This window comes from Parabacteroides goldsteinii DSM 19448 = WAL 12034 (genome assembly GCF_000969835.1).
GTDB lineage: Bacteria > Bacteroidota > Bacteroidia > Bacteroidales > Tannerellaceae > Parabacteroides > Parabacteroides goldsteinii.
This window is the reverse complement of record NZ_KQ033912.1, coordinates 716,620-774,290: the sequence shown is the minus strand read 5'-3', so window position 1 is coordinate 774,290 and position 57,671 is coordinate 716,620. Positions and strand designations below refer to the sequence as shown.

Below are 57,671 nucleotides of genomic sequence, written 5' to 3'. Positions count from 1 at the left end.
TGCAACTCTTCTTTTCAAATATACACTTATATTTTTATTAGGATATTTAATACTGCAAATGTAAATGTGTTAAAGCCAGTCAATAAAACAAGCCTTGTTACAGGTTTATTTGCCGTCTGCTTCAGCTGACGGATTAGTAAAGGGTCTATTTCATTGGACTTTAGTCCCATTTCTTACAGTTTTCTATCTAAGAGAAATGTGGCTGAAGCCAAAAGAGAGAAACAACTTGTAAACCGTCAGCTGAAGCAAACGGCAAATGAACCTACAATAGTTAAGTAACTCTGATTATGGAGGTTGTATAGGCTGGAATATAACACACCCCCTTCCCCCTCTCAAGAGGGGAGGCAGTTACAACCGGTCGATAATTAGATAGCTCAAAACTGATAATGACTGAACATTCAAACCTCTGAATCATTAGAGATTCTTTTATTATAAATTAAATTCATATGAAAAAAAACTGAACGCCGCCCTGTTGAATGGAGCAGTACTGGATTTGAGAAATGAATGCGTGCAGCTGGAAAAGAAATTGCACGAAGTGATGAAACTAAGCAACACCCTGGGCCGGATGTTGGAACATGCCGTCTGGGAGGAGGATATGGTGGTAGGCGAAACCATTACGTTCCACTGTTCCCTGGAAGAGTTTGTCGCCCAGATCGCTCCCCTGATCGAGAGCCGCAAATGGACGGTTAACGACTGCCATGAAGTGAAGCCTTTCCTCCGTTCGCTCGATACCGTCATGAAGGTCTGTCCTGAAGGCAAAGTGGAACCACTGGCGTTGGGTACGCTCGTGAATGGGGTGATGGAGTATCTTTCTACCCGCAAGGACGATTGATGTTTGTCGTGCAGCTTATGTTTTTCATAATATAATGTAAAAACATAGGCTGCCTTGTTTAATGCCCGTACCTTGGGCAGAATAATACTCACTTAATTTTATCTTATTATGATAAACGTAACCTTATTCGCCGGATTTAAGAGATGTATGGGGGATATTCCCCTGATCGACGCCCTTTACGACATCCGCAATGGCAAGTATGCCACCGAAATTAACCGTATCCGCGCCTTTATGGACGCCGGAAATCAGGATGAAGCCGACATGCAGAAGAAAAAGCTGCCTGCCATAACCGTATCCGCTACCTATCAGAAACAACGGTTGCCGAAATATATGACAGGCTACAATCCGCTTACCATCCTCGATTTCGATGAATTGAACAAAGAAGACTTGCCGCGCCTGCTTGCCCTGGTGCGCGAAGCCGTCTATACGGTGGCCTGCTGGATCAGCCCGCGCGGACGGGGCATCAAGATCATTGTCTATCCGGCTGTCGGGACCGAACTGATCCCCGCAAACCATCTCGCTGTCTACAAGCTGGTGAAAGACTGGTACGAACGCCTGCTGGGTGTCGGGGCGGACACTTCGGGCAGCGATGCCGGACGGCTCTGCATCATGTCGTACGATCAGCAGCTCTATCTCTCTCCCCGTTTCGAACCCTGGCTGAAAGGGGAAGGCACTTTGCCCGCCGATCTGCCGCCGATAGAAGCCATAGGCGGAAAGACTGTGTCACAACTGATCTCTTCCGCCCGTAGAAAGGCCAGCCGCAAGTTCCCTTATGCCGAGGGCAACCGCAACAATTACGTGCACCTTTTTGCCGGCTACTGCAACCGCTTCGGGGTTGCCAGAGAGGAGGTCGAAGCCTATGCCGCAAAATCATTTGACGACCTGCCGGTCGAGGAACGCCGACAGGCAATCGACAGTGCTTATGCGCATACCGAACAATATGCTACGGAGAAGCCGGCGTTCCGTTTGCAGCGCGGAGACAGTTTTGTCAATCAGATACAGGAGTTTCTGACGAAATATTACAAACTTCGTCGCAATATCGTCAGACGTACGGTTGAATACCGGGACCTGAAGAAACACGATGCCTTTCAACCGGTCACCGATTATTGGGAGAATTCCGTCTGGTGTGCATTGCAGAAATCGGGCGTGTTTTGCCGCGTGTCCGACCTGCGTTCGGTGATCTATTCCGATTTCAGTCCCGAGTACAATCCTTTCAAGTCTTACTTCGATAACCTGCCGCGCTGGGACGGGACGACGGACCCTATCGGCCGCCTGGCAGCCACAATCGACACTACCCACCCCGAGTATTGGGAGAAATGCCTGAAGAAATGGCTGGTGGCAGTCGTAGCCTGTGCCATCGACGAGCGGCAGACCAATCATACGGTCTTGTTGCTGAGCGGTGCACAGGGGTTGGGGAAGACCACCTGGCTGCGCAACCTGGTGCCGCCCGTGCTTAGAAACTATGTCTTCTCCGGCAACCTCGATCCTACGGCAAAAGATTCGTCGTTGTTGATGAGCGATTGCTTCCTGATCATCCTCGATGAACTGTCGGGACAGAGCCGCGTGGAGTTGAACCAGTTGAAGGCCCTGATCACAAAAGATTCTATCCTCGAACGCCGCCCGTATGCCCGTAATGCGGAGACGTTCGTGCGCCGTGCTTCGTTTGCCGCCACGGTAAACGACAGCCAGATTCTGACAGATCGCACCGGGTCGCGCCGTTTCCTTTGTTTCGAAACGCTCCGGATCGATTATACTTCTGAAATAGACCATGCCGCCATCTATGCCCAGGCGCTGGCGCTCTACAAACAGAATTTCCGTTATTGGTTTGCCGAAAATGACATAACGGAAATAAACGACAACAACGAGCCTTTCCAGCAATCGTGCCCCGAAGCGGAATTGTTTTATACCTATTTCCGCAAGCCGGTCCGTTTCGAGCTGCCCCTCTTGCTCTCTGCAAGCGAAATCCTGTCTAAAATAGCGGAACGAACACGCTATTCCATGACTACAATGAGTGTTAATTTGCTGGGCAGAGTGTTAAAAAGCGGTGAATTCGAGTCACAAAAGAGACATGGAAAGCGGCTGTATGCCGTCATGGAATTGAGTAATGACCAGGTGGAAGCGCGTCGCAAAGGATTTGGCTATGATCCTTCGGATGAGGGCGAAGGTGGTGATAATAAGGAGGATGACGGTGGTGGACGCCCCGACCCGCAGCTTCCGTTTTAACTGATCGGGGGCAGAAAGGGCAGACAAAAAGGTGTTTTGAAAAACTTCTGTACGGTGTTACTTCTACGAAACATTCATAGAAGTAACAAGTGACATCTTATTATAAAGTTTTCAAAAATGCCTTTTTGTCTGCCCTTTCTGCCCCCGCCCTTTCTTTCTCCACTGGCTGCGGCAGTTTTTTTCAGGGGGTGCCGCAACGACATAAAACGACTGCCGCAGTCTCTGGAAACAGTTGCGGCAGTCTCTGAAAAAAACTGCCGCAGTCCTTTGGGATGATTGCGTCACCCATTCTTTTCTTTTTCAGGGTTCCCCTAAATGTTCGACGATACATTCCACCTGGCGGGGTGTGAAACTCCTGACTCCGGGATGATACCCCAGTTCAACCAGTTTGGCTTTCAGTACGCCATGATAATTGATCCACCGCCAAAGTTGCAGGATCGCTCCCCTGCGGCTGAGGTGAGGGCTGTAGAGTGCCGCCAGTTCGCCTACTCCGTAGGCCCGTATCGTGAAGGTCGTTTGTTCCATAAAATGTATGGTTTTATTCTTCTAAGATACGAAAAATCAATGGATGCGGCAAGCTATTTGTTCGTTTTTTAGCATGTTGACAACAATACGATTGCCTGGAGATATCTGAAATTATCTGAAATAAACTGTCGCTTCGTAACATCCCGTCACCTATGGCTTCAACCTGCCTTCCCTCCGGGCGTATCTTTGATATGTAATTAATAATCAACTAAAAACAGTAAAGTTATGGCAGTACAGTATCATTTGGTTCTCCGGAAGAACCTCAGTAAAAATGTGGAAGCAGGGAAAGAGAAGCTCTATTATGCCCAGACGCGTGCGACGGGGACCTGCACGTTTGATGAGTTGTGTGATGCGGTGGCGGAGAGTTCGACCGCTTCGAGTGGGGATGTGAAGGTGGTGATCGACCGTGTGATCCGGTTCCTTCTGATGTTTCTGGGGCGTGGGGAAGTGGTCCAGTGTGGCGACCTGGGGACGTTCCAGCTGATCCAGACCAGTTCGGGAAGTGTTACGACCGATGATTTCTCAACCAATTTGTTGTACCGCGCCCGTCTCCGTTTCCGTCCCGGCGCCAAACTTCGTAACCTGACCCAGACTACGAAGGGGGAGCGTTTCAAGCTGGAGGAGGCGAAACCTTCAACTCCGCCGGAAGGCGGTGGTGGTAGCGACCGCCCCGAAATCGAGTAATCTACCTGAAACGGACATCATATGGATAAGCAATCGTTTACAACAAAGTACCTCCCCGCCGCCCGTATGGCGGGTGAGTTGTACGGCCTGAACCCGGTAGTCATCCTGGCGCAGGCTGCTATCGAAAGCGGGTGGGGAGAGAGCCGCCTGGCTACGTGCTACAATAATTTCTTCGGGCTGACCGGCTATGGCGTTTCCAACGCTTACTGGCACGGGGGAAAGACGGACCTGGATAATCCCGGCGGCCTTGTGTTCCGCCGTTACGACCGGGCGGAGAACAGTTTTCTCGATTTTGCCCGCCTGATCGCCACCGCCTACAAACAGGCGGCCGCCGTCAGCAACTATCCCCGGGCTTATGCCCGCGAGATGGCCTACAGCAAATATATCAGTGAAGTAAACGGGGATAACCGCGAGGCGTATTGCAACATGCTGGAAAGCATTGCACGGTCGCTGGTCCCCATAGTGTATAACTTAAATAATAAAGCGTATGAGTGAGAAAGAAAATGGCAGTGGCAACAAGGTAAGAACCATCCTCCAGTTTATCATGGAGTTGCTGGGGTTCCTGTTGGGGAGGAAGAAGCAGTAGGAAGAATAGGAAAGGTTTGGATATTATCAGTTTTGAATGTTACTTTTCTCTTGATAGAAAAGTAACCAAAAGATCAAGGCTGCATCTGCTTCGCTACTCAGCATCCTGCGTTCGCTGTCGTCTGTGAACTCGCTACGCTCAAACAGCACAGCCTCCGGACGCTCTCTACGGATACTTCGCTTTACGCTCACCAGATGAGGCCTTTCATAGAACGCTTTGCGTTCTCCTAAGATTGCCGATACTACCTGTTAAATCCGAAAGTTTTTGTTTTATAAGTACCGGTATCGGCCATCCTAAGAGGAAGCACAGCTTCCTTGGAAAGGCCTAAGCGGGTGAACGTCCGCGTAGGGGGAAGACGAAGCGGTTAAAAAAATCCGTTGTCTGAGCGAAGCGAGTTTCGGATTTTTCAGCGAAGTCTTTCACCGGAGCAGTGAAGCCGGTTAAGCCTTGATCTTTTGACTACTTTTCCATCAAGGGAAAAGTAGGTTCAAATATTTCTATAATTATCACATACCCCCTTTACTCCTTCACTTTCCCGACAAATAACACATTATTATCATTCTCATCCAGCGTCGCTGCCAGTTCCTCGAGTTTCTTTCTGTCCTGGCTGGGGCATTTGCCGGAGGCGAGATGTTTTTCTATCTTTTCGATCAGTTGTCCCGGTTCCATATTCTGGATAAAATATCCCTGGTAGAAATTGTGGCCTGTTCCGGAGATGGGGAGGTTTCCGTAGAAGTCGTTTATCAGACGGAAATGGGAGGAAGCATTCTTCTTTTTATCAATCAGGATATCTCCGCCATTTTCCGGGCCGTTTTTCCCCCAGAAATAATAATTGACCATGAAGTGATTCGGGAGCCGGTAGTATAGATGTATCGGTTTCTCTTCCGGATTCGGGAAAGTCATGGTAAATTCAGGCAATAACCGGTTGCCGACAGGATCGTAGACAAAAAGAGTGTCTATGCTGGTGTGGAAGAAATCGAACCCGTAGCCGTTTTTGTAAGAGAAAACTTCTCCGTTGAAGTCCGACACTGTCCTTTTGGCGGTTGCCGGGATCTGTTTCAGGATGTTTCCTTCCATATCCACTTGGAAGGCAAGCGGTTCCCCTTCCTGGAATGGCATGTGTACGACGGATAATGTGCCGTCCGCATTGAGCGATAATTTAGGTTTGTTGATCTGTCCCGGAAGCGGGATGTCTTTGATCCATTTGCCATTCGTGCCGTACACCATGATCTTCCGGCCATAGAAAGGCGAGAGGAAGATACGGTCGTTCTTTTCGTCGATGACTTCATCGTAAATGGATATGGCATATTCTCCGGCCCCATTGCCTACGGAGCCGATGTCGTGCAGGAATTTTCCCTCTTTGTCGAAGAGTTTGAACGGTCCGCCGCTTCGTTGCCGTACCCCGATATACTGGTCGGTGACGAGTGTGAACCAGGCTTTGAACATGGCGGAGTCAGAGTTGTCGAAACGTATGATGCGGCAGTCTTCGACAAATTCGCTGAGCGGCACGTCGATAGTGTCTTTCGCCAGGGCGAAGTCGCACACGGTCAGTTCGTTTCCGCCTGTTTCAACGGTGGTGATACTTCCGTCGTTCGTTTTCAGTGCTTTTTGTTTCTGGGTGAAAATGTTGCAGGCGGATAAACATCCCAGTAACAAGACGGAGGAGAAGAGCAGACAAGTTGTTTTCATACAGGATCTATTTAAAGTTGTTTACTATCAACAAAAATACGAATAGCTCGTAATTACGAACTATTCGTATGAAAGTATTTGATCCCGGTTAGATTATATTAACTGTTTCAGAACAAACTCCATGCTACAGTCAACCCCGCCATCACGATAGCTACCATGCTCATCAGCTTGATCAGGATATTGAGGCTCGGACCGGAAGTGTCTTTGAACGGGTCGCCGACGGTATCGCCGACAACGGTTGCCTTATGGGCTTCGCTGCCTTTGCCGCCGTGGTTGCCTTCTTCAATATGTTTCTTCGCGTTGTCCCAGGCGCCGCCTGCGTTGGCCATGAAGATGGCCAGTACGAAACCTGTGCTTAGTCCGCCGATCAGCAGGCCGATCACGCCGGTCACACCGAATATCAGTCCGGTCACTATCGGGGCGATGATCGCCAGCAATGAAGGAACAACCATCTCATGTTGTGCCCCTTTCGTCGAAATCTCTACGCAACGGGCGTAATCGGGTTCTGCTTTTCCTGTCAGGATACCCGGTATTTCGCGGAACTGGCGGCGTACTTCTTCTACCATATGTCCGGCAGCGCGTCCTACGGCGTTCATCGTCAGTCCGCAGAACATAAAGGCCATCATCGACCCCAGGAACATGCCCGACAGTACTTTCGGATTCATCAGCGTCACATCGTAGTAGATCATAAAGTCGGAGAAAGAAGCCTTCGATACCTCCATCGTACGCCCGTCGGCAAACGACAAGACGTTTTCTCCCAGGCGCAGCAGGCCGATCTTGATCTCTTCTATATAAGACGCCAGCAACGCCAATCCCGTCAGGGCGGCAGAGCCGATGGCAAATCCTTTACCGGTGGCGGCTGTGGTGTTACCCAGCGAGTCGAGGGCGTCGGTACGTTTGCGTACTTCTTTGCCCAGACCAGACATTTCGGCATTTCCTCCGGCATTGTCGGCGATCGGGCCGTAAGCGTCGGTAGCCAGTGTGATACCCAGGGTGGAAAGCATGCCGACGGCAGCGATGCCGATTCCGTAAAGTCCCATTCCTACATTGTTAAAGTCAAATCCCGAGGCAAAGAGGAAAGAGCAGATGATACCTACCACAACAGCCAGCACGGGGATAGCGGTAGAAAGCATTCCCAGTCCTAATCCGGAAATGATAACGGTGGCCGGCCCTGTCAGTCCCGCTTCCGAAACCCGTTTGGTCGGGTTGTAGGATTGTGAGGTGTAATATTCCGTTGCCTGGCCGATCACGATACCTACCAGCAAGCCGATCACTACCGAGCAACTGATCCAGAACCAGTTGTCGAGGCCGAGCAGATAAAGTATCCCGAAGGTGAAAACAGCGATCAGCACCGAACTGAGGTTTGTACCGATAGCCAGCGCCTTCAACAACTGCCGGATATTAGCATCCTCTTTCGTCCTGACGGCAAAAATACCCAGGATAGAGAGGACGATGCCGACAGCCGCGATCAGCATCGGTGCGACTACTGCCTTATATTGCATTTCTATATTGCCGGACGAAACGAAAGCGGCGGCGCCCAGAGCGGCGGTCGCCAGTATCGAACCGCAGTAAGATTCGTACAGGTCGGCACCCATACCGGCTACGTCGCCTACATTGTCACCCACGTTATCGGCGATGGTGGCCGGGTTACGCGGGTCGTCTTCCGGAATGCCGGCTTCCACTTTCCCGACAAGGTCGGCTCCCACATCGGCGGCTTTCGTATAGATTCCACCTCCCACGCGGGCAAAGAGCGCCTGTGTAGAGGCTCCCATGCCGAAGGTTAGCATGGTCGTAGTGATAATGGTCAGTTTATGGGTCGGGTTCAGGGCTTCATCCGGAATGAAAGCGTTCAGCAGGACGTACCAGAAAGAGATGTCGAGCAGTCCGAGGCCGACCACCACCAGTCCCATGACGGCGCCGCTGCGGAAAGCGACCTGCAACCCCTTGTTGAGTGATGAACGGGCGGCATTGGCTGTACGGGCGGAGGCATAAGTCGCCGTCTTCATCCCCAGGAATCCCGCTAGTCCAGAGAAGAAACCGCCGGTCAGGAAGGCGATCGGCACCCATTCGTTCTGCACGCCGAAGCCGTAAGCCATAATGGAAAACAAGATAACCAGCACAAGGAAAACCGAGGCTACTACCTTGTACTGTTGTTTCAGGTACGACATCGCACCTTCACGCACATAAGAAGCGATTTTAGCCATCGTTTCCGTTCCTTCACTCTCTTTCATCATTTGCCGAAAGAAGAACCAGGCAAATACCAGCGCCAGAACCGACGCTACGGGCACAATCCAGAAAATACTAGTTATCATAGTCGTTAGATTTAAAATGAATAACCACCCCTTAGGATCGTTATTTTGTTTCCCGTAAATGTAAGAAAAATAAAAACGTAGAGAAACTTTTTCGTAAATAATACTGTTTCATTCTAAAAAAAACAGCATATTTGTCACCGTAAAAGAGAGAAAACATACAATGACGCAAGAATCGAACCATAAGACCTATAGATTGGGATTGGCCTTAAGCGGCGGAGGCGCGAAAGGTTTTGCACACCTTGGGGTATTCAAATTACTGGAGGAGTGCGGACTGAAGCCGGATATCATCGTTGGGACGAGTGTCGGTGCGTTAATGGGTACTTTGTTTGCCGACGGCTATTCGGCAGACGAGTTGAAAGAACTCTTTACAGGCCGTGAATTTTCCGAATTTGCACAACTCCAGCTTCCCAAGTCCGGCTTGTTCGACAGCAAACGTTTCCGGTATTTCCTGAAACGCCATCTGAGAGCCAAGACATTTGAAGAACTGAAAATCCCTATGATTGTGGTAGCGACCGATCTGGATAACGGCGAAAGCCATGAGTTCGATAGCGGGCCTATCGTGGAGGCGGTGACTGCTTCGTGCAGTATACCGATCATTTTCAGTCCGGTAGTGATTAACGGGGTACATTATGTGGACGGCGGTTTGTTTCATAACTTCCCGGTTTCCATAATCCGCGACAGGTGCGAGCGGGTGATCGGGGTGAATGTCAGCCCGCTGGTTCCCCAGAAATACAAGCAAACGATATTTCATATTGCAGAACGTTCCTATCATTATATGTTCCGGGCCAATACGCTGGAAGATCGTGAGATGTGCGACGTGTTGATTGAAGCGGAAGAATTCGGTATGTATAAGACTTTTGATTTGGAGAATGTGGAACAGATTGCCCGCATCGGTTATGATGCAGCGATCCGCGCATTCGAATTGGTGATACAAGAGAATAAACATGAAACACTGGTGAAAGCGATTATGGCGCGGAAGAACAATATGCTCCTGCCATAGCTTTGTCCGGCGCTTGCCCGGATAACTTTTACCGATAATATTTAAAGTTGATAAAAGCGATGAAACAAATGGATAAAATGATCATTTATCAGGTATTTCCCCGTTGGTTCGGAAATCTGAAGTCTCCGTTGGCAAAGAACGGTAGTGTAAGGGAAAACGGAGTAGGAAAGTTCTCCGCCTTTTCACCGACGGCCCTGGCAAAGATCAAGGAACTGGGTACGACGCATATCTGGTACACCGGAGTGATAGAACATGCTACCCAGACCGATTATTCCGCTTATCAGATACGCAAAGACCATCCGGACGTGGTGAAAGGTAAAGCCGGTTCTCCTTATGCAATAAAAGATTACTACGATATAGACCCCGACCTGGCAGAGAAGGTGCCGAACCGTATGAAGGAGTTCGAGGCGTTGGTGAAACGTACGCACGATGCCGGGATGAAGGTGATCATTGACTTTGTGCCGAACCATGTGGCACGCGAATATTACTCGGATGCCCGCATGTCGTATGTCGAAGATCTGGGGCAGCATGATGATACGACCAAAGGGTTCGACCGCAATAATAACTTCTATTATATTCCGGGATGCCCGTTGCACCTGTCGTTTGCCGAAGCGCACGGGGATTACGATTATAGCGAGTTCCCCGCTAAAGTGACGGGAAATGACTGTTTTAGTCCGTGTCCGGGAAAGAACGACTGGTACGAAACGGTCAAACTGAATTATGGCGTGGATTATGTGAATGGCCGGATCTGTCATTTCAACCCGGTGCCCGGCACCTGGACGAAGATGCTGGATATCCTGCTTTACTGGGCGGATAAAGGCGTTGACGGTTTCCGTTGCGATATGGCGGAGATGGTACCGGTGGAATTTTGGAACTGGGTGATTCCGAAGGTAAAAGAAAAACATGCTGTTGTTTTCATTGCCGAGGTTTATAATCCGGCAGAATACCGTAACTATATTTTCAACGGTCATTTTGACTATTTGTATGATAAGGTAGGACTGTACGATACCGTGCGTGCGGTGATGTGCAATCAGGCTGCGGCCAACACGATCTCTTACTGCTGGCAGAGCCTGGAAGGTATCCAGTCACATATGTTGAACTTCCTGGAAAACCATGACGAGCAGCGTATCGCCTCTTATTTCTTTGCCGGCGATCACCGTCCGGGTATCCCCGGCATGATTGTTTCGGCCATGATGAATACGAACCCGGTCATGATCTACAGCGGTCAGGAGTTGGGCGAGCCGGGTATGGACGAGGAAGGTTTCAGCGGACGCGACGGGCGTACGACGATATTCGATTACTGGAGCGTGGAGAGCCTGCGCAAATGGATCAACGACTGGAAGTTCGATGGCGCCGGTTTGACGCACGAGCAGCGTGAATTGCGTGAGAAGTATGCCCGGATACTGAACGTGGCGAAATCGGAGCAGGCCATTACTCAGGGGGCTTTCTTCGACCTGATGTATGCCAACTCGCGGAATCCGTATTTCAATTCGAATAGCCAGTATGCCTTTATGCGCAAATACCGTAACGAGGTCGTACTGATTGTCGTGAATTTCGATAAAAGCGAACAGACGGTGCGGGTAAAGATTCCTTCCGACGCATTTCTTACACTGGGTTTTGACGATAACAAGGCCGCTACGCTGACGGATTTGTTGACGGGAGAGACCAGTATCAGTACGCTGACGGCGGCGTGGCCGTATCAGCTGGTTTTGCCGGCTTATTCGGGTAAGGTTCTGAAGTTTACGTATAAGTGATGAGTCTTTCATTTCGTTAGAAAAAGTAACAGGGGCGGGGTTGACTCGCCCTTATTGTTGAAAGTTTTCCGAAGATAAAGGGATAATTGCAAATAAGTTTTGTACTTTTGCAGCACAATTCAAATCTATTTACTTAAGATAAATATTCGGAATAATGAGTGCACAAACTCCTTTCTTGGTGTTTTCGGGAACCAACTCCCGGTATCTTGCAGAGAAAATTTGCAATAGTCTTGGTTGTCCTCTGGGGCAGATGAACATTCAACATTTTGCTGACGGTGAATTTTCAGTATCTTATGAAGAGTCTATCCGTGGTCGTGACGTGTTCCTTGTTCAATCAACATTTCCTAACTCGGACAATCTGATGGAGTTGCTCCTGATGATTGATGCGGCTAAACGTGCTTCTGCACATTCTGTAATTGCTGTTGTTCCTTATTTCGGTTGGGCCCGTCAGGACAGAAAGGATAAACCCCGTGTGTCTATCGGTGCAAAATTGATCGCAGATATGTTGAGCACTGCCGGTATCGACCGTCTGATTACAATGGATTTACATGCAGACCAGATCCAGGGATTCTTCAATGTTCCTGTCGACCACCTGTATGCTTCTTCTATCTTCCTGGATTATATCAAGGGAGAACTGCCTTTGGATAACTTGTGTATCGCTACTCCTGACGTAGGGGGTACGAAACGTGCCAGCAGCTATTCCAAATACCTGGGATTGCCGATGGTTATCTGCCACAAATCACGCCTGCGTGCCAATGAGGTAGCTGAAATGCGTATCATCGGTGATGTGGAAGGCTTGGACGTTCTTTTGGTGGATGATATGGTGGATACAGCCGGTACAATCACTAAAGCCGCTAACCTGATGATGGAAAACGGCGCCAAGTCTGTACGTGCAATCGCCAGCCACGCTGTCATGTCTGACCCGGCTTCTACCCGTGTAGACCAGTCTTCATTGACGGAAATGATCTTTACCGATTCTATTCCTTACGCAAAGAAATGCGAGAAAGTAAAAGTATTATCTGTTGCCGATATGTTTGCTGAAGCAATCCGCCGTGTTTGCAGTGGCGAATCTATCAGTTCTTTATACGCTATTTAATTAGCAGGGATTAATGATATAAAAAGGCTGCCGTCGGATTGATGGCAGCCTTTTTTATTGGTATGCGGTGGCTGGCGGAGGGATTAACTTCCTCCGATATAGTCTTTCAGGGCATTTACGTAATTCTCGAATGCCTGTCGTCCTACGGGTGTTATCCGGCAGGTGGTACGGGGTTTCTTTCCGACAAAGCTCTTTTCGACTTCTATGTAGCCGGCTTCGCTCAGTTTGTCTATCTGTACACTCAGGTTTCCCGCTGTCGCCTGCGTCTTTTCCCGCAGATAGACGAATTCAGCCTCCTCGACCGAAAGGAGGATGGATATCACGGCGAGCCGCAATTGTGAATGAAGTAACGGATCTAATTCTTTAAACATTGCTTCCTGGCTTTATTATTGACGATATGTCCGGGTATGATCATCATAAACACGAACGATAAACCGAAGTAAAGATACCACAAAGTTGTCGCTTTTTCACCCATCAGCAGCATGGTTAGCATATAAATCGCTATGACGAAGGCAACCAAAGGGGTATAAATCATCCAGCGCCCCTGTACGATAATACCGGTGATAGATACTCCCAATCCGCAGTATATCAGGGATAACGGCAGCATAAGGATAAAGTCGACGTATCTGCCGAAAATGAACTCAATGGTGCCAGTTGTCAGGAAAGTGATGACAAACATCCAGCCCATTACCTGCCAGACCTGCATGATTACTTTGTCGGTATAGGTGATGACCCTCGGGGGCTGCTGCCTTTGCCGGTAAGACATGACGGGCCACATGACGAACATCAGCATCCATCCCCAGCTCCATATCATGTTGTGGGTAAGAGCGATCAGTGTAAACAGAATGATCGACAGGGCAGTTGTGAAATAACCCCACACCAGGAGGTAATTCCCCTGGCCGATCTCCATATTCTTTTTGCTGGAGTTTATCATCTGTGTGATGAGTTCCAGGCTTTCTTTCTCGTTTAAAAGTCTTTCTTCCATGATTTTATTTGTTTTTATATTGTTCGTACTATGTTTGTTCAAAGATAATGTCATTGTTTTTAACAGTCAATCATTCCGGTCTATTTTTCGTTCAACCGGTTTCTTTCAGAGTTTACGCCCCGTTCGATTGTCGGCTTCTTTACTTTCCTGCCGCTGTTGAAGCTCCAGGTCAGTGTCGCTTTGAAGGTACGTCCGAGGTGTCCGCTTTCGAAGTGGCTTTGTGACGTGTAGGCTTCGATATGGCTGGCAAAGTCATTATAGCGGTTGAAGATATTATCGGCCGAAACAGTTATCAGAAAGCGGTTGCCGGCCAGCTTCTTCCGGGCAAACAGGCTGACGATGTGCCGGGGAGCCACTTCGCTGTTTCCTGAATACAGGCGGCTGGTTCCGCAGTATTGTCCTTCGAACGTGATGTCTTTCGGCAGCGTGAAGGTCACGGTCACGTTTGCGAATGCCAGGTAATGGTGGGCAAATGCGGCTTTCTCCGTCATACGGATATCCTGGCGTACACCGACGAAATTGGCTGCCAGGTTAAGCCATGGGACGGGTTGCACGGGGATACTGGCGGCAACGAACCAATGGTTTTCGACGTCATGGTTCTCGTAGGTGATATACGAAACGTCCGGGTTGACGGCATCTACCTTGCAGAATTCGCGGATCAGGTTGCGGTGCAGGCTACCTCCGATTGTCAGCGTGTAATGGTAATTATAGACAAGGGTCGTGCTGAAACGGTGGATATAGGTCGGTTTCAGGTAGGGATTGCCTATGTTGTAGCTGTAATCGGAGGTCTGGAGCCGGTTCGGGTTGAGCGTATAGAAGGCCGGGCGTTCGATGTTGCGTGTGTATTGTCCGACCAGCATCCAGGTCTTCAGGTTGTTGAAGGCATAGGTGGCGCTCAGGCTCGGGAACAGGTCGAAGTAATCCCGTTTAATCCGGTCGCTCTCGTTCGCGGTCCGGGTATATTCGCCCCGCAGCCCGGCGATGAACGCCCAACGATTGATTTCTGTTGAAAAGGATGCGTATACTCCCATGATGTTTTCCTTGTATTTGAGTGCGTAGCCGTAAGCCGGACTGATACTCCATTGTTGGTCGGCCGAGAGACCTTCGTAGCAGGAATTATCGTCCATGAATGTATGTGTGTACTTCAGGCCGGTGTTCAGCGATATTCCTTTTCGGAAGTATTTATTCATTGAAATATCGGTGGTGACGATCTTGTAGGTCGCATCGCTGTTACTTCGGTATGTACTGTCTGTATCCCGGCCTGCTGCCTTTTGTACGACATAGTAGTTGTTTTTCCCTGTCGACTTTTTGTCAGCATAATCGACAATCCATTTGAGCAGGGAGCCTTTGTCGTCGAGTTTATGCAGGTAGTTGGCGGTAGCGGATAAAGTGTTGTAATCATCCTTCTGGTTATAATCGCCGGTGCTGTTTATTAGCCATTCCTGCTTGGTCAGTTCCGTTTCGCTGTAAGAGTTGCCCTTAGACAGCTGTCCGACATATTCTATCTCCGCTCCGATGCTGTTGACGGTATCGATTTCGAAGATGGCTCCGATGCGTCCCGTACCATAGTCCGATCGTGTGTCGAACCTGGAGAGGCTGGAAAAGCGGTTGTCGTTGTCCGGATATTGCCTGACGGATGTCATCATGCTCTCATTCTTCGGTGTGAAATAGCTGGAGGCGGCAGCGTTTACGGTCCATTTCCCGAGGCGTGCATTGAGTGTTCCGGAAGGTATGTAACGGGTAAGGGTAGAAGATAAGGCGGCCCCGGCTGTGACACTCCCCTGGATACCGTTCGTTTGCCGCCGACGGAGTGAGATTAGGATGATTCCGCCCCGTGAGCTGGCTTCATATTCTGCTCCGGCTATCGGGATGACTTCTATTCGCCTGATATCTTCCGATTTCAGCGAACGAAGGTAGGTGAGAAGTTCTTCGCCGGTAAGTTTTATTTCGCGGTTATCGACGAATACCTTTGTGCTCTGTGCTCCGTTGATGGAGATATTATCTTCTGCCAGCCATACGCCGGGAGCCTGCGACAATAACTCGGTTCCGTCTTTCCCGGTGGAAGGGGAGACGGACAGGACGAAACGGTCTGTCTTGCGTTCGATATTTTTAGCCTGTACCACAACCTCTTTCAAGGCATAGGAAGATGCCTTCAACGAAAGGGTGTCGTGTATGGATGCGGCCAGCAATAATTCTTTTTGCAGCGGCTCATATCCGATACACCGGACGATTACTTTATATGTTCCTGCTTTTGCTTCCATAGTGAAATTGCCCTTGTTGTCGGTTGTCGTACCTGCTTTTTGAATCTCATCCTGCAAGAGGACGATTGTCGCGTATTCAACTCCGTTTCCCTGCCCGTCGGTAATGTGGCCGGAGTAAATCTCTGCCGTTATCGGTTTCCGGGCCATAGCCGGAAAGCCGGTAGCAAAGATGAGTGTAAAGAATAACAGCCATTTCATGTCTTACTCGTTTGCCGGGTAATATAATTTCAGTTTGACCGTCTCTTCTTCCTGTTGCGTTTTACACTTTTTCATGGCATATCCTTCAGCCGGCTTTTTGTCTTCGGTGAAGTCCATTTGGTAATTGCCGTTTTCGTCATGGAAGACTGAGATATCGAACTGTTCCCATTCGACGTTTTCAAGCGTGATAGTTGCTTCTCCTTTCTCCGGTTTGGCCATGCCGTATACCGGTTTTGTCTCTTTGCCTGATTGAGCCATGACGAGGATTGTTCCGTTTTCTCGGCGTATGTTACTCACTTTGACGATGATTGTCCGTGCTTCGGCAAGATTGCAAGTAAAGAATATTGCCAGAATAAATAGTATGATTCGTTTCGTTTCCATGTTTTGTTTACTTTAAAAGTGAATGTAAATAAGTTTATAATATCAACCATATATGGATTAAAAAAGTGCAAGGAGCTGCGCATGTCTCACCTGCACGCTGCAAATATAAAATGGTTTATGTTGTAAACCAAATTAAAGGCGAAAAAAATGAAACAATAGGGTGAAATAGTTGAAATAAAGGCGGTATACCGGGAAAATGGTTGCGGCAATTGTAAGAAATAGCTGCCGCAGTGGTAAAAAACAGGTGCTGCAATTATATAAAACGACTGCGGCAACCATTCGAGATAGCTGCCGCAGTTATTCTAATTTTAAATTTTTCTATTAAAACAGATCGGCATGAGTGCCGGTATCTGTAAACAGAAGCATAAGTTCCGTATCATTTTGATCCCAAACCAGTAACCAGTCGGATTGAATATGACATTCCCATAGGCCTTCGTATTTGCCGCTTAATTTATGCGGGTGGTATTCGGGTGGGAGGGTACCGGTTGTTTCAAGGAGTTTAGAGACTTTTTCAAATAAAGAAATATTGTATCCTCTTTTCTTACAGAGTTTCAAATCTTTCTTGAACTTACCCGTATAATTGAGTGTATATTTCTTATTCATCCGAAGATTTGTTTCATCATATCTTCTGTGCTTTCAGCATGATATACTCTTCCGGCCTTCACATCTTCCAATGCTTCATTCAGTCCGCATTTCTTTTCTTTGCGGACTTTGATGCTTCCTCCCATACTTTTAACCAGTGAGCGTATGGCGGATGCGTATTTTTCGGGAATGGATATCTCGAATGTTTTTAATGTTGTTGCTTCCATAGTCGTATATATTATAGTCTGATACAAAGATACATATAATTATTGACAAAGACTTATTTTTCTTCGTCAATAATCATGCCGCTACCCAGGCAGAGATGATGATCCTTGTCGTAGACAACACCGTACTGGCCGGGAGCGATACCCTGTATTTTGTTTTCCGATTCGATACGGTAAAGGTCACCGATACGGCGGATGCGTCCCGGTGTGAAATCGGGGGTATGGCGTATCTTGAAGGTGATTTCTTTTTCATCGGTAAATTCTCCCCACGGATCTTCGGTGATGAAGTCGAAACCATGCAGGTTGATTGTCTTCCCGTATTGCGTTTCCGGGTCGTAGCCGTTGGAGACGTAGATGATGTTGCGCTTGATATCCTTCTTGATGACGAACCACGGACCGCCGCTCAGGCCCAGTCCTTTCCGCTGGCCGATGGTATGGAACCAATAGCCGTTGTGCTTGCCCAGTACTTTGCCCGTTTCCAGTTCGACGATTTTTCCGACACGTTTGCCCAGGTAACGCTCGATGAAGTCGTTGTAATTGATTTTACCGAGGAAGCAGATACCCTGGCTGTCCTTGCGCATGGCGCTGGGGAGCTTTTGTTCGGCAGCGATGGCACGGACTTCCGCTTTCATCAGGTGGCCGATCGGGAACATCAGCTTCTGGATTTGCAGGCGCGTGATTTGTCCCAGGAAATCGGTCTGGTCCTTCACCGGGTCTTTGGCGGTGGAGAGCCATACTTTTCCGTCTATCTCGGTCGTTGTGGCATAATGGCCGGTGGCGATTTTATCGAAGTCTTTCCCCCATTTCTCTTCAAAGCAGCCGAACTTGATGAATTTGTTGCACATCATGTCCGGGTTGGGGGTGAGGCCGCGCTTCACCGAGTCGATCGTGTAGCTGACCACCTTGTCCCAGTATTCGTCATGCAGGGATACCACTTCCATGCGACAACCGTATTTGCGTGCTATGTAAGATGTAATTTCTATATCCTCTTCGGCGGGGCAGTCGATATATCCGTCTTTATCTTCCATACCGATACGGATATAGAAGATGGTAGGATCATATCCCGCCTCCTTCAACTGATGGACAACTACGGAGCTGTCCACACCTCCTGATACTAATGCTGCTATTTCCATTTTTTAATAAATATATCGGTTGCAAAGGTACAAAATATTAGGGTGATATTCCTATGGCTTCGATTTATTCGTTACCTTTGCGGGAGAGCCTTTCGTTGTAATACTTCAGAAAAAAACAAAAGAATTAGTATAAATAAAATGAGAAATACAATTGTATCGCTTATGACAGCAGTGGCATTAACCGCCTGTGCAGGCCCGAAAGAAAAGAATGTTCAGGCGCCGCAGGAGGATTTTAATTATGTGGTAGACCAGTTCGCAGACCTTCAGATACTTCGGTATCAGGTTCCGGGATTCGAGTCTCTTTCGTTGAAACAAAAACAGTTATTATATCATCTGTCGCAGGCTGCGCTGATGGGACGCGACATATTCTTTGACCAGAATTGTCGTTATAACCTGCCGGTTCGCCGCGCATTGGAAACGATTTACAAGGAATATAAAGGAAATCGCGAGGATGAGCAGTTCAAGGCCCTGGAGACGTACCTGAAACGGGTATGGTTCTCAAGCGGCATCCATCACCATTATGCAGAGGATAAGTTTGTTCCCGGCTTTACCCCCGAATTCTTTCAGAGCTGCCTGGAGCAGGTGAATGTCTCTGAACTTCCTTTGCGTGAAGGACAGACTCTGGAGCAGTTTGTTGCAGAAATCTCTCCGGTAATCTTTGATCCGGCTGTATTGGCAAAACGTACTGTGCAGAGCGGCGACCGGGATCTGATCCTGGCATCTGCCAATAACTACTATGGCGGCGGTATTACCCAAAAAGAGGTGGAAGAGTATTATGCCGCTATGAAAGCGGGTAAAGATACCATCACCCCGATCTCTTACGGACTCAATAGCCGACTGGTGAAGGAGAACGGAAAGATTGTCGAGAAGGTATGGAAAGTAGGAGGCCTTTATTCGGCAGCGATCGAACAGATTGCAGGCGAATTGCAAAAGGCCGTTCCTTTTGCCGAAAACGATACGCAGAAAGCAATTATCGAAAAACTGATTGAATACTATCAGACCGGTGACTTGAAGACATTCGATGCCTACTCCATCCTTTGGGTAGAGGATACGACTTCGGATGTGGATTTCGTGAACGGTTTTATCGAAACTTACGGCGATCCGCTGGGTATGAAAGCCAGCTGGGAGTCGACCGTAAACTTTATCAATAAGGAAGCGACCAAGCGCACGAAGATTATCAGCGATAATGCGCAATGGTTTGAAGATCATTCTCCGGTCGACAAACGCTTCAAGAAGGAAAAGGTAAAAGGGGTGAGTGCCAAAGTGATCACCGTATCCATGTTGGGAGGCGATTGTTATCCGGCAACGCCGATCGGCATCAATCTGCCGAATGCAGATTGGATTCGCCGCGACCACGGCTCAAAGTCCGTTACGATTGAGAATATAACCGAGGCTTACGACAAGGCGTCGCAGGGCAATGGCTTTAATGAAGAATTTATCTGGAGTGATGCGGAGCGTGAAGCCCTTGCAAAATACGGCTTCCTGACTGACAATCTGCATACCGACCTGCATGAATGCCTGGGACATGGTTCCGGCAAACTTCTGCCCGATACCGAATCGGGCGCACTGAAAGCCTATGATTCCACTTTGGAAGAAGCACGTGCCGACCTCTTCGGCCTTTATTACCTGGCCGACCCGAAGCTGGTTGAATTAGGTCTGGTTCCGGATGGTGAAGCCTATAAGGCCGAGTATTATAAGTATATCATGAATGGCCTGATGACACAGCTTGTCCGTATCGAAGCCGGCAAAGATGTAGAAGAAGCTCACATGCGTAACCGTCAGTTGATCGCCCAATGGGCCTATAAGAACGGTAAAGCCGATAACGTTATCGAATATAAGAAGCGTGACGGCAAGACATATGTCGTTGTAAACGATTATGCCAAACTCCGCAACTTGTTCGGCACCTTATTGGCAGAAGTGCAGCGCATCAAGAGCGAAGGCGATTTCGCCGCCGGAAAGAAACTGGTGGAAGACTACGGTGTGAAAGTAGACCAGACCTTGCACGACGAAGTGCTTGCCCGCTATGCCAAACTGAACCTGGCTCCATACAAAGGTTTTGTGAACCCGGTGATGAAAGAGGTAAGGAACGACAAAGGCGAAGTGACCGACATCGTTCTCGATTATACCGAAGGATACGCAGACCAGATGCTTCGGTACAGCCAAGATTATTCATTCCTGCCATCTTATAACGATTAAAGATATGTTACAGGACGAACTAAAAGAAATACGTACCCAGCTGCGCATGGCGATGAACGGTATCATAGCCACCAGCATGCGCGAAAAGGGCATCGACTATAAGCTGAACTTCGGTGTCCCTCTGCCTGAGATAAAGCAGATAGCCGCCCGGCACGAACCCGGTTCGGAGCTGGCAGCCGCTTTGTGGAAAGAGGATATCCGCGAGTTTAAGATACTGGCATCCCTGTTGCAGCCTGTGGATGATTTTCCTTTTAAACAGGCGGAACAGTGGGTGAAAGAAATACCCTATCTGGAAATAGCGGAACAATGCAGCCGTAATCTGTTCTGCAAATTGCCGTATGTCGATAACCTTCTGCTCGGATTGATTTTTAATGTGGAAGACGAATATGCCCGTACGGTGGCTTACCTTATCTGGATGGAACTGTTCAGGGTAGGGAAGACGGTGGTTGCGCCGGTGAGAGCCGCATTCATTGTGGAATGTATGCGGACGATTGCCTGGCCCGACTTCGGCGCTTCCTGGAAAGAGAAGCAGGCAGCGATAAAAGCAATGAAATTTTACGGTCGCCAGTCGGCCGATCATGCGAAACAAATGTTGAGTGGTTTCGATGACTTTCCGGAGTTTATGAAGACACCGGAAGGGCAGGAAATCTATAATGATTTAAAATTTGAATTTGAATATTATAGCTAAGGCTTTGCGTTTAAAATAAATGCGCTAACTTTGTCGGTCGCGTAGAGTCGCAACGAAATGGATGAGAAGAAGTACATAGAGATGAAGCAGTCGTTTACGGAGTATCTGACTGAGAAAAAACTACGAAAGACGGAGGAAAGATATGCGATCTTTGAATGTATCTGTCGCTTCGCCGGTCATTTCGATATGTACTCCCTTCAGGAAAAGCTGGAAGAGGCGAATTTCCATGTGAGTAGGGCAACGCTTTACAACACGTTGGATGTGCTGGAAGACGGCGGCCTGATCGTGCGGCATCAACTCAACGCCCAGTCGGTTCAGTACGAACTGCGGGCATTGGCAGAAACGCACCTGCACCTGGTTTGCATGAAGTGCGGGGCCATTCGGGAAATGAAAGACAGCGTGCTGAAAAAGGAGGTCAACAATCTGAAGATATCCCGTTTCACACAGGAATTTCATGCGCTGTATATCTACGGGATATGCAGTAAATGCAAGTTCAAGCTTCAGCAGAAGAATAGTAAAAAAGAATATTAACAGCCTATTATAAAGATAAAATGAAAGTAGATGTTTTATTAGGATTGCAATGGGGTGACGAAGGCAAAGGAAAAGTTGTCGACGTGCTGACTCCTAACTACGATGTGATCACTCGTTTTCAAGGAGGTCCCAATGCAGGACACACACTGGAATTTAACGGAGAAAAGTATATCCTGCGTTCTATTCCGTCAGGTATTTTCCAGGGTGGAAAAGTGAATGTTATCGGTAATGGAGTCGTTCTCGACCCGTTATTGTTCAAACAGGAAGCCGAAGCGCTTGCTGCCAGTGGTCACGACCTGACCAAACAACTTTGTATTTCCAAGAAGGCACACCTGATCCTGCCTACCCACCGTATGCTGGATGCTGCCTACGAAGCTGCCAAAGGTTCCGGAAAGATCGGTACGACAGGTAAAGGTATCGGCCCGACATATACAGACAAGATCAGCCGTAACGGTCTCCGCGTAGGTGACTTGCTGCACAACTTCGATGAAAAATATGCTGCCGCCAAGGCACGCCACGAAGCAATCCTGAAATCACTGAACTATTCGTATGATATCAAGGAACTCGAAGCCCAGTGGTTTGAAGCATTGGAATACTTGAAGCAATTCAACCTGATCGACAGCGAACATGTGGTAAACAACTTCCTGAAAGACGGTAAGTCTGTCCTGGCGGAAGGTGCACAGGGCACTATGCTGGACATCGACTTCGGTTCTTATCCGTTCGTGACATCTTCCAACACGATCTGTGCCGGATGCTGTACGGGACTGGGTGTCTCTCCGCGTAATATCGGTGAGGTATACGGTATCTTCAAGGCATATTGTACACGTGTCGGTAGCGGTCCGTTCCCGACAGAGTTGTTCGATGAAACAGGCGATCAGCTTTGTACGTTAGGACATGAGTTCGGCTCTGTAACAGGACGTAAACGTCGTTGCGGCTGGATCGACCTGGTTGCCTTGAAATATGCTGTTATGATCAATGGTGTAAGCCAGCTGATCATGATGAAGAGTGACGTGCTCGACAGCTTCGAGACAATTAAGGCTTGCGTAGCCTACAAGATCAATGGCGAAGAAGTGACGGAATTCCCGTTCGAGATCGACGATACGATCGAACCTGTATACGTTGAACTGCCGGGTTGGAAGACTGACATGACAAAGATGCAGAGCGAAGACGAATTCCCCGAAGAGTTTAACGCATATCTTTCATTCCTTGAAGAAGAGCTGGGAGTACCTGTTAAAATCGTATCGGTAGGACCTGACCGCGAACAGACAATCATCCGGTATACAGAAGAATAAACCTCACATACTAATACAAAATGGCAGAAGACCACCTCTAATCAGGCTAATCTTCTGCCATTTTTGTTTTTGGCAGACTTTTTGTAAGAGATATCTTGTATAACAATTAATTATTTGGAACATTATGAGCATGTATTGGATCATATTTATTGGTTTTGCCTTGTTAAGCTGGCTGGTATCTTCCCGACTGAAGAACAAGTTTGAGAAGTATTCTAAGATTCCTATGCCTAACGGTATGACCGGAAAGGATGTGGCTGAAAAGATGTTGCGCGATAACGGCATCTACGACGTGAAGGTGATCTCTACTCCCGGACATTTGACAGACCATTACAATCCTGCCAATCAAACGGTGAATCTGAGCGAATCTGTATATTATAGTAATAGTATCGCTGCCGCTGCTGTAGCCGCCCATGAATGTGGTCACGCAGTACAGCATGCAACGTCTTATGCCCCGCTGAAGATGCGGTCGGCGTTGGTACCGGTGGTTAGCTTTGCTTCGAATATTATGACCTGGGTGTTGCTGGGCGGTATGTTGCTGATCCACCAGTTCCCGCAATTGCTGTTGTTCGGTATCATCCTGTTCGCATCGACAACGTTGTTCAGTTTCATTACGTTGCCGGTCGAAATCAATGCCAGCCAGCGTGCGTTGGCATGGTTGAGCCGTGCCGGGATAACGAATGTTTCTACGCATGGTATGGCCGAAGATGCTTTGCGCTCTGCCGCTTATACTTATGTGGTGGCTGCCTTAGGTTCGCTGGCTACATTATTATATTATATAATGATCTTCCTGGGAGGAAGAAGCCGCGACTAAGCGAGTACCGTATCAGATAAAAAAAGCAGCCCGGGTCGTTTTGAATGACTCGGGCTGCTTTTTATTTCTTATTTTTCTTTTTTGCCTGACGAGATTCTTTCTCGATAAAATAAGACCAGATCAAAGCTCCTGTAAGTAGTATCACTGGAATAGAAAATGCTAAGAGAATATTTGTCATAATTATTCCTCCTTTCGTTTAATGAATAATAAGCCAACGCCAAAGAATAGAGCAATTGAAAAAACTCCTGCTATATAAATAATGATCGTATTATCTCCAAAATCCTTAAATAAGGCTGTGATAATAACGCCTGTTGTTATATACTTGGCTAAATCAATAGCAAAACTACCGATCTCACCATACAACGCTTTCTTCTGTTTCTTTTTCATAATTAAAAGTTTTGTTTATTGTGTTACAAACGTAGTAAAAAGAAACCGATAAAACAATGAACTTAATCAGGAATCTACGAATTTGAAACAAAATACCTACCTTTGCATTCCGAATAATAATTTAATATATAAAAGTCGGTTAGCTCCGACGATAAAGAAGAGCAAACAGTATATGCAGAAGCCGTCTATACCAAAAGGTACCAGAGATTTTTCGCCCGAAGAAATGGCGAAACGTAATTATATATTCAATACGATTCGTGAAGTATATCATCTGTACGGATTTCAGCAAATAGAAACTCCGGCCATGGAGAACCTGTCGACCCTGATGGGCAAGTATGGCGAAGAAGGTGATAAATTACTTTTCAAGATATTAAACTCGGGAGATTGTTTCTCTGGCATTACCGATGAAGAACTGCTGGAACGTAACCCGGTGAGATTCGGCGTGAAAGCCTGTGAGAAAGGATTGCGTTACGACCTGACTGTTCCTTTTGCCCGCTACGTGGTGCAGCACCGCAACGATATAACATTCCCTTTCAAACGTTATCAGATACAACCCGTATGGCGTGCCGACCGTCCGCAGAAAGGACGTTACCGTGAGTTCTACCAGTGCGACGGTGACGTGGTAGGCTCCGATTCGCTGATTAACGAAGTGGAACTGATTCAGATTATGGATGAGGTGTTCCACCGTTTCGGTATCCGCGTTTGCATCAAGATGAACAACCGTAAGATATTGTCGGGTATTGCCGAAATTATCGGTGAAGCGGATAAGATTGTCGACATAACAGTGGCTATCGATAAATTGGATAAGATCGGTCTGGATAATGTAAACGAAGAACTGCGTTCCAAAGGCCTTTCAGAAGATGCGATTGCCCGCTTGCAACCGATCATCATGCTGTCGGGTAGCAATCGTGAAAAACTGGCCGTCCTGAAAGAACAGTTGGCAACTTCCGAAATAGCCGTGAAGGGTATCGAAGAAATGACCTTCATTCTCGACCGTATCGATCAGCTGCCTATGCATTCGGAACTGGAACTCGACCTGACACTGGCCCGCGGTCTGAACTATTACACCGGTGCCATCTTCGAAGTAAAAGCCCTGGATGTCCAGATAGGAAGTATCACCGGTGGCGGACGATATGACAACTTGACCGGCGTATTTGGCATGGATGGCGTTTCGGGTGTCGGTATCTCTTTTGGGGCAGACCGTATCTTCGACGTGCTGAATCAGTTGGACCTGTATCCGGCCGATTCGTTGAAGACAACACAGTTACTGTTTGTCAACTTCGGAGAGAAGGAAGAAAGCTATCTGTTACCAATCATTGCCCAGGTTCGTGCCGCCGGTATCCGTACCGAACTTTTCCCTGAATCAGCCAAGATGAAGAAGCAGATGGGGTATGCCGATACGAAGAAAATCCCGTATGTCGCTATCGTTGGCGAAACGGAGATGAGCGAAGGCAAGATCAACCTGAAGAATATGATTACAGGCGAACAAACACCTGTCACTGTAGAAGAACTGATCGCAAAGTTCTGATATAAATAAGTAGCCTTGTCCCCGTGCTTGACACGGGGCCGCAAAGGTGCTGCCTGAATAAATAGGCATGTGACCTGTTCTTTTGCGATCCCGTGTCAAGCACGGGAACGGGTTTATGCTATCCTTAATATTACTGTCTCATGAAAACATCTCTTTTAATTCTCGCATTCGCTTTAGTCCTCTCTTCCTGTTCTGTTCAGCCAAGAGCATCCTGGGTAACAACTACGGAAAACGAACCGTGGCAGGAGCAATCCGACCTGGTCTCTGCCTCTTCGGATACGATTCCGACGATCGACGCGGTTATCCATACCCATAAGAAAGGACAGAAGATAGACGGTTTCGGTGCCTGCTTCAACGAGCTGGGCTGGATTTCCCTGAGCAAACTCGATCCGACAGTCCGCGAAGAGATCATGGAAGAACTCTTCTTCCCGGAGATAGGGGCAAATTTCACCATCTGCCGTATGCCGGTGGGTGCCAACGATTTCTCCCGCGACTGGTATTCCTATAATGAGACCGAAGGCGATTTCGAAATGGAATACTTCACCATCGCCAACGACCAGCAGACATTGATCCCTTTTATTAAAGGCGCACAGAAATACAATTCCGACCTGCGTATCTGGGCCTCTCCCTGGTGTCCTCCTGCCTGGATGAAATACAATAAGCATTATGCCTCCGCCTATACCGGCGAAGCCTACAACGAGAAGTACCGCAACGGCCTGCCTGCCGATAAGGTCGGTTATGAAGGAACGGATATGTTTATCCAGGACTCCCTTTACCTGCAATCGTATGCCCTTTACTTCTCTAAATTTATCGAAGCTTATCGTGAACAGGGCATCGACATTTTTGCCGTCATGCCGCAGAACGAGTTCAATTCGGCACAGATATTCCCCAGTTGTTGCTGGACGGCTGCTTCCCTGGCTAACTTCGTCGGCAACTATCTCGGTCCGGCTATGAAGGAACTGGACGTGAAAGTGATGTTCGGCACCATGGAACGTGCCAACGAAGCATTGGTGGATACCATCCTGACCGACCCGGCAAGCGGCAAGTATATCAGCGCAGTCGGTTTCCAATGGGCGGGAAAAGGAGCGATCAAAGGTATACACGAACGTTATCCCGATATGAAACTCTATCAGACCGAGCAGGAATGCGGCGACGGAAAGAATGACTGGAGCGGTGCCGTTTACTCCTGGAACCTGATGCGTCATTACCTGGATAACGGTGCGTCGGCCTATATGTATTGGAATATCTCGCTGGATAAAGGCGGTATCAGCCGTTGGGGATGGGCGCAAAACTCCCTTGTGGTTGTCGATCCCGATACAAAAACCTTCCATTACACTCCCGAATATTATGTAATGAAACATTTGAGCCATTACGTCCAGCCCGGTGCCCGTAAACTGGAAACCTCCGGCCAGTTCAGCAATCTCATGGCCTTCGTCAACTCCGACAAAAGTATTGTTGTCGCTTTGGCAAACGAAGGAAATGAGGACCGCCAGGTATCTGTTGAAATCGACGGTCGCGTCTACCAGCCTGTACTACCGGCTCATTCCATCGCAACATTGCTGATAGACTAATTTGAAATATACTATATATTAATGTAAGGGACGGCAGATTCTAATTCTTTCGTCCCTTATTTTTTTACTTTTGAGCATGCTCGGAATTGATTTTTAGCATGGTCGAAATCTATTTTTAGCTAGCTGAAAATTAAATTAAGGCATGCTCAAAAGAATAAAAGTTTAGGACTTATCAGTTAAAAGACCGTGACTTATGAACTACTTTCCCGTTACTTTTGTTCTAGTCGGGAAGCATGTGAGGCGGAATGTATAGTCATCCTGTCAGTCATGTCGGCGCATCTAAACGTCTGTTTATGCAAAATTGGCAGTCTTTTCCCTGCCAATTAATTTGGCACAGATTTCGCATAGGAATAAGCGTGAATTAGAAAAACACATGTAAACATAATATTATTAACAATTAAAAATATAGTAAGATGAACATTAGACCATTAGCAGACAGAGTGCTTATTAAGCCGGCTGCAGCAGAAGAAAAGACACTTGGCGGAATCATTATCCCGGATTCAGCAAAAGAAAAACCTTTAAAAGGTGAAGTTGTTGCCGTGGGTAACGGAACAAAGGATGAAGAAATGGTTGTGAAAGGTGGCGATACTGTACTGTACGGAAAATATGCAGGAACAGAAATCGAACTGGATGGTGAGAAATATCTTATCATGCGTCAGTCTGACATTTTAGCTATTATCTAATTCATTAAACGGAAATAATAAAACAATATAATCATGGCAAAAGAAATTAAGTACGATATGGATGCCCGCGACCTTTTGAAGAAAGGTGTGGACGAATTGGCAAATGCTGTAAAAGTAACATTAGGCCCGAAAGGCCGTAACGTGATCATCGAAAAGAAATTCGGTGCTCCTCACATCACTAAAGACGGTGTAACGGTAGCTAAAGAAGTGGAACTGGCTTGCCCGTTCGAAAACATGGGTGCTCAGCTGGTAAAGGAAGTGGCTTCCAAAACAAACGACAATGCAGGTGACGGTACAACTACTGCTACTGTATTGGCACAGTCTATCATCGGTGTAGGTTTGAAGAACGTTACAGCAGGTGCTAACCCGATGGACCTGAAACGCGGTATCGACAAAGCTGTTGCCAAAGTGGTTGAAAAGATCGCTGACCAGGCTGAAGAAGTAGGCGACCAGTTCGAAAAGATCGAACACGTAGCTAAGATCTCTGCTAACGGTGACGAAATGATCGGTAAACTGATTGCTGAAGCTATGCAGAAAGTGAAGAAAGAAGGCGTTATCACAGTGGAAGAAGCAAAAGGTACTGAAACTACAGTTGACGTAGTAGAAGGTATGCAGTTCGACCGTGGTTACATCTCTCCGTACTTCGTAACCAACACAGAAAAGATGGAATGCGAGATGGAAAATCCGTATATCCTGATCTACGACAAGAAGATCTCTGTATTGAAGGACTTGCTTCCTATCCTGGAACCGGCTGTTCAGAGCGGTCGTCCGCTGTTGATCATTGCTGAAGATATCGACAGCGAAGCATTGGCTACATTGGTTGTAAACCGTCTGCGTGGTTCTTTGAAGATCTGTGCAGTGAAGGCTCCGGGCTTCGGCGACCGTCGTAAAGCTATGTTGGAAGATATCGCAGTGCTGACTGGCGGTGTGGTTATCTCTGAAGAAAAAGGTTTGAAGCTGGAAGGTGCTACAATGGATATGTTGGGTACTGCCGAAAAGATCACTGTTGACAAAGATACTACAACTATCGTTAACGGTGCCGGCGACAAAGCTGCTATCCAGGCTCGTATCGGTCAGATCAAAACTCAGATCGAAAACACTACTTCTGACTACGACAAAGAAAAACTACAGGAACGTCTGGCTAAGATGGCAGGTGGTGTAGCTGTTCTTTACGTAGGTGCTCCTTCTGAAGTGGAAATGAAAGAAAAGAAAGACCGTGTGGATGATGCTTTGCATGCAACCCGCGCTGCTATCGAAGAAGGTACAGTTCCTGGTGGTGGTGTAGCTTACATCCGTGCTATCGAAGTACTGGAAGGCATGAAGGGTGAAAACGAAGACGAAACAACAGGTATCGAAATCGTAAAACGCGCTATCGAAGAACCGTTGCGCCAGATCGTTGCTAACGCAGGTAAGGAAGGTGCCGTTATCGTTCAGAAAGTAAAAGAAGGTAAAGGTGACTTCGGTTACAATGCTCGTACAGACAAATATGAAAACCTGTGCGCTGCCGGTGTAATCGACCCTGCTAAGGTAACTCGTGTTGCTTTGGAAAACGCAGCTTCTATCGCTGGTATGTTCCTGACAACAGAATGCGTAATCGCAGAGAAGAAAGAAGATACTCCTGCTATGCCTCCGATGAACCCGGGTATGGGTGGTGGCATGGGTGGCATGATGTAATATCTTCCCATCAAGATAAAACCGGAAACGGCTGCTTCCCGAAAAGGGTGGTGGCCGTTTTTTTGTTATATATATAATAATGTATAGGGAATATTGCCGGAAATGAAGTGCTAATGGTTGGATATGTCCTTAAAACTGTCCCCTTTGTACGATTTAAGGTAAGAATCGGATAAGAAAGCATGGTTAAAGGGAAAAAAATATAACAAAAAAATAGTGCAACAAAAAAAGATATGTATATTTGCATAAGAATTTAGGTGCAAGGTATGCACAGATGAATGCGACGGTAAGTAGTCGTCAGAACTTTATTTTGATAGAAAGATTTATTTGAACTTTATATTTTATTACTAATTAAATTATTTGATTATGAACAAAAAGTTTTCTACTTTGTTCGCCGCGTTCCTTGTGGCAAGCAGTAGTTTTTCAATTTTTGCTCAAAATGCGGTCCCAGCCTGGTACAAGACAGGTGCTGATACTTACAAGGCCGATTTTGAAGATCCGACTGCGGATGAATTGAAAGAAGCTGCGAAATTTGACCTTCTCAATAGAGGTGCCTTAAAGTATATCACAGAGCAAACTGTTAATTACTGGAATTATATTCTGCCTTTGCAGGATGTGAATGCTGGAACTCTTATTCCAGGGGTATTTGTTGCTTTTGATTCTGCAGCGGGTAATGTAGCTGGTGGCCAGTATGTATCTGGCGACGAGTTATATAGTAATGTAAATCAACCTCAATATGGTGTTATTACTCAAGGTGATATTACTTATTTAGGTGTTAGAGCGACAGAAACAAGACAAAGTCGTGTTGAATTTACATTCGATACAAGAGGTTTGAGTGATGCAACAAGTTTCCATTTTTACATCAGCCGTTTGAAAAACGATGACGTAAACCGTAACTTGGTTTGGAAGATTGCAAGTGCTAAGGCTTATAAACTGGATGGTACAGATGCTCAGGATTTACCTTATAATGAAAAATATCAGAATGGATTCCTGGTTGATAAAGAAGGTGTTACTGTAGATGGCGTAATAAATCCAGATGCCTATAAGGTAATGTTTAACATGGCTAACACAGGTGAAGTCGATATTGATAACTCTATTGTACATATCGTTCTTGAATCAGAACTATCTGAACCTGATGAAAATGCAACAGATAATACTTTGGAACCTGTAACATTGTTCTCAAGTGTTAATCTTGATTTCATTCGTCCTCACGTAGAAATAGATTATGAAGCAGAAAAAGAATTCCGTGTAGGTGTTAACCGTTCTACTGAATGCGAAGCATCTGAAATGGATGTTAAGATCTGGAAGTTCAATGATAAGATGGCTGGTGTTGAAACTCCTCACCATGTTCAGGCTACTTATTTGAAACTGAATGTGAAAGCTCCTATCGTTCTTGAAAAGATTGGTAATGTTGCTGTAACTGAAGGTAACTTCTCTCAGGCAACAGAAGCTGACGGAAGTAGAAGTTTCTATGTACGTGCAGGTTTGTTCAATGAATACAATCCAGTTGACTGGTCAAATGTAAAGGTTGTTTATCATGTAGAGCCGGGTACTGTGAAAGACCAGTGGGAATTGGCTGACTATGTATTTGCTACGACTACTGCATCCAGTACGGATACAGCATTTGTTAGACATAGCGTAGATGCTCGCGGTTCATTCAAATTCGGTGATGACTTAGTCTTTACAAAATACGAAGAAGTTCTTGAAACATCTATTGATTTCACATATCTGCCTAAGTTTATTTTAGATTGTGCAGAAGGTCCTGGCCCTGCACCTGCGAATGCTGTAAGAATGGCAATTGATAACTCTTGTGATGGTGGTGCATTAAATCTTGAATTATTAACTCCGGCTGATCCGGGTTCTACCGACAGATGGGAAGATAAGATTGAATTCTTGGGATTCAACTGGTACTTCGAAGGTGAATTAGTTGATGGATTAAAACATACAAAATGTATTCCGAATGCTGCTATCGATTGTTTAGGTAATCTGAATGAAGGCTGGACAGTGAAAGCTGCTTTCCACTTTGCATCAGGTAACATGAACATCGATCAGGATGGAGCTTATAATATTGAAGAAAAATGGGGCTTGTCAGCAACATTGAATACTCAGGATGATTGCGAAGGTTATTCAGGACAGGATTTGATCAATCTGGGTGAAGCTTATTATCCGGGTGTTCTGACTACATCTGCTCGTACTCAGCACGTATGGACTAACTGGAGAGGTATTGAAACAGATAAGGGTGTTGTTGGTTCTGTAACCGGAACATTGGCAAACATTATGAATATTTCTGCTGGTTTGATCTCTGCTGCTCAGGATTGCGAATGTCCTGTAGGTGAGGCTGTAAAGGGTGGTGCTGAAGTATTTGCAGCTCCTTACTTTACTAATAAGGATTCTTATGTATGGGGTATTGGTGGCTCTTCTCGTAACCATGTTGTTCATGTTTACGCAACAGGTTTGAAACCGGATGCTGACGACGCTAACTATACAACTATCCGTCTGTACAAACAGGCTATGAGAATTGGTGAAGCGAAAGTAAAACAGGATAAGAACTTCTATTTCTCAACAGAATATGCAAACGCTGTTTGGAATCGTGGTGATGTTGGTGGTCTTGAACCGCAACCTGGTTCTGTATGGCGTGGTGAAAGTGCTGGTGACACATTGTATATCCGTGTTCCCTACAAACAAGCTAATCTGGATGACCTGAAAAATAATGGTATTCCTGTTAAGGTTAGATATACACCTCAGTCCAGAACCGATTGGGTTCCGACAGAAGAAATCCTTACAGATATGGCTCAGTTCGGCCTGTTGACAAATGATTCAGGTGATGGTAAAGCTACTCACGAAGATTGGGAAAAAGAATTGACAGGTTTCAATCAATTCAACGTAGTTGGTACTGTATTCAAAGGTCTTATCTCTACATTGACAGGTGACAAACCGGTAGGTGCTTATACCAGCTTCCTGGGTAATATCCAGAATCTTGACCAATTTGAATGGGGCGAATATGACTCTAACGTATTCCGTGATCTGTATACTAAGAACTATGGTACTTATTACCTGGGCCAGGATCAGTGTTATGAAGTGAAAGACGGTACTTTCGTTATCGCAGGTTTGAACCTTGTTGCTCCGGTAACTGTAGAAGCAAGCAAATCTAACAAGATTGGTGCATTCGATCACGATACAACTGTTGTTATCGGTACTTTGGACGGTGGCAAATTGATTCCTAACAAATACGGTGAGTTACTTGCTTACGTTAAGTCTACATTCAAACCGTCTGACAAGGCTGGTATCGTTCCTGATACAATCCATTCAGCAGTTGATAACAAAGACTTCATCTATAATTATGTAAATGACACAGTTCGTCTGTATCCGATGCAGATCAAAGACCAGATCAGCTGGACTTATGTATACGGTTTGGATGAAAAGTATGCTTACAAAGAAGTAGAAAACAATAATGGTCAGAGCAATGGCTATATCAGCCTGTTCGATATCTACGGAGCTTACCGTAATGATACAGTAGCTGCTAATATCTATGGTGATGTTAAACAACCTGAACTGTATTTCGCAACTACAGCTGATACAAAAGCTGCTAAGTTGGCTAAGTTAGACTTCGGCGCTGTTACATTCATCGATGCAGACATTGCTGCAACGAAGGAAATCTATTTGATCGGTAAAGATCTGCCTTCAATCGATCCTACTGAAGAGGTATCTAAAGTAATTGCTATCTCTCCTGCTGGTGCATTGATCGCTTCTACTGAAGGTAAGAACCAGGCTGAATATGTAAGCGAAGCTATTATTCCGGTTTCTGTTGATCTGTTGGCTGATAAGAGCGATCATGATCTGGTTACGGATGTATTAGCAGCAAGCACATTGTGCAACTGTACAGTAGATCTTCCGGTTAATTATTCTCCAGTTCTGGCTGCTCCTGTAGTTGATACTAAATATTTGTCTGACAACATTAACGGTAGCAAGGCTGAATTCAGATGGTCTGCAGTTCCGGGTGCTCACTACTACAAAGTAGAACTTGGTCAGTACGAAAAGCAGAACACTTCTAAGAATATCTTTATCTCTGAAGTGAAAGCTGAAGAAGGTACAATCATGGTTGAATTGTTCAACGGAACAGGTGAGGTTATTAATCCGTTGCTGCACCACAACTATAAGCTGACTATCATGAAGAATGGCGCTGAATATAACACTATGGATGTTATTTCAACAAATACTCAGTTGAATGAGGCTTATAAGGCTGAAGCATTTAGCGTTGACGCTGATTTGAGCCCGGCTAACACTTATACAGTTCTGTTGAAAGAAGGTGGCAAGCAGATCGATATCTTCGAATTCACTAACACAACTCGTTTGTCTCGTGACGAAAAAGACGGTCTTGAAGAAAACACTGGCGCATTCAATAAGAATGACTGGAATCCTGACTTCGGTTCTCTGCCGGTAGCTAGCTACATGGAAGAATCTGACAAATGGGACTTCCTCTTTGTTCAGGGTATTGAATCAGAAGAAGTAGGTCCTACTTCAACTTCAATCAGAGCAATCAACTTGCAGCCGAAGACTGAATATGCAGTACGCGTAACAGCTTATAGCTATTCTCCTTCAATTGTAAAATCTGCTTCATCTGACATCGCTGAGTTCGGTACTTCAATCTTTACTGAACCTGTTACAGGTGACATGCAGTTTGACGAAGATTCTTACAGCCCGCCAGTAGGCAACGAAGACATCACAGTTGATGGATTCAACGTATTCGGTGGCGTAGGTTCTGTAACAATCCAGGGTGCTGCTAATAAGACAGTTGTTGTAACAAATGTATTAGGACAGACAATCGCAAGAACAGTTCTTTCTTCTGACAATGCTACAATCTCTGCTCCGGCAGGTATCGTTGTAGTAGCTGTTGAAGGCGAAAGCGCAGTTAAAACTGTTGTTAAGTAAATAAGATACCCGAAAGACTGAAAAGTCCGAAAGTATTAAAGATAGAAACTCCGTCGGGAAACCGGCGGAGTTTTTTTGTATCTTCGCATCGTAAACCGACCGTAAGTTCCCGGTTAGAGAAAGCGAAGGTTTTCTTTATTGGAACAGGTCTTATGATTAAAGCCATGATAAAGATTAAGGAAGGATTCAAAGGAGAACGTTTTGTTTCCCTGCCGGACGAATTACTGGATTCGTACAGCAGCGAACCGCTTATCGGAAATTTGTATGTTAGGAAAATCGGTTTCTTTCCGAAAGTAAAGTATCATTATGTACAAAAGGACCAGGGCTCTAAATATGCGATGCTGATCTATTGTACGGAAGGAAAGGGGTGGTATACTATTTATGGAAAGACTTATACGGTCGTTGAAAACCAGTATATCATTATCCCACCCGATGTCCCCTATTCATTTGGAGCGGACGAGCATGATCCCTGGACCATCTATTTCCTTCATTTTAAAGGAAAACTGTGTAAAGAGTTTGTCCCGTCCTACAACATGCCCAAAGATATTTTGCCGGGAGAACATTCGCGGCTTCAGGACAGGATACGGTTATTCGAGGAGATATACAGTTGTTTCTCTATGGGATACACAAAGGAATATATGATCTATTCCAGTATGTGCCTTTATATGTTCCTGAGTTCGTTCATATATCTGGAACAGTTCCGTTATTATAATTTACCTACTCATAAAGAATATTCATTCTCGTCGAAAGTGATCCACTATATGCAGGAAAATGTGGAACGAAATCTGACGCTGGAACAATTAGCTACTTACTTTAAATACTCTCCATCACATTTCTCAATGCTTTTCCAAAAAGAGACGAGAATGTCACCGATTAATTATTTTATTCGGTTGAAGATTCAGAAAGCCTGTCAGTATATAGTGCTGACTAATCTTAAATTGAATGAGATATCTATTAAACTGGGATTTGAGGAACCAGCCTATTTCTCGCGTATCTTTACAAGAGTGATGGGAGTCTCTCCTTCCGTATATCGAAAGAAAGAATCAGAACATAGTATAACTCAATCAGAATAATATGACTTGCGGGACTCGCTGAAGATCGCTTCTTTTGCTGCATAAATAATCTTTGCAGTTATGAGAAAAAGAATACTTTTGGCAAGTTGTCTGTGTGTACTGGCTGTAACCTCTTGTACAATACCTGACAATAAGGGACAGATTTGGAATATAGGTGTCCCTGATAGTTCTACTGTTGAATTGGCATTGGGACCAGATCGGTATAAAGATTTTCTGGCTAATGACTTTGGTTTTGAGGATCGATATTTCTTGGTCGGGAAGAGTGATGTAAAAAAATCATTCCCTTATGTTTTGCCCGGTCCGGCCGATCAATGGGGCGGAACTTGGTCTACCGCAGGTTTAAGGACACATGACGTGAATATCCTTTTCGGATTGGAAAATATTCCGGAAGAAGGGGAGTGGTCGTTGATCGTTGATTTGGCTGATAATTCTCCTCATAAACCTCCTTTGTTAAAAGTCTTGATTAATAATAGTCAGGAAGAGAAGATTCAATTGACTTCAGGAGGAAGCGATGCTTCTATTACAGGAGATATGAGTCAGGCGAAACCGATTCATCTGTCTATTCCGGTGAAGAAAGGAGTATTACGTGAGGGAGGAAACAGCATCACGCTTTCCGTATTGGAAGGTTCGTGGCTTTTGTTTGATCATGTCGGTTTGCAAGGCCCTTCACGTGTCCGGTTGGTGAATCCGGAAAAAGCATTCGTTCGTTCTGTAAAGGCTGCCGATTATGAAGTGGCTACCGATAGTGGAAATAAGCAGCCCTTGCTCGTTGATGTGGAACATTTGGAAGGACAGCCGGCTCTTGCTGTCGAATTGGATGGAAAAGAGATATTTTCAACTGTGCTGGATACAGCACGTTATTGCCTGGAAGTTCCGATGCCGGCTGTTGCATCTTCGCAGATCAGTACTTTCGAGGTTCGGGCAGATGGTAAATTATTACAGAAAGGAAAGGTGGAACGTAAGCCTCAGCCTCTTCAGACTTTAGCCCGGTATGTAGATACTCGTATTGGTACGGCCCATTCCCGTTGGATGATTGCACCTGGTCCCTGGATGCCTTTCGGAATGGTAAAACTGAGTCCCGATAATCAGAATGCCGGTTGGCAGGCCGGATATCAGCCTACTTTCGAGAGCGTAGGATGTTTTAGCCATATACACGAATGGACGATGGGAGGGCTGGGTATGATGCCGACGAATGGACCGTTACAAACGATTGTCGGTGATGAAACTGACCCGGATTCAGGCTATCGTTCCCGGATAGATAAACTGACGGAAGAAGCTCCTTTGGGTTATTATAAGGTAGACCTTACGGATTATGGTATTAGAGCTGAGTTGACTGCCGCGACTCATTGCGGTTTTCAGCGATATACTTTTCCTTCCGATAAGGATAGTGCCCGGGTCTTGGTTGATCTGCATATCCCGGCTGAATATGATTACCAATTAGAGGATGTTGAAATAAAAAAAGTCAGCGATACTCGTATCGAGGGTTACAGTCATCAGTTGTCTAAATATGTATGGAGTTCTGATGCAGATCAGGAATATACCCTTCATTTTGTGATTGAGTTTGACCAGCCTATAGAATCGATGGGTGGTTGGATCAATGAGAAGAGGGAAAAGACGGAACATCTGGCAGCCCAAAATATAAAGAATGCCGGTGTCTGGTTACAGTTTGATGCCAAAAAATCACCGGTAGTACAGGCGCGTTCAGGTATTTCTCTGGTCAGTATAGCAAATGCTGCTGAAAATCTGGAGAAAGAAATCAGTTCACCTTTTGGCTGGCAGTTTGATCTGGTCCGGAATAATCAGGTAAATGTATGGAACGATTTGTTTGACCGTGTGTTGATCTCGACAAATGACCGTTTGGAGAAGGTGCGTTTTTATACTAATATGTATCGGGCATTGTGTAGCCGTAATATCTGGAGCGATGTAAACGGAGAATGGGTATCTGCCGATGAAAAGGTCCGTCGGTTTTCAGATCCGGATGATGTGGCTTTGGGATGTGATGCTTTTTGGAATACGTTCTGGAATCTGAATCAGTTTTGGAATCTGGTGACGCCGGAGTGGAGTAATCGTTGGGTAAAGTCACAATTGGCGATGTATGATGCGAATGGTTGGTTGGCTAAAGGTCCTGCTGGCATGGAATATATTCCGGTAATGGTCGCAGAACATGAAATACCTTTGATTGTCAGTGCTTGGCAAATGGGTGTTCGTGGTTTTGACGGAGAAAAAGCTTTTGCTGCTGTTAAAAAGATGCAGACTACCCCGAGTCAGAAAGTCTGTGGTGGTTATGCGGGAAATCGTGATTTGATGCCCTATCTGAAACACCGGTATGTTCCGGCAGACCTCGGACGTTTTTCTAATACACTGGAATATGCTTATGACGATTGGACAGTATCTCAACTGGCCGAGGCATTGGGGAAAGAGGAGGATGCTAAACTATTTGCAGAACGGGGTTCGTGGTGGAAAAATGCGATAAATCCGGAAACCGGTTATGCTCAAATGCGGAATAGTGATGGAAGTTGGAGTAAAGATTTTGATCCTTTCCATTCAGGTGCGAACCATCATTATGTGGAGGGAAATGCCTGGCAATTGACTTATTTTGTTCCCCAAAATGTTCCGGCTTTGGCTGAAATGATAGGAAAAGACCGTTTTGTTGAACGTCTTCAATGGGGATTCGGAGCGAGTGAACCTTGGCGTTACAATGCACCCAACGATCAGTACTGGGATTATCCGGTAGTCCAGGGAAATCAACAGTCCATGCATTTTGCCTTTTTGTTTAACTGGGTGGGACAACCTTGGTTAACTCAGAAATGGAGTCGTTCTATAATTGAACGTTATTACGGGGGCGGAATGGCAAATGCTTATCTGGGAGATGAAGATCAGGGACAAATGAGTGCCTGGTTTGTGATGGCTGCTCTAGGGCTCTTCCAGACAGATGGTGGTTGTAGCATCGAGCCTGTTTATGAGATCGCTAGTCCGTTATATGAAAAGGTTGTCATTGATTTGGGTGAACGTTTTGGCAGAGGGCAAACATTTACGATAGAAGCACATAATGCTTCCCGTGTCAATAAATATGTTCAGAGTGCTGTTCTGAATGGCAAGCAACTCCAGTCTTTCCGTTTTCCGGCTTCCGAATTGTTAAAAGGAGGTACTCTCACATTAGAAATGGGATCGACACCGGATTATTCCTGGGGAATAGAGCGGTAGTCTGATTTATTTAACTAAATTCTAATTAATAATATAGTAAGATAATATAAGAATATCGGAGTATTTTATTATGAATTTGTAAAATGGAATCTTTTACTTTGTCTTTAAATAAAAGGGGAGAGCACTCGTAGTAGGCTTTAATCCCGGATAAATATTATGACAGATATAAAAGGTTTGAATATGTTGTTATATGTTTGTATTTATTGCCTTGTGTTAATATGCGTGGTTTGTGATATAAATAATATAATCTTCTTATCTAACAATATTTATTGCTAATTAAAAATAAAGAGTATGAAACAAGTTAATCAATTGTCTAAACTTTTCGTTCAGGATTTGAATCGAAGAATGAAAATTCCAATGATTCTAGTCATGTCGGTTTTGGTTCTGCCGGTTGCTGCGGAATCAAAACATATGTTAATCCCCCCCCCCCGTGTTAAAAACAGACAATTATGTGTCTGGAATCGTAAAAGATATTAATGGGGAGCCCTTGTTTGGTGTCAATGTTAGTGTAAAAGGGAGTACAACCGGAACCATTACTGATGAGGAAGGCGCTTACTCTTTTGCTAATCTGAATCCCAAAGACATACTAGTCTTTTCCTATTTAGGAATGTTATCCCAGGAGGTAACAGTTGGAAGTCGTACTGAGATCAACATTGTGATGGCGGAAGACGTTATCGGATTGGAAGATGTTGTTGTCACAGGTTATACTTCTATGAAACGTAAAGATATAACAGGTTCGGTGGCCTCTATCAGTTCAGAAAAGATTGGCAGAATACCAGCCAACGATATTACGACCAGCCTTGTAGGAGTTCCGGGTATACGAATGGATGGTAGTTCCATTCGAATCCGTGGAACACGTTCCCGAAATGCCAGTAATGACCCGTTGATTGTGTTGGACGGGATACCTTATAATGAAACGCTGGCTTCAATAAATCCCGGTGATATTGAATCGATTGATGTATTAAAGGATGCTTCTTCTACCGCTATATACGGGGCAAGAGGTGCTAATGGCGTAATTCTGGTTACAACCCGGCAGGCGAAGAAAGGTAAAACGATTGTTTCTTATGATGGGTTTGCCGGAGTCGGAGTAAATGATTGGGGTTCTTTCGAAGTGATGGATGCAGATGAATATATTGCATTCAAACGTGAAGCATACCGAGCTGCCGGAACATGGAACAGCGAAGCTGATGATGCTAAAGCTTTTTCCGGAGCAGAACTGTCCAATATGGGAAAAATGAATACGGACTGGACGGGCGAATACTTTAACCGGAAACGTTTCTGGACCAACCATCTGGTTACTATTTCTTCAGGAAATGACAAAACTCAGTATAAAATCTCATTTAATTACCGGAATGACGATAGTCGTTATAAAAATAATAACTACAATAATTTTTACCTGACTACCGATTTATCTCATCAGGTATTGCCTTTTATGAAAGTCGGAATCTCTAACCGTGCTTATTATACAATTAAAAATGATAAACCGGATGTGTTCGGTACGGTAATCAGGATGTCTCCGTTGACGTCGGTGAGGGATGCTGATGGTTCTTACAATACCTACCCGTTTGGCGATCCTTTTGTAAAGAATCCGTATCTGAATGAAAGCGATGAAGTCTACAAGGATAAAACGGAAGAATGGAAGATCTTTTTCAGGATTTTTGCAGAGATCAATCTGGCAAAAAACTTTACTTATAATACGAATTTTGCCTATAATCCGGCTTTCTCTTCCAGAGGATATTATTATGATGAAAGAAGCGTTTCTTATCAGGATACACGGAATGTGGCCAGTATGACTAATAATCGGCAAGCCGACTGGGTGTGGAATAATATTCTGAATTATAAGCTGGACGTAAAGAAACATACGATTAATTTATCCGGAGTACTGGAGATGCAGAACAGGCAAACTGTTAACTCGAGTATGTCGGGTAAAGAACAGGAATCTCCTGCTTATTTGTGGTATAACATGGGGCGTCTGGTTGATTCGAAAACATTGTCTTCAAGTTTTACCCGCTCCCAGATGGTATCTTATATTGGACGTGTACAGTACGATTATAATGATCGTTATATGTTGACATTTTCAGTCAGAGGAGATGGGGCTTCCCAGCTTTCAGAAGGGCATAAATGGGCAACTTTCCCGTCAGGAGCCCTCGCCTGGAGAATTTCTGAGGAAGATTTCATTAAGCCGATCGATTGGATCACTAACCTGAAACTGAGAGCAAGTTATGGTTTGACAGGCAATTATGCAATTGCTGCTTATGCGACAGCCGGAACTCTTTATGGTACATATGCCAACTTTAAAACAGAATCCGGTGAAATTAATTATCCGGGTCTGGAACCTGATACCCGTCCGACTCCCGACTTGAAATGGGAAAAGAATAAGATGCTTGATATCGGATTGGATTTCGGTTTTCTGGATGGGCGTATTTACGGATCTGTTGACTGGTATGACTCCAGAAGTTTTGATTTGCTTTATTTGAAAACACTTCCTTATACGACAGGATTTAACCGTGCCTGGGATAATGTGGGAGATACCCGTAACCGGGGATTGGAGATTTCTTTGTCGGGGATTGCTGTTAAGAAAAAAGATTTAGAATTGGGGGCGACGCTTACTTATTATAGAAATAAGGAAGAATTGGTTCGCCTTCAGGATCCTGAGATGAAAGAGGATATCAATAACGGACTTTTTGTTGGCTATCCGGTAAATGGTGTATTCTACGATTATAAGCAAGTGGGTATTTGGCAACAAGAAGAAGCGGGCCTTGCAGCACTTTACGGACAGAAACCGGGTGAAGTGAAAGTGGCTGATTTGGATGGAAATGGGAAGATTGATGGGAATGACCGTATGATTCTGGGTACGAACAGACCTGACTGGGTTGGCGGACTTCAGATCAATGGACGATGGAAAGACCTGGATTTCTCAGTAGATTGTTATGGTGAATTCGGAGCTTTGGCGAGAGATACTTATAGTACAGATTTCTGGTCATCAGAAATGGGACGTTGGAATACGGTGAAAGTTGATTACTGGACTCCGGAAAATCCGACTAATTGTAATCCTCGTCCGGTAGCCGGTCAAAGTGTTAAATATCTGAGTGCAGTGGGCTATCATAAAAATAACTATGTTAATATCAGGAATATTACAGTCGGTTATACATTACCGAAAACATTGTTCAATGATAAAAGTGTAGTGAAAAAACTACGTGTTTATGCAACGGCGAATGATCCTGTTCATTATAGCAAGTTCATAAATTCCGGTGGTATTTCCTGGTGGGAAGCATTTTATATTTTTGGCGTAAATCTTCAGTTCTAATAATAAACGAATAAGTATGAAAAGAATATTTATATTGGGTTTGGTAGCCATATGTATGTCTACAATAGGGTGCTCAGACTTTTTAAAAGAAGAATCGTACGGATCTACAACTGATATTTTTGGTGAGGAGAATGGTATTAAAGCATTGGTGTATCAGTCCTATACAAAGATAAACAATCTGTATGGCGGTGGTGGGCAATGGCCTGCTTTTACAGAACATGGGGCAGACCTGTTCCTTCGGGGAGGGAATTTTACGGATATGGGAGTCTGCGATTATTATGGTTTGGATGCAACAAACGGAAATGTGTCCTGGTTGTGGAACCACTGCTATAAGGCGATGGCAAATATCAATCTTTTCTTTGAAACGATAGACAGTACGCCTTTTGCCGATGAAGCGGAAAAAGATCAGTATAAAGCGGAAATGATGGTTATGCGTTCTATGTTCCTTTGGATAATAACTGAAACATGGGGAGATACATATCTGCCTCGTACGACGGATGTGGATGAAGGGATGACGGCTAGTCGTTCGCCCCGTGCGGATTTTTACAAAGAAATTATTTCGGGATTGGAAGAGGCTGTCAAGCTGTTACCGGATCGGCGGACTTCCGAATATGGACGTATAGATATGCCTTCTGCTAAAGCATTTTTAGCTCGTATGTATCTTTATAATGAACAGCTGGATGAGGCAGCCGATATGGCGTCGCAGGTTATTGATGGTTCTTATGGTTTGGAACTTTCATCTTCCCTGAAAGATTTATGGGATGACAGTAAACGAAATAAAGAGTTTATCTGGACAACAGAGTTTGTGGAAGACGAGTCTTTTAAACAACCAAGCTATTACTGGCAACATTTTGCCATGTTTATCGACCGTTTTGCCGGTGTGAAAACAGAATGCGGTTGGACTGGTTATGGTGGCTGTGGTGCAGTTCCTACATTATATTATATATCATTATTTAATCATGAGGCTGATTTGCGCTGGTCCGACTTACATCAGTGGGTATGGTTGTATAATGATCCGACTGATGATACTTCGGCATTTCCCAATATGCAGACCTTGTATAAGGATACGGCATTATATCTGAGTATTGATCCGATCTCTGCAGAGGAAAAAGTACGTATGGCAAAATGTTATACTGCTTTCGATGTAAATGACTTGTATGATGCAAAAGGTATTCCGACCGATCGTAAAACATTTATCGGTATGACAAAATTCGATGATCAGACACGTCCGGGTGATATGTCGACCAATTCAGATAGAAATTATCCTGTATTACGCTTAGCTGAAATGTATTTGATCCGTGCAGAAGCAAAAATCAGAAGTACAACGAAAAAAGATTTGCAGGGTGCTGCTCGGGATATCATGACAATTAGAAGCCGCGCTACGAAATCCGGTCATGAAAAGGAAATGGAAGTAACGGAAAAAGATATGACTGTCGATTTCATTCTGGATGAACGTGGAAGGGAGCTGGCTGGAGAGTTTCAGCGTTGGTTTGATCTGAAGCGCCTAGGTAAGCTGGTTGATCATATTAAGCTTTACAATCCGGATGCAGCAGGTAATATAAAAGATTTTCATAAGGTTCGTCCGATACCACAGACTCAATTTGATGGTATGCCCGATTGGACGACGCTGGGTCAGAATGATGGTTATTAAAAATGTATTTATATGAGAACAAAGTATATATCAATGATATTTTTGGCAAGCCTTATGTTGATTTGCTTGTCGTGTAAGGATGAGGATGACTCTTTAGCCCGAAGTGGTTTGATCGAATGTATTCAAAAAGCGGAAACTTCTATCTCTGAGTCGGTGGAAGGAAATGAGGAAGGTTGTATAGCTCCGGGTTCTAAAGACATTTTACAAACCCGTATTGATTGGGCCTATTTTATCCTTCAGAATTCATCATCGGATGAAGCCTATACCAATGCATTGAAGATATTGGATGATGCTATTGCTGCCTTTTATGCTAATACGGTAAAAGCAGGTGTTCCTCTTTTCGGATTAGGTTCTAAAATGAATTTGGGACCAGTCGGCGATTGGAATGTGACGGAAAGTTTTTCTATAGAGTGTCGGGTGAAATATAACGAATTTGCCGGTGGTGATCAGAATGTTATTTCTTGTGAGAGTGGTAACTCGGGTTGGATGCTCAGAAGTAGTGGAAATGTTATACAGTTTTATATTAACGATGGTAACTGGACTGGTTGTCAGACTTCTTCTTTAGAGTTGAACCGTTGGTATCATGTGGCTGCAACTTACCAGAAGGGCGGCGGAATAGCTTTGTATCTGGATGGGAAAAAGGTTGGTAGCTCATCTTGTGGTACTTTACAGGTAACTCCGAACGCTGATTTGCAGGCAGGTACGGCTCCATCTTATTCTGATCGTTATATGAGAGGATATATTCAGGATTTAAGTCTATGGAAAGATGTACGTACGGCAGAAGAAGTTGCTGCGGATATTAATTGTGATTTTAGTGGGACAGAAGACGGTTTGAATGCTTATTGGCCGTTAAATCTGAATCTTGGAACTTCCATAACTGATAAAACTGGTAATCATACGGTTAATTTAGTTGATGTCGTTTGGGAGAATTCGGAAGAATAAACGAAGATTGTCTGTGTTCCTATCATGGGAACACGGACAATGAATATTGACTATAAAAACTGAAAATTCAAATAATAGGAAAAAAACAGCATAGATATTTTGCAGTATAAAAAAAAACACTACCTTTGCACCGCAATCACGAGAGATTGCTTACCTGAAAGTAATGAAATGCCCAGGTGGCGGAATTGGTAGACGCGCACGTTTCAGGTGCGTGTGTCGCGAGGCGTGCAGGTTCGAGTCCTGTTCTGGGCACTTCCGAAAAGCGGACAACTGTAAAGTTGCCCGCTTTTTTTATATCCGTACTTTTTTGTATATTTGAGCCAAATATGGAGAGGATGCAGCAATATACGGAAGATGAAATCGTAGAACAACTACGGGATCCGGCCCGGCAAAGGGATGCTTTTGCCTGGGTGGTGAATCTTTATGGGGAAAAGTTATATTGGCAGATACGAAAGATGGTACTGAGCCATGATGATGCAAATGATCTTTTGCAGAATACTTTTCTGAAAGCCTGGACGAATATCGATTATTTCCGGGGAGAGGCGAAGTTGTCTACCTGGCTGTATAAGATTGCCATCAATGAATGTATTACTTTCCTGAACCGCCAGCGGAATATGAATAACGTCTCGATCGACGATACCGATGTCTTTTTGCTGGAACGTCTGAAGGGGGATGACTATTTTGACGGTGACGAGGCACAGCTGAAATTGCAGAATGCCATCCTCACTTTACCGGAGAAACAACGTTTGGTGTTTACCATGAAATACTTTGACGAGATGAAGTATGAAGATATGTCGGATATTCTGGGAACCTCTGTCGGTGCCCTCAAAGCCTCTTATCATCATGCGGTCAAAAAAGTCGAGGAGTTTTTAACAAAAGACATTTAAACCTTTTGGGGCGAAGCTCGTCAAAGGTGTATTAAAACGGAAGTGTATGGAAAAAGAACAAAACAATCTGGAACGTTTTAAAGGAAAGAATCCTTTTACTGTGCCCGACGGGTATATGAAGGATCTCACGGCTAATATAATGAGCCAGTTACCTGATAAACCGAAGGCTGAGGCGAAAAAGGTCTCCATGATGGACCGTGCCCGTCCGTGGTTGTATATGGCTGCTGTATTTGCCGGACTGGGGTTGTTCTTTAAAGCAATAGTCGGTTTCGACGGTGAAAAGAGCCAGTCTGATGCATTGTTAGTACAGTCTAAAGATGCATCGGAAGTAAAAACTGCTATCATGGAAGCAGAGAATGAAGAATACCTGGAGTATCTGGAGGCCCAATATACGGATTATCTTTTAGCAGAAGAATTGGGCAATTACGAATAAATTGACGAAAAAAAGAAGTTATTAGCATATTTTTGTAATAATAATTGTATGAGCAAAATATTTTTTATTACATTTGTGGCGATTTCAGTTTTGTTCTCTTCGAAAGTGTTGGCGCAGGGAGAAAAACAACAACATCGACATTTTGATAAGGAGGCCTTTCAGGCAAAGCGAAATGCTTTCATTACAGCTGAAGTAGGCTTGACACCGGAAGAAGCAGCAGCTTTTATACCGTTGTGTAATGAGTTACAACAAAAAATGTTCGAAGTTGGCCGTGAATGCCGTAAGCTGACGAAGGATCTGAAGCATAAGAATCCACCGACTGAATCCGATTATTCGAAAGTGAATGATGAATGTCTCGGAGTGAAGATGAAGGAAGCGGCTTTGGAAAAAGAATATTACGAGAAATTCAAAAAGATATTATCGCCTGAGAAACTTTATAAATACCGGCGGGCAGAATATAAGTTTGCACGGAATTTTATGAAAGGACCGGACGATAGGAAAGATGAAAACAAGAAAAAATAAAATATTATCATTATTTGTGTTTTTTGTTTAGATTTAGTTTTGGCGTTTAAGTTAAGGGAGGGGTGGCGACGTGATGTCGGTTCCCCTTTTGTTTTTTATAAACCTTTCGATTTGGCTTCATCCCATATCTTATCCATCTCTTCCAAAGACATTTCTTTCAGTGAACGTCCTTCTTTGATGGTATGATCTTCCAGATAGTTGAAACGGCGGATAAACTTCTGGTTCGTGCGTTCCAATGCGTTATCCGGGTTGATCTTATATAAGCGGGCGGCATTAATAAGGCTGAAGAACAGGTCTCCGAATTCACCTTCCATCTTATCTGCATCCATTTTGTCGATCTCGGCCTTCAGTTCGGTAAACTCTTCATGAACTTTATCCCATACCTGGTCGCGCTGTTCCCAATCGAAACCTACGTTGCGGGCTTTATCCTGGATACGGTGGGCTTTTACGACAGACGGGAGGGAAGCAGGGACGCCTTCCAGTACGGTTTTGTTGCCGCCTTTTTCTTTCAGTTTTATCTGTTCCCAACTTTGTTCTACTTTCTGGGCCGTATCGGCGGATGCGTCACCAAATACATGCGGATGGCGGAAGATGAGCTTCTGGCAAAGGCTGTCGCATACGTCTTTGATGTCGAAGGCTTCTTTCTCTTCGCCTATTTTTGCATAGAAGACGATATGCAGGAGCAGGTCGCCCAACTCTTTTTTGATATTGTTATTATCGTCTTTCATAATTGCGTCGCACAATTCGTATGTTTCTTCGATTGTGTTGGTACGCAGACTCTCGTTTGTTTGCTTCCTGTCCCAGGGACATTTCACCCGAAGCTCATCCAGAATGTCGAGCAGTTGCCCGAAGGCTTCCATTTTTTCTTGTTTCGTAGACATTGTAATAATATGCCAATAAGTTAATGTGCCGATATGCCAATGTGAAAATGAAGAAACTCTGTCGGTACAGGAGCATTCTTAATTGGCACATTGGCATATCGGCACATTGATTAATTATTTATTTTGTTCTTTGAACGTTTTCAATCCGTTTTCAAGGAATTGTATGTATTTCGATACATCTTCGTTGAAGGCATAAGACGGGCCGAGCGGTTTGCCTTCGTCATTCAGCAGAATGTAGAAAGGCTGTGCGTTGGCTCCGAACTTACTGCGCTGGAGATAACTCCATTTATCGCCGATTGTTTTCAGTTTGCGGACTTTGCCATGTTCTTCGATTTCGATCGGATGCGGCAGTTTAGTCTTATCGTCTACCATCAAGGTGATTAGTACATAATCGTTTTCGAGTATCTGTTTCACCTTCGGGTCTGTCCAGACGGATGCTTCCATCTTGCGGCAGTTTACACAACCGAAGCCGGAAAAGTCGATCATCACCGGTTTATTTAGGAGTTTGGCTTTGGCCATGCCGCTTTCATAATCGTCGTAGGCTGCATGGACTTCGTCATCATACAAGCTGAAATCCTGTGTGTACAAAGGAGGAGCGAAGGCGCTGATCGATTTCAGCGGAGCACCCCAAAGTCCCGGAACCATATAAACGGCGAAGCCGAATGAAATGATTGCCATAAACAGACGCGGAACAGATACATATTTCACATCGCTGTCGTGGCTGAATTTGATTTTGCCCAGCAGATAGAAACCTAACAGAACGAATATCACAATCCATAACACGATAAATACTTCACGATCCAGCAAACGCCAGCCGTAAGCCAGGTCGGCTACGGAGAGGAACTTCAAAGCCAAAGCCAGTTCAAGGAAACCAAGTACTACTTTTACGGAGTTCAGCCAACCGCCTGATTTAGGCATACTTTGCAACATATTCGGGAAGATGGCGAACAGACTGAACGGAATAGAGAGTGCCAATGCAAACCCGAACATTCCGATAGCCGGACCGACTGCCGTTCCCATAGATGCAGCCTGAACCAACAATGTTCCGATAATCGGACCGGTACAGGAGAAAGATACCAGTACCAGGGTGAACGACATAAAGAAGATACTCAATATACCGGTGGTAGAATCCGCTTTGCTATCCAGTTTTGTTGTCCATGAAGCGGGTAGAACCATTTCAAATGCTCCGAAGAACGAAATGGCAAATACAACCAGCAACAGGAAGAATATAATATTGAATATAGCGTTCGTCGATAAGTCATTCAGTGCGCTAGCCCCGAAAATACCCGTGATAAGTAATCCCATCACCAGGTAGATTACAATAATGGACAAGCCGTATGTCAGTGCATCGCGAATCGCTTTCTTCCGGTCTTTCGTACGTTTTAGGAAGAAACTAACCGTCATCGGGATCATCGGCCACACGCAAGGTGTCAGCAAGGCGATCAATCCGCCGAGGAATCCGGCGAAGAAAATGAATAGCCAGGAAGTATCGGTTGCCGTAACGGTCGTATCGCCAAAGGCTTTCAACTCGTCGATAACCGGTGTCCATAAAGCAGCATCGTTCGTTAATGCGTTGGTTATCTTTTCCGGATTGACGATTACTTTTTCTTCTTTTGCAACCGGGTCGGGTGTTGTCAGGGTTTTTCCTTCTTCCACTACGAGGTTTGTATCCGGCTGTTCTTTTGTAACATCTTCTTTCTCCACGACAGGCGCTTCGGTAGGCAATGTCAGTTTCGTGTTTTTACTGTCGAAAGCAAAACTCTCACGGTCGGGTGGCAAACAGGTTTCGTCGTTGCAGACCATGAATTCGACTTCCCCTTCGATTTTAAACTTCTTCGGGTCGAGTATTTTTACCTTTTGTGTAAAGGTTACGGCACCGGGGAACCAACGGAGGTCCATGGCAAACTGTTCGTCGTAAACGACAGTCGGCTTAATGTTGGATACCGGTTGTCCGATCAGTTCGGCCCCCTGGAGTGTCTCAAAAGTAAACGAGGTTGAAACAGGTCCCCCCTCGGGCAGGTTCATATCGTACAGATGCCAGCCTTTTTCAATGGTGGCGGTGAATACGATTTCTTTTTCGGCAGTTTTGGAGTCCTCCAGTTTTATTTTCCACTTGACAGGCTGATGAATTTGAGCCTGTACGGCCAGTGTTACGAACACCAGCAATAAGATACTAAAGAGTTTCTTCATACTATGTCTATATTTCTGTCTTAGTTTATTTAGCTAATGAAACGAAAGCATCCGGAATACGTGTTTCAAAACGCATCTCTTCACCTGTTGCCGGATGAATAAAGAAGAGCCGTCGGGCATGAAGCATCAGCCGTCCGGCGGGATCAGTATCTGCGCCGTACTTGTAATCGCCGACGATGGGATGTCCGATAGATTCCATCTGGACACGTATCTGGTTTTTACGTCCTGTCTCCAGGTCGAGTTCCAGTAAAGAATAATGGCCGTTGCTGTGCAGCACATGGTAACGGGTGATGGCTTCCTTTCCGTCGCCTTCAGCTGTTACATATACCTGCATCTTGGCATTTTCAACCAGGTTCGAGACGATCAGGTCATGGTCTTTCTCTGGGCGGCCTTCTACTACGGCAACGTAAGAACGTTGGGTGATGGCCGAGTTCCAGTTCGACTGCAATGCTTTCTGCACCCGTTGGTTCTTGGCAAACATCATCAGTCCCGAAGTATCCCGGTCGAGCCGGTGGAGGACAAAAATCTTGCTCCGGGGATCATTCTTCTTGACGTAATCGCTGAGCAGATGATAAGCGGTACGTTCCTTTACACGGTCGCTGGAAACGGACATGAGCCCGCTTTTCTTATTGACAACGATCAGGTCGTCATCTTCCCAGACAATATGTAACAAGGGGTTGCTGAATTCCACCTTTCCCCGTTCGTAACTGATCTCGACTTCGTCTCCCGGCACTAAAGGAGCGTTGAACTGGGAGGTAACCTTCCCGTTTATCAAGATTTGTCCGTGGCTGAGTAAAGCCTTGACGGAACTTTTGCTCTGTTCACTTAGCAATGCGAACAGGAAAGGGAGCAATGTATTCTCTTCCTTCACCGTTACTTTGCGTCCGCGAGGGGCTTTTTTGAGATTTGTGTCTTTGTAACCTGAGCGTCTTCCCATTTTATTTAATAAATAATTTACAAAGATACTGGCATTTGCGGAATGTTGCAAGCCGTGTTTGTATATCTTAGTTATTAATATGTAAGGGATACCTTATTTTGTGATTTTTTTCACAGTCAGCACGTGTTTGTTCGCGTCTTTCCTCCCGTCCTAAAATAAGTTGACAAAAAGATAAATAAGGCTGGACTTCTCTATTATAATACCAGATTTCCATTATTTGTGAATTTAATTTTAAAATATGTACATTTGTTTCAGCAAACATAATATTGACAATTTGATTACAAATGATGTTATTGGGATTTTTATAGAAGATACTAGTTTATGTTAACTTTATGAATATTATCTTTTCTACTGCGATAGCTAGGAAAGAATACCATGAATGCTAATTAGTTTGTAGTAAATAGAATGTAATTTGTTTCTACAGGTTAGTTATATAAAGAAAGGCGTTGCTTGTGAAAGCAGTGCCTTTTTTTAATAAAGAAGTGATAATAACTGAATGTTTGTAATGCTTAAAAATCAATATTTATGTGATGTGGTTGTTGTAATAATAATTTTACATATCTTAAATGTAGGGTTATGTATTATGTTAAGATTGTATTAGTTGTTATTTTATTTTTATTGGAAGGGATGTTTGCCCCTCTTATGTCGTAAGGTGTGGAACATGATGTATTGCTGGATAAGTTAGAGATTTCCCCACCATAGTGGGGACTTTTCCCCATACTGGTGGGGCATATTCCCCATGTCTGTGGGGAAAAATCCCCATAGGCATGGGAAAAGTGGGGAAATGCATATTTTCCACTCCTTTCTTTCGTAATCGTGCAATATATTCTCGCCTGGATAGCCAGGAACTCATCCCTCCTAAACTGGTATGATGCTCGTGACAAACATCTCCGTTTTTTCACCCCCTCACTCTTCCTTCACTGCAATTACCTGCTTTATAATATGTTATAGATGGTGAAAGGTGAAAGTAAATTTATAAAACTCCATTGGGAGATAGATTTTTCTAAAAACGAGGGCTTTTCGGATCTCCAAAAGTCTTTGCTGTTGGCTTTTCAAACAATTTGGTGCGGTTGCCCTGAAATTTCAAGAGATAGAATATAATAAGGAATACCATAGTTCTGGTAGAACTATTTTTGTTTTCGGTGCAAATATATATATTATTTTTAAATATATCACATTTTAACCTTTCAAATATTTAAAAAATAAAATAGCAACAGAAGGTATATTTAAAAAACAAAAAGAAAATCAGCTTTTATAATAAAATCTAATCATACGTTTTTAAAGTAAATGAAACAGGCTTGTAACCCTTGTGGGTATTGAAAAATAAGGACTGAGTTCTACCAGAACTAATATAAAAACAAATATAAATATGATTGGCGTCAAAGTTTATAATCTTTTGATTAACATAAGTTATTCCTTATAGTTAACCTAGTTTTAATAATTAAAAGTAATGCTATGCTAAAAAAAATGCAAACCGTTGGTGTTTTGTTGCTTTCGTTAGCCTTTTCTTATGGAGGGCAACTTCATGCTATGGAAGTGAGTGCAGCAACAACTATTACTCAACAAACAGACAAACTTACAGGGACTATTGAAGATGAGTTTGGGCCTGTAACCGGTGCTTCTGTTGTCGTAAAAGGAACTACAAATGGAACTGTTACGGACATGAATGGAAATTTTGAACTCTCTCATGTCAAAAAAGGAGACTTGATCCAAATTTCCTTTATCGGTTATATTACCCAGGAGGTAAAGTACACAGGACAAAGCCCTATTAAAATTGTACTTAAGGAAGATACACAAACACTTGATGAAGTGGTAGTTGTAGGTTTTGGTACACAGAAAAAGGTTAATTTAACTGGGTCGGTTAGTATGGTGGATGCAGAAGTGCTCGAATCTCGTCCGGTTCAGAATGTTTCGCAAGCTTTGCAAGGTGTAGTTCCCGGTTTGAACTTTTCTGTAAATTCAGGTGGTGGTACGCTTGATAATGAAATGAATTTCAATATTCGTGGTGCTGGTACTATCGGTGACGGTTCCGGTTCGAAACCATTAGTGTTGATTGATGGTATTGAAGGTAATATGAACACTGTCAATCCGAATGATATCGAATCGGTTTCTGTTTTGAAAGACGCTGCAGCGTCTTCTATTTATGGTTCGCGTGCATCGTTTGGTGTGATTTTGATTAAGACAAAAGGTGGAAAAGCAGGTAAAACCAACGTAAGTTATTCCGGTAATGTTCGTTTCACAGATGCTTTGCAGATACCGGAAATGATGGATTCTTATCAGTTTGCACAATATTTTAATGCAGCAGCTGCCAATGCTGGTCAGAGTCCGGTATTTAGTGCTGATGTCATGCAGCGTATTCAGGATTATCAGGCTGGTAAGATAACAACCGTTTCTACTCCCAATTCTCAAAATAAGTGGGAAATGTATAGTGGGGCTAATGCTAATACAGACTGGTTTGCTGAAGTATATCGTAATTGGGCGCCTTCACACGAGCATAATTTAAGTGTAAGTGGCGGTACGGAAAAACTGACTTACCGTGTCAGTGGTAGTTTTTTGGATCAGAATGGTTTGATACGCCATGGATCGGATAATTTCCAGCGATACACATTGGATGCTAAAATAACAGCTCAATTGGCAAAATGGGTTACTTTAAATTATACAAGTAAATGGACACGTGAAGATTACGATCGTCCGACTTATATGACGGGATTGTTCTTCCATAATATTGCTCGCCGCTGGCCGACCTGTCCGGTATATGATGATAATGGACATTTAACCGAAGGTATGGAGTTGACCCAGATGGAAGAAGGTGGTGTACAGACACAGCAAAAGAATTATTACACTCAACAAATGGGTTTAAGATTCGAACCGATCAAAGATTGGACAATCAATATTGATGGGAATATGCGTACGCATACAAACAATCAGCACTGGGCAGTGTTGCCAGTTTATGCATACGATGCTAATAACCAACCTTATGCCATAAGCTGGGATGGCGGAGCTTCTTATTCACCGGGAGCCAGTCGCATTTCGGAAAGCAGGTATACAGAAGATTATTTTACAACAAATATTTATACGGATTACCAGAAAACAATCAATGATCACTTCTTCAAAGTGATGGTTGGGTTTAATGCCGAATTAACGAGAACAGATAATCTTTATGGACAAGGAGATAAGATCATCTCTCCGGAAGTACCTACAATAAATCAAACTACATCTGAACAAAAAGTGGGTGGCGGTAAAGCCGAAAATTCAGTTGCCGGTTTCTTCGGACGTATCAACTACAATTACAAAGATCGTTACATGGTTGAGTTGAACGGGCGTTATGACGGATCTTCCCGTTTTATCGGTGATCAGCGCTGGGGATTCTTCCCTTCTGTATCAGCCGGATGGAATATTGCCCGTGAAGAATTCTTTGGTAGTCTGTCTGATATTTTCAGCACATTAAAAGTAAGAGGTTCTTGGGGACAGTTGGGTAATACGGATACAAATGATGCTTGGTACCCATTCTATCAGACTATGCCGGTAGGAACAGCTAATGGCCGTTGGTTGGTAAATGGTTTGAAACCGAATGTAGCCGGATTACCATCAATCGTAAGTTCATTGAAGACCTGGGAAACAGTTGAAACCTGGGACGTTGGTTTGGATTGGTCTTTATTGAATAACCGTTTGACCGGATCATTCGATTACTTTACACGTTATACGTATGATATGATCGGACCGGCTCCTGAATTACCAAGTGTTTTAGGGACAACTCCTCCGAAAATCAATAACTCAGATATGAAATCATACGGTTTTGAGTTGGAACTCTCATGGAGAGATCGTATAGGTGATGTTAGTTATGGAGCTAAATTTGTTTTGTCTGATGCAAGACAGAAGATAACTAGATATCCGAATGAATCAAGATCATTAGATATCGCTCATTACAGCGGTAAAATGTTGAATGAAATTTGGGGATATACGACTGTGGGTATTGCTCAGACTCAGGAACAGATGGATGCTCATTTGGCTAACAATAAACCGAGTTGGGGATCGAGCTGGAGCCCAGGTGATGTGATGTATAAAGATTTAAACGGTGATGGTGTTGTTAACACAGGCGGTAATACGGTAGATAATCCGGGTGACCGTTCTATCATCGGTAATAGTACACCACGTTACAATTTCGGTTTAACTTTGGATGCAGCTTGGAAAGGTTTTGACTTCTCTGTATTCTTCCAAGGTATCGGTAAACGTGATTATTGGTTGGATGGTCCGTATTTCTGGGGGGCAAACGGTGGTATGTGGCAATCAGCCGGTTTCAAAGAACACTGGGATTTCTGGCGTGGTGAAAATGATCCGTTGGGTGCTAATTTGAACGCTTATTATCCGCGTGCCAGCTTTGATGGAGGTAAGAACCAACAACGTCAAAGTGGATACTTACAGAATGCGGCTTATATCCGTATGAAAAATATACAGTTAGGTTATACATTACCTCAACAGTGGATTTCTAAGGCCGGTATGTCTTCTGTCAGATTATATATTTCAGGAGATAACTTACTGACTATTTCTGATATTACCGGTGTATTTGACCCTGAAACATTAGGTGGAGATTGGGGAGACGGTAAATTGTATCCGCTGTGTAAAACGATTTCTGTAGGTCTGAATGTTAATTTCTAAATAATGAGGATTATGAAACTGAATTTAAAAAAAATATATATTTTTCCTATAGTGGCAGCTTGCGGTATACTGACATCGTCATGTAACGATTTTTTGGATAGGGAACCGATTTCAAGCATTACTCCTGCACAATATTTTAATTCTGCTGAAGAATTGGGAGCTTATGCTATCAATTATTACACCTCTCTTATTGCAACAAATGATGCAGCCTATAATGCCGGACCTTTGAATGTTGACGGTGATACGGACAATATGGTAGTAGGTGAAGCCAACACAGGCTATTTTGCAGCAGATCGTTGGTTGGTTCCTTCTTCTGGTGGCCCTGATTTTAGTCTGATCCGTGCTATGAATTACTTCCTTGAACAAGTATTGCCGAAGAAGGAAGCTGGTGTTATCTCCGGTGCAACGGAAGATATCAACCATTATATAGGTGAAATTTATTTCTTGCGAGCTACTGCTTATTTCGACCGTCTGTGCACCTATGGTGACTTCCCCATCGTTACAACTGTACCGGAAGATAAAACAGAAGAACTGGTGGAATTCAGCAAACGTGCCCCCCGCAATGAAGTAGCCCGTTTTATTCTGGAAGATTTGGACAGAGCCATCTCTTTGTTAAAACCGGGTACGGCATTCAACAAGGTGCGTATCGGTAAAGAAATGGCACTTTTGGTGAAATCGCGCGTAGCTTTATACGAAGCGACATTCGAGAAATACCACAAAGGTACGCCGCGTGTACCGGGTGAATCCGGATGGCCGGGAGCGAACATGGCTTACAATGCAGGCAAAACATTTAACATCGACAGTGAAATCGACTTTTTCCTGACTGAAGCAATGAGTGCAGCGAAAGAAGTAGCAGACAATCATAGTCTGGTACAAAATACAAAAGTGTTGAATCCTGCAATCAATCAGATTTACGGTTGGAATCCTTATTTTGAAATGTTTTCAATGCCTGATCCAAGTTCTTTAGATGAAGTCTTGATGTGGCGTCAGTTTGATTCAGACTTAAGTATAACACATGGTTTCATGGCTTATATCATGGAAGGTGGTAATAACGGTATGACAAAAAGTTATGTAGATGCATTCCTGATGGAAAACGGTTTACCGATCTATGCTGTCAATTCCGGATATAAAGGTGACGTAACAATTGATTTGCAAAAAGAAGGACGCGACGGACGTTTACAGTTGTTCGTGTTTGGTGAATCAACTGTTGTAGTCAATGAAGATTCATTAAATCTTTTTGAAGCACCGACAGTTGTGGCATTGACCGAACACCGCGACCGTACTGGGTTCCGTCAGCGTAAACACTATTGCTATGATTTTTCACAGATTCGTAATGGCGTACGCGGAACTAACGGTATTGTAGTAGCTCGTGCTGCTGAAGCGTATTTGAACTATCTGGAAGCTTCTTATTTGAAAAACGGATCAATTGATGGGACGGCAGCATCTTATTGGAGACAGTTGCGTGAACGTGCTGGTATAGATCCTGATTTTAATAAGACTATTGCAGCAACCGATCTTTCAAAAGAACCGGACTGGGCAGTTTATTCCGGTTCCGAAAAAGTGGATGCGACTATGTATAACATTCGCCGTGAACGTCGTTGTGAATTTATCGGCGAAGGAAGAAGAAAGGGCGACTTGATCCGTTGGAGAGCATTTGATGCCTTATTCCCTGAAAATATGGGTAAATATATTCCTGAAGGTGTCAATTTCTGGACGCAAATGTATAAGGATGAAGCTTATTTGAAAGTCGATGAGAAAGGCAACGTGACTGACGAATCCGCCTTGATCGAACAGGCTGAAGGCAAGGGGGATGCCAATATCTCAAACAGAAAGGACAGCAAATACATCCGCCCATACCGTGTAATCAAAGAAAACAATGAAGTTTGGGATGGATATCAGTGGAGAAAAGCTTATTACTTATCACCATATTCTGTTCTTGAGTTGACATTAGCTTCTCCTGATTCAAAATTGGAAACGTCTAATTTGTATCAGAATCCTTACTGGCCGACAAAGGCAAGTGCACCGGCTTTGGAATAGTATATTCAACATAATTTAAATAGACCTTAATTACCCTGCAAGTATTCGGGAGAACTCTTGCAGGGTTTTCTTGCATTTAATTTAATCTTGATTTTAAAACTATATATCATGAAACATCCATGAAATAAATTTCGTCCAAGAGAATGTAAATAGGGGGGTATTGTTTACTTTAGTGTCATTCACTCGAAAAAACGAATGC

General features: G+C 44.6%; 43 protein-coding genes and 1 tRNA gene. 29 read left to right on the top strand and 15 right to left on the bottom strand.

Going from position 1 to position 57,671, the window contains the following annotated elements:
* The first annotated feature begins 472 nt into the window (after positions 1-472).
* Entirely contained in the window at positions 473-832 is a 360-nt protein-coding gene (locus tag HMPREF1535_RS03225; protein WP_046145280.1) for a hypothetical protein, read from the top strand.
* Positions 833-940: 108 nt separating this feature from the next.
* On the top strand, positions 941-3,055 hold the full coding sequence (locus tag HMPREF1535_RS03220; RefSeq protein WP_046145279.1) for a VapE domain-containing protein: 2,115 nt from the start codon (positions 941-943) through the stop codon (positions 3,053-3,055).
* Between the two features lie 300 nt (positions 3,056-3,355).
* Here the strand turns inward: HMPREF1535_RS03220 and HMPREF1535_RS03215 are convergent, their stop codons facing one another.
* Positions 3,356-3,580 (bottom strand): DUF4248 domain-containing protein, encoded by a 225-nt coding sequence (locus HMPREF1535_RS03215; protein WP_046145278.1) that lies wholly within the window; start codon positions 3,578-3,580, stop codon positions 3,356-3,358.
* Between the two features lie 225 nt (positions 3,581-3,805).
* On the opposite strand from HMPREF1535_RS03215, the gene HMPREF1535_RS03210 reads away from it, so the two are divergent.
* Both HMPREF1535_RS03210 and HMPREF1535_RS03205 read left to right on the top strand, forming a co-directional pair.
* Positions 3,806-4,264 (top strand): HU family DNA-binding protein, encoded by a 459-nt coding sequence (locus tag HMPREF1535_RS03210; RefSeq protein WP_046145277.1) that lies wholly within the window; start codon positions 3,806-3,808, stop codon positions 4,262-4,264.
* Positions 4,265-4,285: 21 nt separating this feature from the next.
* Positions 4,286-4,759 carry a glucosaminidase domain-containing protein gene (locus HMPREF1535_RS03205; protein ID WP_046145276.1) on the top strand — a complete coding sequence of 158 codons (474 nt, stop codon included), beginning with the start codon at positions 4,286-4,288 and terminating at the stop codon, positions 4,757-4,759.
* A gap of 117 nt (positions 4,760-4,876) precedes the next feature.
* Here the strand turns inward: HMPREF1535_RS03205 and HMPREF1535_RS25720 are convergent, their stop codons facing one another.
* The 3 genes from HMPREF1535_RS25720 to HMPREF1535_RS03195 form a co-directional block, all read right to left on the bottom strand.
* Positions 4,877-5,041, bottom strand: a complete 165-nt coding sequence (locus HMPREF1535_RS25720; RefSeq protein ID WP_154670864.1) for a hypothetical protein — start codon at positions 5,039-5,041, stop codon at positions 4,877-4,879.
* A 328-nt stretch (positions 5,042-5,369) separates the two neighbouring features.
* Positions 5,370-6,539, bottom strand: a complete 1,170-nt coding sequence (locus HMPREF1535_RS03200) for a 6-bladed beta-propeller (protein ID WP_046145275.1) — start codon at positions 6,537-6,539, stop codon at positions 5,370-5,372.
* 107 nt (positions 6,540-6,646) lie between these two features.
* Complete coding sequence (locus tag HMPREF1535_RS03195) at positions 6,647-8,851, bottom strand: sodium-translocating pyrophosphatase (RefSeq protein WP_046145274.1); 2,205 nt, start codon at positions 8,849-8,851, stop codon at positions 6,647-6,649.
* A gap of 160 nt (positions 8,852-9,011) precedes the next feature.
* Here HMPREF1535_RS03195 and HMPREF1535_RS03190 point away from each other — a divergent pair, with 160 nt between their 5' ends.
* The 3 genes from HMPREF1535_RS03190 to HMPREF1535_RS03180 all read left to right on the top strand — a co-directional run bounded on the left by HMPREF1535_RS03190 (position 9,012) and on the right by HMPREF1535_RS03180 (position 12,701).
* Positions 9,012-9,851 carry a patatin-like phospholipase family protein gene (locus HMPREF1535_RS03190; RefSeq protein ID WP_007654675.1) on the top strand — a complete coding sequence of 280 codons (840 nt, stop codon included), beginning with the start codon at positions 9,012-9,014 and terminating at the stop codon, positions 9,849-9,851.
* Between the two features lie 59 nt (positions 9,852-9,910).
* Positions 9,911-11,605 carry an alpha-amylase family glycosyl hydrolase gene (locus HMPREF1535_RS03185; RefSeq protein ID WP_046145273.1) on the top strand — a complete coding sequence of 565 codons (1,695 nt, stop codon included), beginning with the start codon at positions 9,911-9,913 and terminating at the stop codon, positions 11,603-11,605.
* Positions 11,606-11,759: 154 nt separating this feature from the next.
* Positions 11,760-12,701: a ribose-phosphate pyrophosphokinase gene (locus tag HMPREF1535_RS03180; RefSeq protein ID WP_046145272.1), complete on the top strand. Its 942-nt coding sequence runs from the start codon at positions 11,760-11,762 to the stop codon at positions 12,699-12,701.
* A gap of 83 nt (positions 12,702-12,784) precedes the next feature.
* Here HMPREF1535_RS03180 and HMPREF1535_RS03175 read toward each other — a convergent pair whose 3' ends face one another.
* The 7 genes from HMPREF1535_RS03175 to mnmA all read right to left on the bottom strand — a co-directional run bounded on the left by HMPREF1535_RS03175 (position 12,785) and on the right by mnmA (position 18,465).
* Positions 12,785-13,072 (bottom strand): winged helix-turn-helix domain-containing protein, encoded by a 288-nt coding sequence (locus tag HMPREF1535_RS03175; RefSeq protein ID WP_007654669.1) that lies wholly within the window; start codon positions 13,070-13,072, stop codon positions 12,785-12,787.
* A complete protein-coding gene (locus HMPREF1535_RS03170; protein ID WP_007654668.1) occupies positions 13,057-13,686 on the bottom strand; it encodes a hypothetical protein in 630 nt (209 codons plus the stop codon). Before HMPREF1535_RS03170 ends, HMPREF1535_RS03175 begins: the two co-directional genes overlap by 16 nt.
* Before the next feature lie 80 nt (positions 13,687-13,766).
* Positions 13,767-16,145: a TonB-dependent receptor gene (locus tag HMPREF1535_RS03165; protein WP_046145271.1), complete on the bottom strand. Its 2,379-nt coding sequence runs from the start codon at positions 16,143-16,145 to the stop codon at positions 13,767-13,769.
* 3 nt (positions 16,146-16,148) lie between these two features.
* On the bottom strand, positions 16,149-16,526 hold the full coding sequence (locus HMPREF1535_RS03160) for a DUF2141 domain-containing protein (RefSeq protein WP_046145270.1): 378 nt from the start codon (positions 16,524-16,526) through the stop codon (positions 16,149-16,151).
* Between the two features lie 321 nt (positions 16,527-16,847).
* Positions 16,848-17,129 (bottom strand): type II toxin-antitoxin system YafQ family toxin, encoded by a 282-nt coding sequence (locus HMPREF1535_RS03155; protein ID WP_046145269.1) that lies wholly within the window; start codon positions 17,127-17,129, stop codon positions 16,848-16,850.
* The gene (locus tag HMPREF1535_RS03150) at positions 17,126-17,335 is read right to left on the bottom strand and encodes a hypothetical protein (RefSeq protein WP_046146378.1); all 210 of its coding nucleotides are present in this window, start codon (positions 17,333-17,335) and stop codon (positions 17,126-17,128) included. Before HMPREF1535_RS03150 ends, HMPREF1535_RS03155 begins: the two co-directional genes overlap by 4 nt.
* Before the next feature lie 53 nt (positions 17,336-17,388).
* A complete protein-coding gene (gene mnmA, locus HMPREF1535_RS03145) occupies positions 17,389-18,465 on the bottom strand; it encodes a tRNA 2-thiouridine(34) synthase MnmA (protein WP_007654661.1) in 1,077 nt (358 codons plus the stop codon).
* A gap of 138 nt (positions 18,466-18,603) precedes the next feature.
* On the opposite strand from mnmA, the gene HMPREF1535_RS03140 reads away from it, so the two are divergent.
* From HMPREF1535_RS03140 to HMPREF1535_RS03120, 5 genes are all read left to right on the top strand, one after another.
* Positions 18,604-20,661 (top strand): dipeptidyl-peptidase 3 family protein, encoded by a 2,058-nt coding sequence (locus HMPREF1535_RS03140; RefSeq protein WP_046145268.1) that lies wholly within the window; start codon positions 18,604-18,606, stop codon positions 20,659-20,661.
* Positions 20,662-20,665: 4 nt separating this feature from the next.
* On the top strand, positions 20,666-21,349 hold the full coding sequence (locus HMPREF1535_RS03135) for a DNA alkylation repair protein (RefSeq protein WP_046145267.1): 684 nt from the start codon (positions 20,666-20,668) through the stop codon (positions 21,347-21,349).
* A gap of 57 nt (positions 21,350-21,406) precedes the next feature.
* On the top strand, positions 21,407-21,880 hold the full coding sequence (locus HMPREF1535_RS03130; RefSeq protein WP_007654655.1) for a Fur family transcriptional regulator: 474 nt from the start codon (positions 21,407-21,409) through the stop codon (positions 21,878-21,880).
* A gap of 20 nt (positions 21,881-21,900) precedes the next feature.
* Complete coding sequence (locus HMPREF1535_RS03125) at positions 21,901-23,172, top strand: adenylosuccinate synthase (protein WP_007654654.1); 1,272 nt, start codon at positions 21,901-21,903, stop codon at positions 23,170-23,172.
* A gap of 124 nt (positions 23,173-23,296) precedes the next feature.
* Positions 23,297-23,983, top strand: a complete 687-nt coding sequence (locus HMPREF1535_RS03120) for a zinc metallopeptidase (RefSeq protein WP_046145266.1) — start codon at positions 23,297-23,299, stop codon at positions 23,981-23,983.
* A 180-nt stretch (positions 23,984-24,163) separates the two neighbouring features.
* Here HMPREF1535_RS03120 and HMPREF1535_RS03115 read toward each other — a convergent pair whose 3' ends face one another.
* Complete coding sequence (locus tag HMPREF1535_RS03115; protein ID WP_046145265.1) at positions 24,164-24,370, bottom strand: DUF6722 family protein; 207 nt, start codon at positions 24,368-24,370, stop codon at positions 24,164-24,166.
* A gap of 172 nt (positions 24,371-24,542) precedes the next feature.
* On the opposite strand from HMPREF1535_RS03115, the gene hisS reads away from it, so the two are divergent.
* The 15 genes from hisS (at position 24,543) to HMPREF1535_RS03045 (ending at position 46,771) form a co-directional block, all read left to right on the top strand.
* The gene (gene hisS / locus HMPREF1535_RS03110; protein WP_046146377.1) at positions 24,543-25,898 is read left to right on the top strand and encodes a histidine--tRNA ligase; all 1,356 of its coding nucleotides are present in this window, start codon (positions 24,543-24,545) and stop codon (positions 25,896-25,898) included.
* 140 nt (positions 25,899-26,038) lie between these two features.
* Positions 26,039-27,469 (top strand): glycoside hydrolase family 30 protein, encoded by a 1,431-nt coding sequence (locus HMPREF1535_RS03105; RefSeq protein WP_046145264.1) that lies wholly within the window; start codon positions 26,039-26,041, stop codon positions 27,467-27,469.
* Positions 27,470-27,882: 413 nt separating this feature from the next.
* Positions 27,883-28,152, top strand: coding sequence for a co-chaperone GroES (locus HMPREF1535_RS03100; protein ID WP_007654644.1), 270 nt, complete (start codon positions 27,883-27,885; stop codon positions 28,150-28,152).
* A 33-nt stretch (positions 28,153-28,185) separates the two neighbouring features.
* Entirely contained in the window at positions 28,186-29,826 is a 1,641-nt protein-coding gene (gene groL, locus HMPREF1535_RS03095) for a chaperonin GroEL (RefSeq protein WP_010802098.1), read from the top strand.
* A 363-nt stretch (positions 29,827-30,189) separates the two neighbouring features.
* Positions 30,190-34,752, top strand: a complete 4,563-nt coding sequence (locus HMPREF1535_RS03090; protein WP_046145263.1) for a DUF6383 domain-containing protein — start codon at positions 30,190-30,192, stop codon at positions 34,750-34,752.
* A gap of 164 nt (positions 34,753-34,916) precedes the next feature.
* The gene (locus HMPREF1535_RS03085; protein ID WP_044246026.1) at positions 34,917-35,825 is read left to right on the top strand and encodes an AraC family transcriptional regulator; all 909 of its coding nucleotides are present in this window, start codon (positions 34,917-34,919) and stop codon (positions 35,823-35,825) included.
* A gap of 60 nt (positions 35,826-35,885) precedes the next feature.
* On the top strand, positions 35,886-39,029 hold the full coding sequence (locus tag HMPREF1535_RS03080; protein ID WP_052716638.1) for a GH92 family glycosyl hydrolase: 3,144 nt from the start codon (positions 35,886-35,888) through the stop codon (positions 39,027-39,029).
* 291 nt (positions 39,030-39,320) lie between these two features.
* Entirely contained in the window at positions 39,321-39,506 is a 186-nt protein-coding gene (locus HMPREF1535_RS26070; protein WP_208856840.1) for a hypothetical protein, read from the top strand.
* A complete protein-coding gene (locus tag HMPREF1535_RS03075) occupies positions 39,481-42,336 on the top strand; it encodes a SusC/RagA family TonB-linked outer membrane protein (protein ID WP_244275560.1) in 2,856 nt (951 codons plus the stop codon). The genes HMPREF1535_RS26070 and HMPREF1535_RS03075 overlap by 26 nt, the downstream gene beginning before the upstream one ends.
* Positions 42,337-42,352: 16 nt before the next feature.
* Complete coding sequence (locus HMPREF1535_RS03070) at positions 42,353-43,987, top strand: RagB/SusD family nutrient uptake outer membrane protein (RefSeq protein WP_046145261.1); 1,635 nt, start codon at positions 42,353-42,355, stop codon at positions 43,985-43,987.
* 12 nt (positions 43,988-43,999) lie between these two features.
* On the top strand, positions 44,000-44,929 hold the full coding sequence (locus HMPREF1535_RS03065; RefSeq protein ID WP_046145260.1) for a LamG domain-containing protein: 930 nt from the start codon (positions 44,000-44,002) through the stop codon (positions 44,927-44,929).
* A gap of 170 nt (positions 44,930-45,099) precedes the next feature.
* Positions 45,100-45,181 (top strand) — tRNA-Leu (locus HMPREF1535_RS03060).
* An 83-nt stretch (positions 45,182-45,264) separates the two neighbouring features.
* Positions 45,265-45,816 (top strand): RNA polymerase sigma factor, encoded by a 552-nt coding sequence (locus tag HMPREF1535_RS03055; protein ID WP_044214784.1) that lies wholly within the window; start codon positions 45,265-45,267, stop codon positions 45,814-45,816.
* 46 nt (positions 45,817-45,862) lie between these two features.
* A complete protein-coding gene (locus tag HMPREF1535_RS03050; protein WP_046145259.1) occupies positions 45,863-46,249 on the top strand; it encodes a hypothetical protein in 387 nt (128 codons plus the stop codon).
* Between the two features lie 48 nt (positions 46,250-46,297).
* On the top strand, positions 46,298-46,771 hold the full coding sequence (locus HMPREF1535_RS03045) for a hypothetical protein (RefSeq protein ID WP_007654630.1): 474 nt from the start codon (positions 46,298-46,300) through the stop codon (positions 46,769-46,771).
* Positions 46,772-46,866: 95 nt separating this feature from the next.
* Here HMPREF1535_RS03045 and mazG read toward each other — a convergent pair whose 3' ends face one another.
* From mazG to HMPREF1535_RS03030, 3 genes are all read right to left on the bottom strand, one after another.
* Complete coding sequence (gene mazG, locus HMPREF1535_RS03040) at positions 46,867-47,652, bottom strand: nucleoside triphosphate pyrophosphohydrolase (RefSeq protein ID WP_044214783.1); 786 nt, start codon at positions 47,650-47,652, stop codon at positions 46,867-46,869.
* A gap of 114 nt (positions 47,653-47,766) precedes the next feature.
* Entirely contained in the window at positions 47,767-49,842 is a 2,076-nt protein-coding gene (locus HMPREF1535_RS03035) for a protein-disulfide reductase DsbD family protein (protein WP_046145258.1), read from the bottom strand.
* A 25-nt stretch (positions 49,843-49,867) separates the two neighbouring features.
* On the bottom strand, positions 49,868-50,779 hold the full coding sequence (locus HMPREF1535_RS03030; RefSeq protein ID WP_046145257.1) for an RluA family pseudouridine synthase: 912 nt from the start codon (positions 50,777-50,779) through the stop codon (positions 49,868-49,870).
* A gap of 1,455 nt (positions 50,780-52,234) precedes the next feature.
* On the opposite strand from HMPREF1535_RS03030, the gene HMPREF1535_RS03025 reads away from it, so the two are divergent.
* Positions 52,235-55,435 (top strand): SusC/RagA family TonB-linked outer membrane protein, encoded by a 3,201-nt coding sequence (locus HMPREF1535_RS03025; RefSeq protein WP_046145256.1) that lies wholly within the window; start codon positions 52,235-52,237, stop codon positions 55,433-55,435.
* 12 nt (positions 55,436-55,447) lie between these two features.
* Positions 55,448-57,472 (top strand): RagB/SusD family nutrient uptake outer membrane protein, encoded by a 2,025-nt coding sequence (locus HMPREF1535_RS03020; RefSeq protein ID WP_010802103.1) that lies wholly within the window; start codon positions 55,448-55,450, stop codon positions 57,470-57,472.
* The last annotated feature ends 199 nt before the right edge of the window (positions 57,473-57,671 follow it).

What these genes read in the sequence shown, in the direction of transcription:
- HMPREF1535_RS03220 (WP_046145279.1), top strand. Translation starts at nt 941, where the DNA reads ATGATAAACGTAACCTTATTCGCCGGATTTAAGAGATGTATGGGGGAT.
- HMPREF1535_RS03215 (WP_046145278.1), bottom strand. Translation starts at nt 3,580, where the DNA reads ATGGAACAAACGACCTTCACGATACGGGCCTACGGAGTAGGCGAACTG.
- HMPREF1535_RS03210 (WP_046145277.1), top strand. Translation starts at nt 3,806, where the DNA reads ATGGCAGTACAGTATCATTTGGTTCTCCGGAAGAACCTCAGTAAAAAT.
- HMPREF1535_RS03205 (WP_046145276.1), top strand. Translation starts at nt 4,286, where the DNA reads ATGGATAAGCAATCGTTTACAACAAAGTACCTCCCCGCCGCCCGTATG.
- HMPREF1535_RS03200 (WP_046145275.1), bottom strand. Translation starts at nt 6,539, where the DNA reads ATGAAAACAACTTGTCTGCTCTTCTCCTCCGTCTTGTTACTGGGATGT.
- HMPREF1535_RS03195 (WP_046145274.1), bottom strand. Translation starts at nt 8,851, where the DNA reads ATGATAACTAGTATTTTCTGGATTGTGCCCGTAGCGTCGGTTCTGGCG.
- HMPREF1535_RS03190 (WP_007654675.1), top strand. Translation starts at nt 9,012, where the DNA reads ATGACGCAAGAATCGAACCATAAGACCTATAGATTGGGATTGGCCTTA.
- HMPREF1535_RS03185 (WP_046145273.1), top strand. Translation starts at nt 9,911, where the DNA reads ATGAAACAAATGGATAAAATGATCATTTATCAGGTATTTCCCCGTTGG.
- HMPREF1535_RS03180 (WP_046145272.1), top strand. Translation starts at nt 11,760, where the DNA reads ATGAGTGCACAAACTCCTTTCTTGGTGTTTTCGGGAACCAACTCCCGG.
- HMPREF1535_RS03175 (WP_007654669.1), bottom strand. Translation starts at nt 13,072, where the DNA reads ATGTTTAAAGAATTAGATCCGTTACTTCATTCACAATTGCGGCTCGCC.
- HMPREF1535_RS03170 (WP_007654668.1), bottom strand. Translation starts at nt 13,686, where the DNA reads ATGGAAGAAAGACTTTTAAACGAGAAAGAAAGCCTGGAACTCATCACA.
- HMPREF1535_RS03165 (WP_046145271.1), bottom strand. Translation starts at nt 16,145, where the DNA reads ATGAAATGGCTGTTATTCTTTACACTCATCTTTGCTACCGGCTTTCCG.
- HMPREF1535_RS03160 (WP_046145270.1), bottom strand. Translation starts at nt 16,526, where the DNA reads ATGGAAACGAAACGAATCATACTATTTATTCTGGCAATATTCTTTACT.
- HMPREF1535_RS03155 (WP_046145269.1), bottom strand. Translation starts at nt 17,129, where the DNA reads ATGAATAAGAAATATACACTCAATTATACGGGTAAGTTCAAGAAAGAT.
- HMPREF1535_RS03150 (WP_046146378.1), bottom strand. Translation starts at nt 17,335, where the DNA reads ATGGAAGCAACAACATTAAAAACATTCGAGATATCCATTCCCGAAAAA.
- mnmA (WP_007654661.1), bottom strand. Translation starts at nt 18,465, where the DNA reads ATGGAAATAGCAGCATTAGTATCAGGAGGTGTGGACAGCTCCGTAGTT.
- HMPREF1535_RS03140 (WP_046145268.1), top strand. Translation starts at nt 18,604, where the DNA reads ATGAGAAATACAATTGTATCGCTTATGACAGCAGTGGCATTAACCGCC.
- HMPREF1535_RS03135 (WP_046145267.1), top strand. Translation starts at nt 20,666, where the DNA reads ATGTTACAGGACGAACTAAAAGAAATACGTACCCAGCTGCGCATGGCG.
- HMPREF1535_RS03130 (WP_007654655.1), top strand. Translation starts at nt 21,407, where the DNA reads ATGGATGAGAAGAAGTACATAGAGATGAAGCAGTCGTTTACGGAGTAT.
- HMPREF1535_RS03125 (WP_007654654.1), top strand. Translation starts at nt 21,901, where the DNA reads ATGAAAGTAGATGTTTTATTAGGATTGCAATGGGGTGACGAAGGCAAA.
- HMPREF1535_RS03120 (WP_046145266.1), top strand. Translation starts at nt 23,297, where the DNA reads ATGAGCATGTATTGGATCATATTTATTGGTTTTGCCTTGTTAAGCTGG.
- HMPREF1535_RS03115 (WP_046145265.1), bottom strand. Translation starts at nt 24,370, where the DNA reads ATGAAAAAGAAACAGAAGAAAGCGTTGTATGGTGAGATCGGTAGTTTT.
- hisS (WP_046146377.1), top strand. Translation starts at nt 24,543, where the DNA reads ATGCAGAAGCCGTCTATACCAAAAGGTACCAGAGATTTTTCGCCCGAA.
- HMPREF1535_RS03105 (WP_046145264.1), top strand. Translation starts at nt 26,039, where the DNA reads ATGAAAACATCTCTTTTAATTCTCGCATTCGCTTTAGTCCTCTCTTCC.
- HMPREF1535_RS03100 (WP_007654644.1), top strand. Translation starts at nt 27,883, where the DNA reads ATGAACATTAGACCATTAGCAGACAGAGTGCTTATTAAGCCGGCTGCA.
- groL (WP_010802098.1), top strand. Translation starts at nt 28,186, where the DNA reads ATGGCAAAAGAAATTAAGTACGATATGGATGCCCGCGACCTTTTGAAG.
- HMPREF1535_RS03090 (WP_046145263.1), top strand. Translation starts at nt 30,190, where the DNA reads ATGAACAAAAAGTTTTCTACTTTGTTCGCCGCGTTCCTTGTGGCAAGC.
- HMPREF1535_RS03085 (WP_044246026.1), top strand. Translation starts at nt 34,917, where the DNA reads ATGATAAAGATTAAGGAAGGATTCAAAGGAGAACGTTTTGTTTCCCTG.
- HMPREF1535_RS03080 (WP_052716638.1), top strand. Translation starts at nt 35,886, where the DNA reads ATGAGAAAAAGAATACTTTTGGCAAGTTGTCTGTGTGTACTGGCTGTA.
- HMPREF1535_RS26070 (WP_208856840.1), top strand. Translation starts at nt 39,321, where the DNA reads ATGAAACAAGTTAATCAATTGTCTAAACTTTTCGTTCAGGATTTGAAT.
- HMPREF1535_RS03070 (WP_046145261.1), top strand. Translation starts at nt 42,353, where the DNA reads ATGAAAAGAATATTTATATTGGGTTTGGTAGCCATATGTATGTCTACA.
- HMPREF1535_RS03065 (WP_046145260.1), top strand. Translation starts at nt 44,000, where the DNA reads ATGAGAACAAAGTATATATCAATGATATTTTTGGCAAGCCTTATGTTG.
- HMPREF1535_RS03055 (WP_044214784.1), top strand. Translation starts at nt 45,265, where the DNA reads ATGCAGCAATATACGGAAGATGAAATCGTAGAACAACTACGGGATCCG.
- HMPREF1535_RS03050 (WP_046145259.1), top strand. Translation starts at nt 45,863, where the DNA reads ATGGAAAAAGAACAAAACAATCTGGAACGTTTTAAAGGAAAGAATCCT.
- HMPREF1535_RS03045 (WP_007654630.1), top strand. Translation starts at nt 46,298, where the DNA reads ATGAGCAAAATATTTTTTATTACATTTGTGGCGATTTCAGTTTTGTTC.
- mazG (WP_044214783.1), bottom strand. Translation starts at nt 47,652, where the DNA reads ATGTCTACGAAACAAGAAAAAATGGAAGCCTTCGGGCAACTGCTCGAC.
- HMPREF1535_RS03035 (WP_046145258.1), bottom strand. Translation starts at nt 49,842, where the DNA reads ATGAAGAAACTCTTTAGTATCTTATTGCTGGTGTTCGTAACACTGGCC.
- HMPREF1535_RS03030 (WP_046145257.1), bottom strand. Translation starts at nt 50,779, where the DNA reads ATGGGAAGACGCTCAGGTTACAAAGACACAAATCTCAAAAAAGCCCCT.
- HMPREF1535_RS03025 (WP_046145256.1), top strand. Translation starts at nt 52,235, where the DNA reads ATGCTAAAAAAAATGCAAACCGTTGGTGTTTTGTTGCTTTCGTTAGCC.
- HMPREF1535_RS03020 (WP_010802103.1), top strand. Translation starts at nt 55,448, where the DNA reads ATGAAACTGAATTTAAAAAAAATATATATTTTTCCTATAGTGGCAGCT.